Below are 57,671 nucleotides of genomic sequence, written 5' to 3'. Positions count from 1 at the left end.
TACCGCGTCATCCGCGAAGGCATGGAAGGCAATGAGACGATCGTCGTCAACGGCCTGATGCGCGCTCGCCCGGGAGCCAAGATCACGCCGCAGACGACTGAACTGCCGCAGAGCCGCGAGGATATCCCGCCGGAAGCTGCAAGCATGGAGCTTGCCCAATGAGGTTTGCGCACTTCTTCGTGGACCGACCGATATTCGCGTCCGTCCTCTCCATAGTTCTGCTCATTCTCGGCGGCCTCGCCTATTTCCAGTTGCCGGTGGCGCAGTTTCCCGAAATAGCACCGCCCACCATCGTCGTGCGCACCAACTATCCCGGCGCCGACGCACAGACCGTCGCCGACACGGTCGCAACTCCGCTCGAACAGGAAATCAACGGCGTCGAGAACATGCTCTACATGTCCTCCTATTCGACTGACGACGGGTCGATGTCGCTGACAATCACCTTCAAGCTCGGTACCGATCTGGATACGGCGCAGGTTCTCGTCCAAAACCGGGTAGCGATCGCCGAACCGCGCCTGCCCGATGAGGTTCGTCGCAACGGGGTCACCACCGCGAAGAGTTCACCCGACCTGATGATGGTCGTGCATATCCTGTCTCCGAACAGCCGCTACGATCAGCTTTACGTTTCAAACTACGCCCGCAGCCGCATCCGCGATGTGCTGGTGCGTCTCGACGGCGTCGGAGATCTCACCATCTTCGGCGAGCGCGAATATGCCCTTCGCATCTGGCTCGATCCGCAAAGGCTGGCCGCTTATAGCATGACGCCGAACGATGTGGTGGATGCCTTGCGCGAACAGAACGTGCAGGTTTCGGGTGGCTCGATCGGCGGCCCGCCGGCGGCGGGCACAAACGCATTCCAATACACCGTGACGACGCAGGGCAGGTTCTCCGATGCGCGGCAGTTCCGCTACGTCATTGTGAAAGCGACAGAGGACGGCCGCCTCGTACAGTTGCAGGACATTGCCCGCATCGAGCTCGGCGCCAAGCAATACGTGACCAACAGCTACCTCGACGGCAAGCCGGCGGTGGCGCTCGGCATCTTCTCGCGTCCGGGCACAAACGCGCTCGCTGCCGCCGCCGAAATCAAGGCGAACATGGAACAGCTCGCCAAGGACTTTCCCCCAGGGCTGGCTTACAACATCGTCTATAATCCGACCGAGTTCATCTCCGAGTCGATATCAGAGGTCTACAAGACCATTTTCGAAGCGGCCGTGCTGGTCGCAATTGTGGTGCTGGTCTTTCTGCAATCCTGGCGCACGGCCATCATCCCCATCGTCGCGATCCCGGTGTCGCTGATCGGCACTTTCGCTTTCCTGTTCGCCTTCGGCTTCTCGCTCAACATGCTGACGCTCTTCGGGCTCGTGCTCGCTATCGGCATCGTGGTAGACGATGCGATCGTCGTCGTCGAGAACGTCGAGCGAAATCTGGCCAAGGGCATGACGCCGAGGGAAGCGGCGCATGTTACCATGGACGAGGTCGGAACGGCGGTCATCGCGATCTCCCTGGTTCTCATCGCCGTGTTCGTCCCAACAACCTTCATCCCAGGCATTACCGGCCAGTTCTACCGGCAGTTTGCGGTGACGATCTCGGTTGCAACGGCAATCTCGGCGGTCAACTCGCTGACATTGTCGCCAGCCATCGCTGCGCTCGTGCTGCGGCCGCACGAAGAGCATGCGAAGGAGACGCGAAATCCGTTCACGCGACTGGGCCGCGGCCTCGCCAACGGCTTCAATCGCGGCTTCGACCGAATGAGCCACGGCTACTCATGGATTGTTCGCCGCACCGTTGCGACAAGGACCGCCCTGTTCTGTGCGCTGCTGGTATTTGCGGGACTGCTGGCATCGACCTACTACATGGGCCGAATCGTCCCGAGTGGCTTCATCCCCAATATGGACCAAGGCTATGCAATCGTCGTCCTCCAGTTGCCCGAGGGCGCCTCTCTCAACCGAACCGATGCCGTCGTGCAGCAGGCGGCGGAAGTCATCCGAAACACGCCTGGCGTCTCTCACGCGGTGGCCTTTGCAGGCTTCAGCGGCGCGACCTTCACCAACGCGTCCAATCAAGGCGTTGTCTTCGCACCCTTCGATACCTTCGAACATAGGCTTGAGCAGGGTCTGAGCGCCGGCCGGATCATCGGTCAGCTCTTCCAAAACCTGCAGAGCATCCAGGAAGCGTTCATCATTGCCATCCCGCCGCCGTCGGTCAGGGGTATCGGCAATTCCGGCGGCTTCAAGATGCAGTTAATGGACCTCGAAAGCGGCGACATGCGGCGGGTTCTGGCCCTTGCCAACCAGATGATGGGTACCGCCAATCAGACGCCCGGGCTGACCGGCGTCTTCACGACCTTCTCCGCATCGAGCCCGCAATTCTTCCTGAATATCGATCGCGACAAGGCACGCATGCTGAACGTCCCGATCTCGAACATATTCGATACGCTCTCGATCAATCTGGGCACATCCTATGTCAACGACTTCAATGCTTTCGGAAGGGTCTATCAGGTGCGGGCGCAGGCCGACCAGGAATTCCGCCTCGAGCGGGACGACATCCTTGCCCTGAAGGTCCGGTCGGCGACGGGCGCGCTCGTGCCGTTGGGAACCCTCATCGAAGTCCAGGACAGGAGCGGTCCGGCGCTCGTCCAGCATTACAATATGTATGTCTCGGTACCGCTACAGGGCAATCCGGCGCCGGGTGTGTCGACCGGCACCGCCCTCGACAGCATGGAGAAGATTGCGGGTTCGCTACTGCCCTCGGGAACGACCTTCAACTGGACCGAACTCGCCTTTCAGGAGCGCGGCACCGGCAACACAGCGATCTATATCTTCGCGCTTTCGGTGATTTTCGTCTTTCTGGCCCTGTCGGCGCAATATGAAAGCTGGGTGCTGCCGCTTGCGATCATCCTGATCGTGCCGCTCGCGATCCTTGCGGCGCTGCTGGGCGTGCATCTTCGCGCGATGGACAACAACATCCTGACGCAGATCGGCCTCATCGTGCTGATCGGCCTTGCGGCAAAGAACGCGATCCTGATCGTTGAATTCGCCAGGCAAGCGGAAGAGGACGGCAAGACGCCGGTGGAAGCGGCGATCGAGGCCAGCCATCTGCGGCTGCGCCCAATCCTGATGACGGCATTCGCCTTCATCTTCGGCGTCGTGCCGCTGATGATCGCGACGGGGCCAGGCGCGGAAATGCGCCAATCGCTCGGTACTGCCGTCTTCGCGGGAATGCTCGGCGTCACGATCTTCGGCTTGTTCCTGACCCCGGCCTTCTACGTCGTGCTGCGCAGCCTCCGGCGCAGGGCCGCGCCGGAGCGGGAACCAGCCGAAGAAGCAACCTGATTTACGAAGGGCGCTGCTCAAGCGGGCGGCGCTTGGGTGCTTCGTTGGACAGGAGCTTGCGCAACGGCTTCTCGACCATCTCATAGGCCGCAATCCCGAGCAACGTTCCACCACAAACGGCAGCAACGACGGCAAGGCCGCCCGGAATTCCGAGAATTCCTGCAGCCTTGATGGCAACCGATACCGCAAGCGTATGCCACAGGTAGATGGAATAGGACGCATCACCGAGATAGGTGAGCAGCGGCACGCGACCGATGCTGCCGTCTGCCTCCAGCGAGACCATGCCGAACACCAGCGCCATCGCCAGCGGTCCGCATACGAATTCGTCGAACCCGGCACCCATCAGGTGAATCGCCGCAAAACCGCAGAGCGCGGCGCCGACGCAGCCAAGCCCGAGACTATTGCCGGCGGTCCAGCGCCGCAACCACAGCTCGGCAATGAAGACGCCGCCGAGGAACTCCAGGATGCTCGGCCGCGTATAGGTGGCGAGCGTCGGCGAAGACGGCTTCCACATCAGACCGACCACGACGAAGAAGCCGAACGCAACGGAGAGGAAAGGCAGCCGCCACTGGCGCGGCAAGAACAAGGCCCCGGCAAAAAGGACATAGAAGAACATCTCGAAATTGAGCGTCCAGCCCTGAACCAGGATCGGCCAAATCTCGCCAGTGCTCGGCGAGCGCACAGGAACAAAGAAGAGCGAGCCCAGGACGTGGCCTGCGTCGAGCTGCAGGTTCGGAAACAATCCTGCCATCGCTCCGCCAATCATGATGACCGTCACCAGCCAGTATGAGGGTGCGATGCGGCGGATGCGGTCAACAAGGAAGCGATGCGGCGTCAGCGACTTGCGGTCGCTAATCACCCACATGATGAAGCCGCTGATGACGAAGAAGACGTCGACGCCGGCAGCGCCGATCGTGAAGTGCCCGCCACTTCTTTCTGCCGCATGGAAAACGACGACGGCCAGTGCGGCAAAGGCACGCAAATATTGGATCCCGTACAGGGTCTTCATGCATATCCCTCGTTACGCCGCTTTCGGCGGCGTAGATAAAAAATCAGGAACGAACAGGCCGAGCGGATTGGTAACGCTGCAGGCCGGCCATCGCCGAGCGCTGGCGCGCGCCGACAAGCTTTCCTGCGGAAAAATAAAGAAGAAAGGTACCGACATTGTAGGGCGTCAAAACGTCGATCTCCACGAAGGAACGGATCAGAAGCAGCACGGTGACGCCGAAAAGGAAATAGGATTCATCATTGCGCACATCCTCGATCAGCCGGCGCAGATGCCCCCAAAGGGTCGCGATGATCGTGACAGCAAGGATGAGCACGCCGATCAGGCCGAGTTCCACGGCGGTCTCGATGTAGGTATTATGAAAATGGAAACCGGCTCGCGAGGCGATGAAGAATTCCTTCCATAGCCGCTCAGGCTCTGCGAAGCCCTGAACCCAATAGGCCTGATAGCCGATGCCGATGGCCGGGTTCTGCGCCGCAGCCGCAATACCCTGTTGCCAGAGATAAGTGCGGCCCGTCAGAGTCGAATCCTTGCCGAAGATGCCCAAGACCGCGTCGACAGCGCCTAGATAGACGCCCGCGACCACCAGGATGACAGCCGCGACGCCGCCGCCGACCACCAAAAGCTTGCGCTGTTGCGGCGACAGCATGAGCACGACGCGAAACCCTATCAGCAGGGCAATGATCGCCGCCGTCGTGATGACCGAGGTGGCAGATTGCGAGGCAAGCAGGCAATAGGCCGCCATAAGGCCGACCATGCCCGATGTCATCATCCAGAAACGGCGCTCGCCGTAAATGACGACGGCGGCAAAGGCGAAGATGATGCCCAGCGACGCATAAAAGCCGAGTTGGTTCTTCGATGCGAAGGCGCCAACGAAACTGTAGGTCCCGTCCAGCACGTCATATTCGTAGTAGCCGAAGAGGATTGAATAAAGCAGGACGACCGCCGCACCTGCCACGACCCCGAGCGTCAGCGTCCGGACATCAAGCACGCGCACGGCAATCAGCGCGCAGACCACCTGCGTCAGATACTGGATGCTCGCCCTCAGCGACACGCTCGGCACGGCGGACCAGAAGACGGAGAGGAAGGCGAAACCGGCGAAGGCGAACAGCCAGATGAACCGGCTGTAGCTGCCGAGCACCTTGCGATAATTGACGGCGACGAGCGGCAGCCACAAGGCATAGTAAAACAGGATCGCCACCTGCCCGAAGCGGATCGAGTAAGCGAAGCAGAAGAGAGAAAGCGCAACCGCCGGAATGGCGTATAGCTCGTTCTCACCTGGCTTTATCAGCACCGATTTGGCGATCCGCATGCGGGTCTCCGCTATCTCATCGCAACCCCGGCCGTGACCCTGATCAGGTCGCCCGGCTGCAATGTGCTATTTTCCGTGACAGGAACTTCCTTCGACTGGCCGTCAACCTCCCGCACGATGGAATAGCTGATGCTGGCGGCATTTTGCGGGTCGAAACGAGCAGCGTCGTTCGATTGCGCCAATGCTTCCGACATCAGCGCATCGCTGGTCGCAATCTTCAGGTTGAGCGTATCGAGTTCGGATTCGGTGTCCTGCAGTTCCTGCGACAGCTTGGCGTCCCAGTCGTTGCGCAGGGTGATCTCGTCCTGATTGGCCTGGCTGATGTCCTGCTTGGCCTTCAAGATGTTGGTATCGATGTCGAGAAGGGTAGCCTCGGTATCGGCGGCGCGCTGTTCGGCGGCCATCTTTCGGGCGCTGAGCGCAAGGCCCTTCTCGGCCAGGTTTTCGACCTTGTCGCGGTCCTCCTTGGCAAGCTCGAGCTGGCGCGTCTGTGTCTCGGTCTTCTTGCCGAGAGATTCGATTTCGGCCTGCAGCAGCGATTTCAGGTCGTCCAGCGCCTGAAGCTGCAGCGTGAGCCGCTTCTTGCGCGTGTTCATCAATGCCATTTCGCTGGCAAGCAGGGCCTTTGCCTCGGGCAGATCCTTGAGCTCCTTTGGCATTTCGATCGTGTCGCTCTTGGAGGTTTCCGCCTGCAGCCGCGCCTTGCGGGCAATGAGCCGGTTGCGCTCCGTCGTATAGACGACGGCGTCGCCCTTGGCGTTTATGAAATCGCGGGCAAAGCGCTGGCCGGCATCGGCACGCCGCAGGCCGCCGGCAATGCTGACGGCCTTCACGACTGTCAGATTGGGTGCGAAGGGATACTCGCCGGGGTTTTCCACATCGCCGGTCAGGAAGACCGGCCGGAACTGGGCAAGTTCGACGGACGCCGACGGCCGGTCCTTGAGGCCGAACTGCTTCTGCAGCGCGACGCCGATTTCCTGCGCGATTGCATCCGTCGTCTTTCCGGAGGCCGGGAGGTCGCCGACGAACGGCAATGAAAGACTGCCTGAGGGGCCGATCGTGTAATCGCCGCTCACCACTGACCAGTCGCGGATCGCGCCTTCCGCCGTTTGCCATTCGGCAACGCGGATGCGCAGCTTGTCCATGGTGCCGAGCTGGTAGTCGGCAGCCCGGGCAAAGCCGGAGGACCCGATCAATATGCTAAGCCCCGCAACGAAAGCGAGGCCGTGCATAAAGGAATTTCCAAGCAGGTTGCGGCGCAACAGGATTTCTCTCATTCAGTCTTCCTCGTAAATCGGCACGGCAAGCCAAAAACAGTACCGTACGTTACTTGGCGTACATGGAAGCGACTTCTCAGTAGCTGCCACGCTGCATGCAGACGGCGGGAATCGTCTGTGCAATGATCTTCACGTCGCGGATGAGCGACCAGTTCTCGACGTAGTGGGTGTCGAAAGCCACGCGGGCAGCATAGGACACGTCGTTGCGCCCGCTGATCTGCCAAAGTCCGGTAAGACCCGGACGCGCCTGCAGATAGTAGACGGCCGAAGACTCATAGAGTTCCAGTTCATCAAGAACGACGGGCCGCGGCCCGACAACGCTCATTTCACCGCGAAGGATGTTGATGAGCTGTGGCAGTTCATCAAGACTGAGCTTGCGAAGCACGCTTCCGACCGTGGTGACCCGCGGATCGTCCTGCAGTTTTCGCGTTTCACGCCACTCTTCCATCGCCTTCGGATTGTTGCGCAGATGCTCCTGCAGGACCTTGTCGCCGTTGACGACCATGGTCCGGAACTTCAGGCAACGGAACTCCTGGCCGTTGTGGCCAATACGGCGATGCCCATAGAAAGCCGGCCCCTTGTCGGAGAGCTTTACGAGCAGCATCACCATCAGAAAAATCGGGCTCAGGAAAAGGAGCCCGAGCGAGGCAGCCGTGATATCGAATGCCCGCTTCATGATCCCGCCAGTCGGCGGAAACACATTCGCATGAACCACGCCAAAAAATGGCGTACTGTCCGATCTCGTCGCAGACTTCATAGAGTTAACTCCACTTATGTTTGCCGTTTGGTCGGTAAGCCCAGGCCGCTAAGCTAGCGCTGACGAATGAGGAGTGTATGGGCGGAATTTGTTTTTTTAAGCCACAATTTCATGGCGATTGTGTAACGGCCCGTTTCCGGTGTGTCTTTATCACATTTCTTTTTTTAAGGGTTCTCTAAATTTCATATGCAAAGCATGCAATGTTTTTGAATAGACTCTGTGGGACGCACTAAAGGTCTTCGTGTTTGCTTCGCATCGCAAAAAGATTGAAGAATAAATCTTTCTACGCCTTTCGGGTGACATTTGACTAAGCAATGCGGCCACTGCCGAGAGTAGGTCAACTATATTGTCTTATCACGGAGTTTATTGCATCGCACCATCGATTTTGCGCCGCACACTCAAATCGGTTTAGATGAAAACTTTGTAATAAAAGTTGAACGCATTTGGCGTTCATGCGTTGGTTCGGTAGGCAAATGTGACGCAAAGTACCGCGTGCAATGCCATATTTCGAACAACCTGAAGTAAAATAGCCACATTTGCCCCCCGAATCCCCGTCACAGGCATTCCTTAACGAGGGTTCGTCGATTTTACCCAAAGCCGGAAGGAAACCTTAAACCGAATACTGTAGATAAAGAGACGACGGATGAAAAAGAATGCTCTCGTTCGGTTGAAACTAGGGGCCTTCTAAAATATAAAAAGTAAAGGGTCCTTAGGGAGGAAGCCCGAATTCAATGACTGTTCATTGAACGAACCTCCCCAAGGGAGGCACGGCTATGTATGCACCTCGCGTTTTCGTTAGCATGATCGGCGCTTTGGCCGTTTTTGCGGTTGCGACTTATTGGCTGAACGGCTCACTGACAACGACACTGATAGACACGGTGATCTGTGCCGTGCTCCTGCAGTTGGGCTATTTCGGCGGCGTCCTATTCCTCGTGTGGAAGGAAGCAAAGGCGCGCAACACCCAAGGCACCATGGCGGTATCCCATACACCGGCCGACAAGGAGAAGATTCCTGTCTCGCCCTTCAATGGTTCCGAGCCTTTCAACCGTTGAAAGCAAAGCTTAGGCGGGCACGCGATAGCCGCCAGCCGACCCCGTAATATCTTTTGAAAGCCTTTTGCATTGCCGCAGACGCGGCGACGTCCTAACTCTTGCGCGAGACAACGGAGGGTACGACGTGGTTGAAATGGCTAAGGCAAGCGTTTGCGTGATCATCGCCGCCAAGAACGCGGCCGATACGATCGGAATGGCTGTCGCTTCGGCTTTACGGGAAAAACAGGTGGCAGAAGTCGTCGTCATCGACGACGGATCGGGCGACGGAACCGCCGGTGCTGCCAAAGCTGCCGATGACGGCAGCAATCGCCTGAATGTCGTTTCCTTCGAAAAGAACAGGGGGCCATCAGCCGCCCGCAATCACGCGATCGAAATCTCCACCGCCCCACTGATCAGCATACTCGATGCCGACGACTTCTTCTTCGAAGGCCGGTTCAGCCGGATGCTTGCGGACGACGACTGGGATTTCGTCGCCGACAACATCGCTTTCGTCGAGGCGGAGACCGTGACGCGTGCGCCCCAGCAACTCGATCATTTCCTGGACCGTCCGCTGTTTCTCGACCTGGTGGCCTTCGTCGACGGCAATATTTCGAAGCGCGGCGTCCGTCGCGGCGAAATCGGCTTCCTGAAGCCGGTGATGCGCCGCGCGTTTCTCGATGCTCACCGACTGCGCTATCGCGAGGAGATGCGTCTTGGGGAGGACTACGACCTCTACGTCCGGGCCTTGGCCAACGGCGCGCGCTACAAGGTGATCCACAGCTGCGGCTACGGTGCTGTCGTGCGTGGCAACTCGTTGAGCGGCAGCCACCGGACGGAAGACCTCCGCAAGCTCTACGAAGCCGACCAGGCGATCCTGGCGAGCTGCAGCCTGACGCCGGAAGCCGCCGCCGCCGTGCGCCGCCACGAGAGCCATGCTCGGGGCAAATACGAACTTCGCCATTTCCTCGATATCAAGAAGCAGTCGGGCGCTGGTGCAGCCTTGCGTTACGCCCTCGCCCATCCTTTCGCCGTTCCGGCGATTGCCGGCGGCATCTTCATGGACAAGACGGAACGCTTCCGCAGCCCCGGCGGCGTCGAGATCGCCACCAGAGGTGCTGGCGGCCTCAGATATCTGCTGCCGTCGTCAGCCGAATAGGAAGCGCTACTTCGAAAGCTTGCCGCCGGCGATCTGAAGGGCACTCGCAAACAGGGCCGGATCACGCCACGCCCAGCGGGCCAGCATTTGGAAGTCCGGCAGGCGTCGCCGGCGCACCAGTCGCACCTGGCTCCATAGCGCCTGCTTCCGTGCCCGGTTCTTGTAGGCCTTGATGGTCTCGATCTCCTGCGGACGCTTCGAAAAACGGCTTTCAAGCCGGTCGAGCGCCATCCAGGTGATGAACTGCTGCTTGAGAAACTGCGGTGAATCGTTGTCCACGCCGTGGAAGATGTTGATGCCCTCTCCGCGCAAGGCGCCCGCCTCCACGCAAAGAAGCACGCGCCGCGCTGCAAGCATGCAATCGCAAAAGAACAGCACGTCCTCCGCCGCCAGCCGCAGCGCAGCGTCGAAGCGGACCTTCTCGATCAGCGGCCGGCCGATGACCATGCACGACATGTGGAGAAAGGCCCAGTTCTTGAGCATCACGCCGGCAATGTCCGGAATCTCGAGCAACAGCGGGTGCTCGGAAAGGCGCACCGCCCTTTCGCTGGCCTCTAGGTCGGCGATGCTGAAATGATAGTCGAATTCCTCACCTCCGTGGATCGACGCCCAATAGCAGTCGGCATCGAACGTCTGCAGCGCATCATGGGCATTCTGCAGGTGTTCGGGCGTCCATAGGTCATCTGAATCGAGGAAAGCTGCGAAGCGCGTTGCCGCCGGAACATTGTCGAGGCCTGTATTACGCGCCCCACCCGGTCCCGCATTCGCCTGTTTGACAACCGCAATCCGCGATCGCTGGCCTTCGGCAAGCGGCTTCAGCTCGTCTTCGGCGGGATAAGGCGACTGGTCATCGACGACGATCACATCGAAGTCCTGAAAGCTTTGGGCAAAGACCGAGGCCAGCGCGCGGCGCAGAATGCCGTCCTCGCGCTGATAAAAAGGGATGATGATCGTGAAGGTCGCCATTCTTTCTCCTGAAGAGTCCGGTGATGGGCACATAGGGTCGAGACCGCACCCGAGCAAGTTGCTGCACTGCGAAATGATGTAGGTCATTCCGGCCGAAATTTGTCAAAGCCCACCAGCACGTTGTCAAACATCCATGTGCCGAATAAAACCATTTGGGGAGCGAAAGCCACATTTCAGCCACATTCAGGCACCCGGCTTCGCGTGAAAACGCATGGACTCCTTCACCAAACGACAAAACTTTTCCGTCGCGGCGGTTTTCATCGTCCCGCAATTTGAATTTATGATGATTTTCCGATATACATTGCCCCATCGGGCGTTTCAGTTCCTTCTCTTAAAGCCAAGCACGACAAGAGCCGTCGCTGAGCCGCTCGAATCGGCCGTCCCGAAACGGGATCGCCGATCATTTTTGCTGCAGTGCCATATTTTCTTCCGTAAAAACGCTCTAGCTTTTGGTCTGCGGGCTCGAGTCTGCTCTCGTTGAAACGGTCGCAAGGGGGGTGCGACCCAATAGGGGTGACTGATAACGTGAACGTTGACGCCAACGTATCCTCGCGGATCAACCTGATGCGCATCGTGCTCATTTCGGGCATTGTGTTCGTCCATATACCGTTTGACCCTGCCAATACGCCGTTCAACGGAAACTACGGTTTCTTCGACTGGCTGCGGGTCTTCCTGAGCGAAGCGCTCTTCCGTGTCGGGGTTCCCTGCCTCAGCGCGATTTCCGGCTACCTGCTGTTTCGCGGCGGGACGGAGGGCTTCAACTATGTGAAAACGGTGCGCACGAAAGCGCAGACCGTTTTCCTGCCATTTCTCATCTGGAATACGGCATTCTTCATCGCCGCGCTTGCGATGCTGAGCGTCGGCATCGGTGACGGCTATGTGGTGAGCCCGTGGACCGCATCGGTGCGTGGCCTTCTTAGTCAGCTCTTTGCGGCCGAGGAATTTCCCACCAACATCCCGCTTTACTTCCTGCGCGACCTCTTCGTCTGCATCCTGCTTTCGCCGCTGCTCGCCTGGCTCATCCGGCGCATCCCCCTGCTGACATTGTCGACATTGTTGCTGCTCGCGCTCATTCCGGAAATGTCGCTCCATATCGTGATCAAGCGCTCGATCCTCTTCAGCTTCGCTTTCGGCATCTATGCGAGCCTCTACAAGATCGACATCAAGGCGCTCGACCGCTTTGCACCACTTGGCGTGGCGCTGCTGCTTGCCGCTTCGGCGCTGCTTGCAACCGCGATCTACATGACCGGCCCATCGATGCCGGACTGGGTGGAACTATGCCGCAATGCGCTGGCAATCGGCGGGGCTGCCGGCTTCTGGATGCTCTCGGCGCCGCTAATCAAGACCCCTCTTGGCCAGCGTCTTGCAAAGACCGGAAGCTTGAGCTTCTGGATCTTCTGCGCCCATTATCCGCTGCTCGTCCTATTCTTCATGATTTGGGGAAAGACGGGCATCGGCTTCTATCCGCTCTTCTTCTGCGGCTCGCTTCTGGTGCTCTTTCCAGTGCTTGCCGTTTCCAACAGCTTTGTCCGCAACAACGCGCCGCGCCTCTACGCCGTTTTGACCGGCGGCCGGACCAAAAAGAGCTCTCAACCCGCTTCCCGCCGGGATGTCCCGGCAGAATTCGTTCCACAGCAAAGGTGAGACATGACGGCCAAAATCGCCCATGCGCGACTGCTTTGCCAGAGTTTGACGATCGGCGCCCTTATCCTCGGTGCCCTCCCCGCCCATGCCCAGCAGGCAACTGGCAAATCCTTCGTGGATGATTTCGATAAGATCGACCGCAGCTTCTGGTACGTTTCCGACGGCTGGAACAACGGCGCCCACCAGAACTGCACGTGGTCCAAGAACCAGGTGAAGGCTGAGGGCGGCATGCTGCAGCTGACCTTCGCCGAGGGTAGATCCAAGGACCGCAACTATCTCTGCGGCGAGATCCAGACGAAAAAACGCTTCAGCTACGGCACCTATGAAGCGCGGATCAAGTCTGCAACCGGCAAGGGCCTGAACTCCGCCTTCTTCACCTATATCGGCCCTGCCGATAAGCAGCAGCATGACGAAATCGACTTCGAGGTGCTCGGCAAAGACACGTCGACTGTCCAGGTGAACCAATACATCAAGGCCAAGGGCGGGAACGAAAAGCTCGTCCCCGTCGGCCAAGGCGCCGATCAGGGCTTCAATGACTATGCATTCGTCTGGGAGGCGGGCAGGCTTCGCTATTACCTGAACGGCAAGCTTGTCCAGGACGTCACCGACCCGTCCAAGATTCCCCAGAACCCGCAGAAGATCTTCTTCAGCCTCTGGGGAACGGACAAACTTTCGGACTGGATGGGCAAATTCGCCTACACCCAACCCACGACGATGGAAATCGATCGGGTGGCCTACACGGCGCCGGGTGACAAATGCCAGTTCCAGGGTTCGATCGCCTGCACGCTCAATTAAGCATTCTGAAACCGCCGAAACATTGCACAGCACACCCGAAACGGACTCCGGTACATCCGGGATAGCGCAAGGAGTATTGATGCTCAAAGTCCTCTATCTGGCGCATGATCTGGCCGATCCTGCCGTGCGGCGCCGCGTGCTGATGTTGACCGAAGGCGGCGCCTCGGTGACGCTTTCCGGATTCCGGCGCGGCGAGAACGCGCTTGCCGCCGTCAACGGTCTCACGCCGATCGAACTTGGCCGGACCGTCGATGCCAAATTCGGCCAGCGCATGGGCGCTGTCGCAAAGGCGGTCGTCGGCCTGCGGGGCCTGCTGAATGGTGTCGAACGGCCGGACGTGATCATCGGGCGCAATCTGGAAGCGCTGGCAGTCGCCGAACGAGCCAGCCACCTCTTCGGCGGCGTGCCGATCGTCTACGAATGCCTCGATATCCATCGCCTTCTGGTGAATGACGGCATAACCGGCAGGGCAGTGCGCCGTGCTGAAGCCTATTTCGGGCGAGATGCGAAACTGATCCTGACGAGTTCGCCCGCCTTCATCGCGAACTACTTCGTTCCGCGCTCGGCTCTCAAGGCGCCGATCATGCTTGTCGAGAACAAGGTGCTCGCGCTGAACGGCATGCCGGAAGCAACCCCGCTCCGCTTGCCGCCGAATGAGGGCGAGCCCTGGAAGATTGGCTGGTTCGGGGCGCTCCGCTGCCGCAAGTCGTTGCAACTGCTTGCCGATTTCTCCAGACGGATGAACGGTCGCGTCCGCATCGTGCTGCGCGGCCGGCCGGCTTATTCCGAATTCGAGGATTTCGACGCCTTCGTCGCCAATGAACCCTACCTGAGCTTCGAGGGGCCATACAAGAACCCGGAAGACCTGCCGACGATCTACAGCGACGTTCACTTCTCCTGGGCGATCGACTTCTTCGAGGAAGGCCTCAATTCGAGCTGGCTGCTTCCCAACCGGATCTATGAAGGTTGCCTCCATGGCAGCGTCCCCATTGCGCTCGCAGGCACCGAGACGGCTCGTTTCCTCTCCCGCAAGGATATCGGCCTGACGCTGCACGACGCGTCTGTCGAAAGCCTCGAAGCCCTCTTCGAGGGCCTCGCCGGTGAACGTTACGCCACACTCGCTGCGGCAGTCGCCGCCGAGGATCGGAAGAGCTGGCTCGCCGACCGCAGCGATTGCCGCGCCTTGGTCGACAATCTGTCCCGCCTTGTACCGTCCGACGCCGAAGCGCACGCGGCCGCTGCCTCTAACCCCGCAACCGCAGTTCCAGAAGGGTCGACTGCAATGAAGCCTGATGCTTGTTCCAGCGTCGCCAGCCTTATCATCATTCCTTGCCTGAACGAGGCAAGGCACATCAAACCCTTGATCGAAAAACTTGGCCCGGCGCTTGATCAGTTGAACGCCCGCATCGTCGTCGCAGACGGCGGAAGCACCGACGGCACGCGTGAGATCGTCGGCCGCATCAGCGAAACCGACCCGCGCGTCATTCTTCTCGACAATCCCCGCCGCATCCAGAGCGCAGCCATCAATCTCGCGGTCAAGACCTTCGGCCGCGATTACGAATACCTGATCCGGATCGACGCCCACGGCGATTATCCGGCGGATTACTGCCAGCGGCTCGTCGAAGAGGCCGAGCTTACTCAGGCGGATTCGGTCGTCGTCGCCATGGAGACGATCGGGTTTGGCATTTTCCAGAAGGCCACAGCTTTCGCGCAGAACTCCAAACTCGGCAATGGCGGCTCGAAGCATCGCGAGGGAGCCAAGGGCCATTGGACCGATCACGGCCACCATGCGCTGATGCGCATCGCAGCCTTCGATACCGTCGGCGGCTACGATGAAACATTCAGCCATAATGAGGACGCGGAATTGGATTACCGTCTGAAAAAGGCGGGCTTTGGCATCTGGATGACCGACAAGACACGGATGATCTATTATCCACGATCAACCGTTGGAACGCTTTTCCGGCAATATCTCGGCTATGGCCGGGGCCGTGCGAAGAACATCCTGAAGCACGGCAGCATGCCGAACCTTCGCCAGATGCTGCCGCTCGCGGTGGTGCCGGTCTTTATCGGCGCGTTTCTGGCCGTTCTGAGCTGGATTGCGGTCATTCCGTTCAGCCTCTGGGCCGTCGCCTGCGTCGGCTACGGTTTCTGGATGGCGGTCGGCCAGCGCAATCCATATGGGCCGCTTGCCGCGATCTCGGCCATGGTGATGCATTTTGCCTGGTCGGCCGGTTTCTGGATGGAGCTCCTGAGCTTCCGCAACCGCAAGGCGTCTTGATGAAGGACCAACGCATGCAGATCGATATCGGCGTTTGCACCTATCGCCGCGCCTCGTTGGATGAGGCGCTGCTTTCGCTTGGCGTGCTTGCGGTTCCTGAAGACGTCATCCTGCGCATCATCGTTGCCGACAACGATGTGACGGCGAGCGCGCAGGAACGCGTCGACGCGCTGCGCTCGACGATCCCGCACGAGATCGTCTATGTGCACTGCCCGGCATCGAACATCTCGATTGCCCGCAACGCCTGCCTCGAAAATGCCAAGGGCGATTTCCTGGCCTTCATCGACGACGACGAGGATGCCTCGGAAAACTGGCTGGTGGAACTGCTGAATGCGGCGAAAAAGACCGGCGCCGATGCGATCCTCGGCCCGGTCCGCAGCGTCTATGCATCGACCGCTCCTGCCTGGATGCGCGAAGGTGATTTTCATTCGACGCTGCCGGTCTGGGTGGGCGAGGAAATCCGCACGGGCTATACCTGCAACGTGCTGCTCCGTCTCGGCTCCGAACATGTGAAGGGCCGCCGCTTCAACCTGGCGCTTGGAAAGACGGGCGGCGAAGACACCGAATTCTTCAGCCATATGCACCGGGACGGAGGACGCATCGCCTATGCTCCCGAAGCGCATGTCTATGAGGCGGTGCCGGAAAAACGGGCGGAGCTTTCATGGCTCGCAAAACGCCGTTTCCGTTTCGGCCAGACCCATGGACGTCTATTGCAGGAGAGGTATCGGGGTCTTAACCGCCTGAAACAGATCGGACTTGCCACCGCGAAGGCCGGTTATTGCCTGGGCGTGGCGCTCGTCTGCATCCTGGTGCCCGTTCCACGCTATCGCTACGCACTTCGCGGCACGATGCATCTCGGCGTCGTCAGCGGCCTGCTCGGCGTGCGCGAGATTCGCCAATATGGCGCAGCAGAGGGAACTGCATGACGAAAGAACTGCCGGACATCAGTTTCATCATGGCTGCTTATAACGCAGCCGAAACGCTTTCGAAGGCGATCGAAAGCGCGCTGGCGCAGACCGGCGTGACCGTCGAGGTCATTGTTGCAGACGATTGCTCGGGCGATGACACGCGCGAGGTGGCCAGCAGCTATTCGGACAGGAATGTCCGTCTGCTCGCGCTCGAAACCAACGGTGGTCCGGCCGCAGCGCGCAACGCAGCCATTGCCGCGGCAACGGGCCGGTGGCTTGCCGTACTCGATTCCGACGATGCGATCGAGCCGGGGCGGCTGGCCAGGCTGATTGCCCGCGCCGAAAAAGGTGGTGCGCAGATCGCGGTCGACAATCTGCGGGTGATCCGCGCCGACGGCACGCCGCCGGAAACCATGTTCTCCGAAAGCGCGCTGGCAGCCATGCCGGAACTGACGCTGGCCGATTTCATTCGCTCCAATGCGCTTTTCCAGACCACGCATAACTTTGGTTATCTCAAGCCTGTTTTCGAACGAGCCTTCATCGAGCGGCACGCACTGCGCTTCGACGAAAATCTGCGGATCGGCGAGGACTATGTATTCCTCGCCTCCGCACTGGCGCTTGGCGCGCGGTGCGTGGTCGAGCCTGTTGCCGGCTATGACTACCATATCCGCGAGGGTTCCATCTCCCGGGTGCTCGAACTCCGGCATATCGAGGCGATGATGGAGGGAGACAGGGTCTTCCTTGGCAAGCACACGCTCGATGTGCAGGCCTCCTCTGCGCAGAAATTCCGGACACGCAGCCTGCGGCAGGCGAGATCGTTCCTTCTCCTTGTCGACAGCATGAAGAACAGATCGATCTCCGGCACGATCAAGGCGGCATGGAGCGATCCGATTGCGCTGCGCCACCTCAAGATGCCGATCGCTGTCCGCATCAACAGATTGGCCGCGGCATTGCGCAATCTCGCCGGCCTCAAGACAGACATTCCAACGTTCGGCGGCGCGCCGCGCTCGCCCAAAGGATGACCTCATGAATCAACGAAACCTGACCCTGCACAGCACGGTACCGAAAGCGTCCGACGATTCCGACAGCTTCATCGATATCGATCGGCTGATTGCGATCCTGTTTCGCCGCGCCGGTTCGATCGCGCTTTGCGTCGTCGCGTTCGTGGCGCTTGCTGCCATCTATCTGATCCTTTCGACACCCGTCTACACATCGCTGACGCAGATCCTGCTCGATGACAGCATGACCAAATATGCAGAGGATGAGGCGCCTGCCGCCAGTTCCCAGCAGGTGGATATGCAGATCGCGAGCGCCGTCGAGATTCTGAAGTCGAACGAGTTGGCACTCGCCGTCGTCGATGCTCAAAACCTCTCCGAGAACGACACCATCCTCGATCCCGGTCAGGGACCTGTCGAACTGGTGAAATCCGGCGTGAAACTCATTGCCAGCGCCCTGACACCGGGCGGCCCGCCGGCCTCGGAGGAGAATGCCCGCAATGGCCGCCGTCAGAAGGCTGCGGCCATGCTGCAGCAGGCGCTGTCGGTGGAACGCGTTTCCCGCAGTTCTGTGATCGCCGTCGCCTTCCGCTCGACGGACCAGATGCTGGCGGCAAGGGTCACGAAGGCCTATGCCGACGCCTATCTGAACGACCAGCTCAACGCGAATTTCGACGCAACGGAACGCGCCTCCGTCTGGTTGCAGGAACGTCTTGCCGACCTGCGCGACCGTTCGCAACAGGCTGCGCTCGAAGTTGCAAAGTTCAAGACCGAAAACGGCCTGACGTCGGCAAACGGCGAACTGATGTCCGAGCAGCAGCTTGCCGACCTCAACAAGCAGCTCATCGTCGCGCAGGCTGATGCCGCCAGCGCCTCGGCCCGTTACAACCAGTTCAAGTCGATTGTCGATCAGGGTCCGGAAGGTGCGGTCAACAACGCCGCAATTTCCTCCGGCCAGACCGACAATTCCGTGATCCAGGACCTGCGCACACGTTACATCGGGGTCACCCGCCGCGAGCAGGAGATCACCACCAATTTCGGTGCCGACCATCCGCAGGCCGTGCAGCTGCGCACGGAAAAGGAAGACCTGACGCGTCAGATCTTCCAGGAACTCCAGCAGCTTACCTCCAGCTACCGCAATGAGTTCGAGGTCGCGAAATCGCGTCAGGAGTCGCTGCAGGAAAACATCCGGCATCTGACCGGAAAGAACTCGGAATCCGACAAGTCGATCGTCAAGCTCAACGATCTCGAACAGCGGGCAACCGCGCTGAAGACGCTTTATGAAGCCTATCTCGGCCGTTACGAGGAGGCAGCACAGCAACAGTCCTTCCCGATCGCCAAGGCGCGTGTGATTTCCGAAGCCGGTATCCCGACGTCGCCGTCGAGCCCCAAGAAGACGATGACGCTCGGTCTGGCGATCGTCCTTGGCCTGATGGCTGGCGGCGCGTTGACGGCATTCCAGGAATTCCGCGAGCGCTTCTTCCGCGTCGAGGGTGACGTTCGCTCTATCCTGGGCCTGAAGTTCCTCGGCTATCTGCCGCTGGTCGGCAAATTGCCGAAGGAGCGCAAGGTTTTCCAACCGCGCAAGACCCCGCTACCTCAGCCCGCAGAAGTGCCAGAAGACGGCGCGAGTTTCGAGCGCATCATGCGGATCGTTCTCGAAGCGCCCCGCTCGGTCTTTGCCGAGACGCTACGCAACGCCAAGCTTGCAAGCGACGTCATGTTCCAGGGCAAGAGCGACCGCGTCATCGGCGTCGTCTCCGCCCTTCCCGGCGAAGGCAAGTCGACGACCGCCGCGAACTTTGCAGCACTGCTTGCCTCCAGCGGCAAGCGCACGTTGCTGATCGACGCCGACCTTCGCAACCCGGGCCTGACGCGCATGCTGAAGACCCCGCCCCAGCATGGTCTGGTCGAAGCGGTGCTTGGCGACGTACCGTGGGCAAGCGCAGTCAGGGTCGACAGCCGCACCAAGCTTGCAATCCTGCCGGTCGTTTCGAATGACAACCTGATGCACACCAGCGAGCTCCTTGCCTCGCAGGGCATGTTCAATTTGATGGAAAACGCCCGCAAGATGTTCGACTACATCGTCGTCGACCTTGCACCGCTCGGCCCGGTTATCGACGCGAAGGCCTTCGCGCCGCAGGTCGATGGCTTCCTGTTCGTGACGGAATGGGGCCAGACGCCGACCAACATGGTCCGCGATATCGTGAATGCCGAACCGCAGATCAAGCAGAAGATCCTCGGCGTCATCCTCAACAAGACGGATATGACCGAACTCGCCAAATTCAGCAATTTCGGCGGAACGGAACGCTACCACCACAAATATGTCAGCTACTACACGGAGGAACTTCCCCCAAAGCGGCAGTCTGCCGAAGCCTGATCAGGTGGAGAAGAGGTGAACCCGGCCCCGCCACAGGCGGGCGACGGTCAGCCTCCCGCTCTTGAAGGCCCGTGTGTCCAGATTGAGCCGTCGCGGCTGGACGTCCGGCTCGCTGCAGGGCGTATGGCCATGAACGACAAGCTTCGGCAGCGCGATGCCGCTGTCGAGGAACCGCTCGCGGATGAAGACGAGGTCCTCGTCGCTCTGCTTCTCGATCGTAAAATTTGGGTCGATGCCGGCATGGACGAACAAAACGTCCGGCGTATCGACGAGGATCGGCAGCGCCCGCATGAAATCGATATGCTGGCGCGGCAGCGATTGGCGGATGAAGCCGTCAAGCTTCGAAGCCGTCGGAAAGATCAGCGGCAGATGCTCGGCGTCGAGACCATAGGAGCGCAGCAGTGAATCGGCGCCCATGCGCATCCATTCGGAAAACGAAATCTTCCCGTCGATATAGTCGAGCATCATGATTTCGTGGTTGCCAGTCAGGCAGATGCGGTCGAAACCTTCCGGCACCGGCCCCATCAGATGCGAGATCACCTGCGCAGATGACGGGCCGCGGTCGATGTAATCGCCAAGCATGATGATGAGCTTGCGCCCGGGCAGGCGTGCTGCATCCCGCACGATCGTATATTCGGCCATCTGCAGCAGATCATGCCGCCCATGGATGTCGCCGACGGCATAGATCGGCCTGTCGCCGGGATCGAGCTGAAGGCGTTGCCGGGCGGGCGATAGCATCATGGGAACCTCTTGGTCATCTTCAATGGATGAGCCATAATCAATCCTGTGCCTGACTGAAAGCTGCGCGGTTGAGAATTGAAGGGTTTGTGGGATGTTCAGGCATGGCCATCTCTATCAAGCTGGTAAGAAAATTCAAACCACACCGACTTTGTAGAAAAACCGGCCTTATCATCCCGGTTGTGATCCGTCACTCCTATCGTCATCAAACAAGAGTACGATTGATGGGAACCGTATCGCAATTTCACGACCGGGCGCGACCGGTCGCACAGCGCATCGAAAGCGAGGAAGAGGCGATAAACACAGCGCGCACCCTTGCCGCCGCCTTTCAGCGGCAGTCGAGCGAGCGCGACATCAATCGCATCCTACCCTATCAGGAAATCGACGCCCTCTCGCAATCCGGCCTCGGCGCGATCACCGTTCCGCCCGAATATGAAGGACTGGACATTGCCAATTCGCTGCTCGCCGAAATCGTTGCGATCATCGCTGAAGGCGATCCCTCGATCGGCGAGTTTCTCGAAGTCCATTTTACAGTCCTCGACGGATTTCGGCAGCAGGCGGGCGAAGAGCTGCAGCGCGCCCTCTTTGCGCGAGTCCTTGCCGGCGATCGTTTTGCCGCGGCCGCTTTTGCGGATGCTGCCGCAGTCAGTTCCCGGGGTCTTGGGTATCGACTGATTGGCCGCAGCACGTCTTTGCCGGCGGTGCTCTTTGCCGATTGGATCGCGGTCGGCCATGATCAGACCACGCTTTACCTTTCCTCAGACAGCGAAGGCCTTCAACTTGTCGACGATTGGGACGGCCTTGGCCAGCGCACCAACGGCACAGCCGCCATCGTGGCCAGCGACTTGCATGTCAACGCGGATGCAGTCGCGCTTGTCGCGCACGCGCCATCGGCGATCGGCGAATTGCTGCATGCGGCCGTGGATCTCGGGATCGCGCGTGCGGTTCTTTGCGCCGATGCCGGGGCAGCACAGGCAAACAACATTGGCAAGCTCGCGGTCGGCATAGAGACGGTAGCCGCGCTTCTGGAAAGGGCGGGCCGTAAGCTCGACATCGCGCAGATCAATATGAGCGGCCCGGCGGCCGAAGATGCCTTTTTCTCCGCTAGTGCCGCGCGCGCCGTCGCAAGTCAGCTGGCAATAGATGCCTCGAACCTGATTTTCGAACTGGCGGGGGAAAACACCGCGAGTATCGGCCTCAATCTCGACCGGCATTGGCGGAACGCCCGCATCCGCGCGCTGAAAACATCCGCCGATGTTCTTCATCAGCGCGCCGCCCATCATGTGCGTAAGGATCGCTAGATCAGCCCGCCGCGAAAACCGGCGACGTCTCGTCGTCTGCATCGCTAAGCTTGCCGCCCTTCGCGACGAATTGCTCGAGCGTCATGTTGTCGAGGATATCGGCGATCGCATCCCGCACTTCGGTCATCGAGCGGCGCACATGACAGGTTTCCGGATCTGAACAGTCGTCGCAGGCTTCATAAGCCGTGCGGCTTGCGCAGCGAATGGGAGCGAGCGGCCCGTCAAGCGTGCGGATGACATGGCCGATGCGGATCTCCGACGCCGGCCTCGACAGCGAATAGCCGCCGCCCGGCCCCTTCTTGGAGCGAAGGATGCCGACGTTGCGCAGTTCCAGAAGGATCGTATCGAGGAACTTTTTCGGGATATTGTTGCGTGCGGCGACATCGTTGATGAAGGCGGTTTCTCCCGGCGCCAGACGCGCCAGATCAACCAGTGCCTTCAATCCGTATTTTCCCTTTTTCGTCAGCATTTTCGATCGCCCCGCAGATTCGCGCGCCGCTTTCCTTTATCCATGCAAATAGCGCCGAAAGCATGAACGCACAATAAATAGCTATTATTTATATAGGTTAAGTTCAACTTTCTGGCTCTCCCCAAAAATCATGATCTTGCCTTAAGATTTTCGGCGGAATCATCGGCCGATCGGGACGAACGGTCACGCCGGGCTCTCCGAACGATTTCAACAACAATGGATGCAACCGATGCCGATTTACTCAAGGCGCGACCGCTCTATGTCCAATTGACAGATATCCTACAAGTGGATATGTCTATCATATTCCTGAACTCATGCATGAACGAGAACGGCATGACGCTTAAGACGATGAAGCCTCTGACGCGGGCGCCTCTGCTGCACGTCTCGGTGCAGGAGAGCCTTCGCGCCTATATCGCCGACAACGGCCTTGCGCCCGGAACGCTGCTGCCAGCCGAGGGAGAGCTTGCAAGCCAACTCGGCGTCAGCCGCAATTCGCTCCGCGAGGGCATCAAGGCGCTGGAGTCCCTTGGCGTTCTGGAATCGCGGCGCGGTGTCGGCATCTTCGTCAAGGCTTTCTCCTTCGAGCCGCTGCTCGACAATCTGGCTTATGGCCTCGGCGGCGCGCTTCGCCAGATCGAGGAGGTCCTTGAGATCCGCCGCACGCTCGAAGTCGGCCTCATCGGCAAGACGCTGGAGATGATCAGCGATGAGGATATCGCCGAGCTGCGTGCCACGGCAAACAGCATGCGCCTCCATGCCGAGCGCGGCGAATCCTTCGCGGAAGACGACCAGCTATTCCACCGCCTGCTTTTCCGCTGCCAGAACAACGAGACGCTCGTGCGGCTGATCGATGTTTTCTGGCTGGCTTTTTACAAGGCGTCCGACTTCGTCAATCTCGACAATGTCGATCCCATGGCCACCTGGAGGGACCACGAGGCGATCGTCGATGCTGTGGAAGCAAAGAACCTGGAGGAAGCGCGCATACGGCTGGATCGCCATTATGCCGGCATCTCCCGGGTGATCGCAAACAACAAGACAAGTTCAAATGTGGGAGGAACACAATGAAACGACTGTCCAGACTATCGGCCATCGCGCTCGCCGCGATGATGGCAACGACCGCCATGCCAGCCTTCACAGCGCCGGCTGAAGCGGCAACGCTTTCCGGCGGCTTTGACGTCGGCCCAGGCGGATTTCAGGGTAATTTCAATCCGCTGGCCGCGACCGCCGGCTTCACCTGGCTCAGCATCTATTATGAGCCGCTCGTCGCTTATGACGAGAAGCTGCAGAAGGTCGTCGGCGTGCTTGCCTCGTCTTATGAGGTGAGCGACGACCAGAAGACCTACACCTTCAAGCTCGCGGATGCGAAGTGGCATGACGGCAAGTCCTTCACGGCAAAGGATGCGAAATTCACCATTGAACTGGCGACGAATGCCAAGACGGGCTCGGTGCTTGCCGCGCGCCTCAAGCCGGTTTCGGCGGTCGAGGCACCCGATGACCATACGCTCGTCGTCAAGCTGAGCGCACCGAGCGCCAGTATCCTGGATACGATGACCAAGGTGATGATGCTGCCCGAGCACGCGCTCGCCTCCATCCCCGCCGACCAGCTTGCAAAGAGCACCTGGTGGTCGACGTCGCCGATCGGTACTGGCCCGTTCAAGTTCACCAAATACGTCACCGATCAATATGTCGAGCTCGCTGCCAACATCGATTATCGCGGCGGCAAGCCGGCGCTGGAAAAGGTGATCAATCGATATTTCGCCGATCCGGCGGCAGCAATCGCCGCCCTCCGGTCCGGTGAAATCCAGTTCACCTACGTCGATTCCAATGATGTGCCGACCTTCAAGGACGACAAGTCCTTCAAGGTCATCGAAGGCAATTCCTTCGTCGTCAACTATCTGGGCTTCAACCACGATTCGCCGATCTGGAAGGATGTTCGCGTCCGTCAGGCGGTGATGTATGCCATCAATCGCGACGCCATCATAAAGAGCCTTTACGGCGGCGCTGCGACGCCGGCCAATTGCGCCTATATTGCCGATCGGCTGGTGCCGAAGGATATCGAAGCCTACGCCTACGATCCGCAAAAGGCCAAGGAACTGCTCACGGAAGCCGGCTGGGATCAGATCAACGGCGCCAAGCCGATCACGCTTTTGACCTACTACACGACGCCGCTTGCGACCAACGTGCTCGCGGCCGTGCAGGCGATGCTCGCCCAGGTCGGCATCAATGTCGTGCCGCGCGCCGTCGATGCGCCGACCTACAACAGCATCGTGCTGAAGGCAGATGCCGACATCTCGCAGTTCCAGATGGTCTATGCCGGCCTGCAAAACGGCCCGGATGCCGGCAGCATCAATCCCGGCCTCAACGAAAAGCAGATTCCGCCGGCAGGCCCGAACGTCGTGCGCGCCCGCATGCCGGATCTGACCTCAGCGCTCGATGCTGCCCTTGCCGAAACCGACAGCAGCAAGCGCGATGCCCGCTATCAGCAGGTCTGCAAGGTGATGAACACCGAGTTGCCCTGGGGAACACTCTGGGTCGCGAACCGCTACGGCGTGGTGTCGACGAAGGTCAAGGATTTCGTCTGGACGCCGGCCCCAGGCGGCGGGCCATACCAGGCCAATCCGCAGCAGTGGTCGATCGCCGAATAAGGCGCTCTTCTCGAACGATCGAGGGTGGCTTCGGCCACCCTCACGGAATGGATTTCCAATGCTCAGATACAGCCTCCGGCGCGTGATCATCGGAATGGGCATGCTCCTTGCCTTGAGCGCGCTGATCTTCCTGCTGTTGCGCCTTGCCCCCGGCGATCCGATCGATGCCTATATCGATCCCAACATCCCAATGTCGTCGTCTGATCTTGCTGAATTGCGCAGCCGGCTCGGGCTCGACCAGCCTTTGCCGGTTCAGTATCTCGCATGGCTTCAGCAGGCGCTGGCGGGCAATCTCGGCTATTCGATCAAGCGGCTGGACCAGCCGGTCCTTAGCCTCGTGCTTTCGCGCATCGGCCCGACGGTGCTCCTAATGGGCACCGCGCTGGCAATTTCGATCGTCGCCGGGATTGCGATCGGCGTCATCAGCGCCGTGCGGCGCAATTCCGTCGCCGACATTTCCTTTTCGGTCTTCGCGCTTGCCGGCATTTCCAGCCCGGCCTTTCTGAGCGCGCTCATCGGGCTTTACATTTTTTCCGTCCGGCTGAACTGGACGCCATCGGGCGGCATGCTGACGCCGGGCGAGGCGTTCTCAGTCCTCGATCTCCTGCGGCATCTGATCCTGCCTGCAGCACTGCTCGCCATCGCCCAGGCTGCCTTGATCATGCGCTACATGCGCGCCTCGATGCTCGAAGTCCTCAACCAGGATTATGTGCGCACCGCCCGCGCCAAAGGCGTCGTCGAATTCTGGGTCATCACCAAGCATGCTCTCAGAAACGCGCTGCTGCCCGTCGTCACGCTGATCGGTTCGACCATCGGCCTTGCGATCGGCGGGGCGATCTTCATCGAAAGCGTCTTCAACTGGCCGGGCATGGGCCTGCTGCTCGTCGATGCCGTGGAGACGCGCGACTATCCCGTCATCATGGGTGCGACGCTCATCATCGGCACCTGCGTCATCATCGTCAATCTGCTGACCGATATCGCCTATGCGGTCGTCGATCCGCGCATCAAGGTGGGCTGAGTGATGCTGGCCCGCACCGAAACCCGCAGCCCCGGCCCTCTCGCCCGCGCCTTTGACCGCTTCCTTCTCAACCGGGCAGCCGTCTTCGGGCTATGCGTCGCAATCCCGATGCTGGCGATCATCCTCTCCTATCCGCTCTGGTGGCCTTTCCTGCCGAACGACATCGATCTTCTGGCGATGAACAGCGGCCCGACCGCGACGCATTGGTTCGGCACGGACGGCGTTGGCCGCGATGTCTTTGCCCGGGTTCTGGAGGGCGGCCGCATCTCGCTTCTGGTCGCCGTCGCCTCGACTGCGATCTCTGCGATGATCGGTTTCCTCTTCGGCGCCGTCTCCGCCCTGGCCGGCCGTTGGGCTGATGCGCTTTCGATGCGCTTCGTCGACCTGGTAATGACGCTGCCGCCCGTCATCTTCCTGCTCGTGCTCGCCTCGATTGCCGGTACCGGCATCTGGCCGACGGTGCTGGTGATCTCGCTGCTCTCCTGGCCGCTGCTTGCCCGCATGATCCGCTCGCGACTGCTGGAACTGCGCGAACGCGATTTCGTCCTGGCGGCACGCGGCATGGGTGCCGGCCTGCCGCACCTGCTCTTTCGTCATGGCCTGCCGAATTCGATCGATATCCTGATGGTCTATGCGACGCTGCAGATCGCCAATGCCATTCTTCTCGAGGCCGGCCTCTCCTTCCTCGGGCTCGGCATTGCGCCGCCGGCTGCAAGCTGGGGCAATATGTTGAATGCCGCCCGCTCCACCGCAGTTCTCGAACAATATCCATGGCAATGGCTCTTCCCCGGTGGGGCGCTGGTCCTTGCCGTGCTTGCGATCAATTTCATTGGCGATGGCCTGAGGGACGCCTTCGACCCTCGCGCCGAATTAAACTGACAATCGAAAGAAAGCGAAAATGAGCAAATTCAAGGGTGTGGTTCCTCCTGTCGTAACGCCGCTGAACCCGGATTTCACCGTCGACTATCCCTCCTATACGCGCGTTCTGGAGCACCTGATCGGCGCCGGCTGCCACGGGGTCTTCGTGCTCGGTTCGACGAGCGAGGTGGTCTTTCACGACGACAAGACGCGGCGCGAGATCATCGAACATTCGGCGAAGGTGGTGAACGGCCGCGTGCCGCTCATCGTCGGCACCATCGATCCGACGACCGATCGGGTCATTTCGCATGCGAAGATCGCAAAGGCAGCGGGTGCTGACGCCGTTGTCGTAACAGCGCCCTTCTACACCGTTACCAGCCAGTCCGAGATCCTCGACCACTTCCGCTATATCCGCGACGCCGTTGATGTGCCGCTCATCGCCTATGACATTCCCGTCTGCGTCAACATCAAGCTGCAACGCCAAACGACGGTGACGCTCGCCAAGGAAGGTACGATCATCGGCTTGAAGGATTCGAGCGGCGACGACGGCAATTTCCGCTATGCGCTTCTGGATCTCGCCGCGCACAAGGACATCTTCCTGATGACAGGCTCGGAAGTCGTTGTTGATACCGCGTTGCTGATGGGGGCCCACGGCGTCGTTCCCGGCATCGCCAATGTCGACCCGCACGGTTATGTCCGCCTTTGGGATGCGGCGCAGCGCGGCGACTGGACGGCGGCGAAGAAGGAGCAGGAACGTCTTTGCCGGCTCTTTGAAATCGTCTGGGTCGCGCAGGGCCGTGTCAGCGGCGGCGCCTCGGGCATCGGCGCCTTCAAGACCGCCATGAAGCGGCTTGGCATCATCGACACCGCCTTCATGCCGCGTCCGCGTGCTCCCCTCGACGAAGCCGAGACCGCCAAGATCGACGAGATCCTGCGTGCGACCGGGCTGCTTGGCTGATGATCGCCATGCAACAGACCGCCGATCCCATTCTCGACATTCGCGGACTGCGGACGATCTTTCGCATCCGCGGCGGCGAGGTGACGGCGGTCAACGGCATCGACCTGACCGTCGCCGCCGGCGAGACGCTGGCACTCGTCGGCGAATCCGGCTCGGGCAAGTCGGTAACGAGCCTTTCGGTCATGCGGCTGCTGACGCGCAATATCGGCGCGATCGCCGCCGGCAGCATTCGCCTGAAGCGGAAGAGCGGTACCGTCGAAGACCTCGTGCTGCTTGACGAGAAGGACATGCGAAAGGTCCGCGGCGACGATATCGGCATGGTGTTTCAGGAGCCGATGTCGAGCCTCAATCCCGTCTTCACCATCGGCGACCAGATATCGGAGCCGATCCGCATTCATCGCGGGGCGGACCGGAAGGCCGCGATGAATGCGGCCATTGCCCTGCTCGAAAGCGTTGGCATTCCCGATGCGAAGCGCCGTGCTGGCCAATATCCGCATGAACTTTCCGGCGGCATGCGCCAGCGCGCGACGATCGCCATGGCGCTCGCTTGCGATCCGGCGCTGCTGATTGCCGACGAGCCGACGACGGCGCTCGACGTGACGATCCAGGCGCAGATCCTCGACCTGCTCTTGAAGCTGCAGCGCGAGCGCGGCATGGCGATGCTCTTCGTCACCCATAATCTCGGCGTCGTCGCGGAAATCGCCCACCGCGTCGCGGTCATGTATGCCGGACGGATCGTCGAGCAGGGGCCGGTCGGCGAGGTTTTCCGCCATCCGAGGCATCCCTATACGATCGGCCTTCTCGCCTCGATGCCGCGGCTCGGCGACGCAACCCGCATGAAGCTCGCCGGCGAAAAGCTCGCCGCCATTCCCGGCATGGTGCCGAGCCTGATGAAAATGCCGCACGGCTGCGCCTTCTCGCCTCGATGCAAGTTCGCCATAGACGCGTGCCGCGCGGCTGTCCCGCCGCTCGAAGACGTCAATCCGCAGCATCGAAGCCGCTGCATCCGCTGGCGGGAGATTTAGATGAACGAGCCTTTGCTTTCCGTTCGCGGTCTCGCGAAACATTATACGTCGCGCGGCACGGAACTTACGATCCTGCAGGATATCTCCTTCGATATCGGCAAGGGCGAGGTCGTCGGCCTCGTCGGCGAGTCCGGCAGCGGCAAGACGACGATCGGTCGCTCGGTGCTGCGGCTGGTCGAGCCCTCCTCCGGAAGCGTGCGTTTTGACGGAACCGAACTCACCGAGCTGTCCGCCTCCGCCATGCGGCGCACGCGGCCGCGCATGCAGTATATTTTCCAGGACCCCTATGCCAGCCTCTCGCCGCGCATGACGATCGGCGAAATCCTGACGGAGGGGCTGAAGATCCAGGGCATCGGAAAGCGCGAGGAAAGGCTCGACCGGGCCCGGTCCGCCCTCGAACAGGTCGATCTTCCGGCCGACGCGCTCAATCGCTATGCGCATGAATTTTCCGGCGGGCAGCGCCAACGCATCGGTATTGCCCGCGCCTTGACGCTGTCGCCGGAATTCATCGTTGCCGACGAGCCCGTTTCGGCGCTCGACGTCTCCATCCAGGCGCAGGTCATCAACCTGCTGCGCGATCTGCAGCAGCGCCTTGGCCTCACGATGCTGTTCATTTCGCATGACCTGGCGGTGGTCGAATATATCTGCGACCGCGTGATCGTGCTTTATCTCGGGCGGATCATGGAGATCGCAACGAGCGCCGATCTCTATGCCAGGCCGCAGCATCCTTATACCCGCGCCCTTCTCTCGGCGATCCCCTCGCCTGACCCGGATGCCCGGCGTAACCGGCAGATATTGAAGGGCGACATTCCAAGCCCCGCCAATCCGCCAAGCGGCTGCGTCTTCCGGACGCGCTGTCCAAAGGCGCTGGATGCCTGCGCCCGGACCGTGCCGGAACTGCGCGAAGTGGCCCCTGGGCATTTCAAGGCCTGCATTCGAGACGACCTGGATTGATCGGCAGAAGGAGCATTCGGTGACAGCGAAAAGGCGGCATCCGATCGGCGGGAACTGGGCAAGCCTACTTTTGCCGATCGAGACAGACGACAGCATTAATTTCGATAAGCTCGGCGAGGAAATCGATATTCTGATCGCAGCCGGCGTCGACGGCATTTATTCGAACGGCACGGCGGGCGAATTCCACAACCAGACCGAAGCGGAATTCGACCGCATCCAGTCCATGCTGGCCGAGCGTTGCACGAAAGCCGGAATGCCCTTCGTCATCGGCGCATGCCAACCGGATGCGATGATCCAGCTGGACCGCGTCCGGCGTGCAGCCTCCTTCAGGCCGCTTGCCATACAGGTGATCCTGCCGGACTGGTGGCCGGTCAATGATCTCGAAGCTGCCGATTTCCTGGCGAGGGCATCCAAGGTCGCCGCCGGGATTGCGCTGATCCTCTACAATCCGCCGCATGCCAAACGCGTTCTGACGCCCGGGGAGCTTGCAAATATCTGCATCCCCTGCCCTCATATCGTCGGCATCAAGCTTTCCGATGGCGGCGCGGACTGGTATGGCGAAGCGCGGACATACCTCCAGGAATTCTCGCTCTTCGTACCCGGCCATCATCTGGCGACCGGCATGAGTAAAGGCGTGGCTGCAGGCGCTTTTTCCAACGTCGCCTGCCTCAGCCCGCGCGGCGCGCAGCGATGGACCGATCTGATTGAGACCGACCTCGAGGCGGCATTGGACACGGAACGCCGGATCTGCCGATTCATGGACGAACATATCGTCCCCTTCCGCCAGAAGGCCGGTTATTCGAATGCCGCGCTCGATAAACTGCTGAGCGCAATCGGCAATTGGGGACCTGTCGGAACTCGGCTGCGGTGGCCCTACCGCGCCATCGACGAGACGGAGGCGGCGCGGCTCAGCAAGATCGCGCGCAAGCAGCTGGGCGAGCTCTTTTTTGCTCCCTAGTGCTGCGCCTGACGGAAGAGTCCGATCTGGGATTCCTTTTGGCCAGCGTGCATGCGAGGCTGTGGCATGCGCACTGGCATTTCCATCACTCTTACCCCCTCCGACCGGCAGCGCCTTGAGGCTGTCGCCAGCAACCGGAACACGGCTCAACACGTCTGGCGGGCAGTTGTCGTGCTGCTGAGCGCCGATGGCGTCTGCACCACCGAGGTCGTGCGCCGGACCGGCACCTCTAAGACCTGCGTCCGGCGCTGGCAGAAGCGCTCATGCAGGAAGGTGTCGACGGCCTGCTGCGCGACAAGACTCGCCCTCCCGGATCAAGCCGCTTGGCCCTGATATGGCCGAGCGGGTAGTCAACCTGACGCTTTCTGACCCACCGGTCGAGGCAACCACTGAAGGCTTCTTCGCCAAGCTGACCTGCCAGCGGCTCAAGCGCGGCGTCTTCCGTTCGGTGGTCGATCTCAGGGGGCCATCAACCGGTACGTCACTGAAACCAATGCGCGTCCCAAGCCTTTCACCTGGACGGCTGATCCGGATGAAATCATCGCTGCCGTAAGGCGTGGGCACCAAGCGTTAGATTCCACCCTAGCGCCAGTCGTCGAGCACGAAGACGCCAGCGCGACTGTAACCCGGCTCATTGGGCCTGTGCATCGTCACCCCTTGGATTTCGGTTCGAAAGCCACGCCCGACCAAGTGCCGGTACGCCTCGTGGCGGGCCATGTTCACCCCGGCCAGCAGCTTGGGCATCCCCTCCGCTACGGCAAGCGCCTCGCAGGCATGCAACAAGCTGTCGAAGGTCTCCCCAGCCGCCGATCCTGGACGCACGGTCCCGAACTTGATGAAGCAAGCACCGTCGCCTGCTTCGCTGCGCGGCCCATGGTGGCACACGGCAAAACCGTCCAAGCCCGCACCCGCCATATCGCCGAGCAGGACCGTCTCCCCAAGCTCCTGCGCCTCCACGGCCTGGATTTCCGCCCCCAGGTCGAGCCCGTCGTAAAGGGCGCCGGTCAGGTCACGGCAGGACTTCAGGCATTCCACTCTCTGCTCCTCTGTCAGATCGGAATACCGCGACCAGCGCACCGGCTCGGTCTGGTTGTGACGGACCGGCGCCGACATGATGGCCGTGAGGAAACGAGCCCAGTAGCCGTACTTCTGGTACAGGCCCACGTGCTTGGCGCTCTGGGCGAAGGTGAACAGGCCTGCATGCCGCGTGCCCCATTCATCGAAGCTCGCCGTGACGGCCTCGACGAGCCGCGCGCCGATGCCCCGGTCCCAAAGGTCGGGGCGGATCGTCAACGGTCCGAAGAAGCCGACGCTGCCCCAGCGGGTTGCGAAGTTGGAGCCCACCAGTTCACCGCCCACCTCCGCGGCGAAGGCGGCGACGTAGGGCGCCTGCCAGCGGCCGCGTACGTAGTCGCGGTCGGACCAGAACGTCTCTGGTTCGGGTGCTCCCAAGAAGGTGCCAAAGGCCAGCCGGAAAATTCTTTCGGCTTCCGGCAGATCGGTCTCGGCCAGCGCCCGGATGGCTACGCTCGGTGCAGCCGTTCCCATATCGCCCTCCCTGGTTCGCTAAGGTATGCAGCGCCCGATGCCCTGCCCAAGGGCGCTGCGGTCGGGCTGGATTTTACTCTTCTCCAGAGGAACAGTCACGTCGCATGGGAGATGTCGGCCACCGGATCGGTCCTCTGGCGTTTGGAACCATCCGTCAGGCTTCTGCCACTAGAACACCAGCTGCACCTTGCACGCAGCCGAGCGGTCGCCGGCCTGTTCGAAAGCCTCCAAAGCGCGTTCGAGCGGAAAGCTGTGGCTGATGATCGGACGGATGTCGATCTGCCGGCTGGCGATCAATGCCACCGCATCTTTAAATTCGCCGTGAAAGCGTTGCGAACCGTGGATATGCAGTTCCTTGCCGACCAGGGCGTTGAGCGGAATGGCGATGTCACCGGTCACGCCCACCTGCACGATCGTGCCGCGCGGCTTGACCGACGCGATCGCAAAGCGGATTGCCGGTGCTGCGGCTGAGCATTCGAATGCAAGGTCGAAATAGCCTTTGCCGGCTTCGTAGGCTGCGAGCGCACCCTGATCTTTTGCATTGATCGTTTTGTCCGCTCCCATTGCGCTTGCGCGCTTGAGTGCTGCGTCAGCGAGGTCGGTGACGACGATTTCCGCAGCCTGATGATAACGAGCCGCGGCAACGGCAAGGCATCCTATCGGGCCGGCGCCGGTGATCAGCACCTTTTTTCCCGCGATATCGCCCGCGCGTGACGCCGCATGCAGGCAGACGGCGAGCGGTTCGGCGCATGCCGCTTCGGCCGCACTGACATGTCCGGAAACAGCAACGCATTGCACCGCCGGCACGACCAGCCACTGGCGAAACATGCCTTGCTCATGGGGAAGCCGCATGGCGCTTCCCATAAAGCGCATGTCGAGGCAGTGGATCGGCTGCCCGCGCTTGCAATATTCGCACGATCCGCACGGCTGGCTCGGATTGACGGCGACCAGGGTGCCCTCAGGCAGGGCCACTCCGGCGCCCGCCGTCTCGAGGAATCCCGACGCCTCGTGTCCGGGAATGATCGGCTCGCGCACGCGCACCGGCCCAAAGCCGCCGTCCTGGTAGTAATGCAGGTCTGAGCCGCAGATTCCTGCAGCCGCCACACGCAAGAGCACTTCGCCTTCGCCCGGTTCCCGCACGGAGCCTGCCTCGACCCTCAGGTCCCGCGCTCCGTAAAGCCGGGCAAATCGCGTCTGCATAAGCTTTCTCCCCATTACTTCAGCAACCCGAGTTGCTGCGGCAGCCAAAGCGAGACCGATGGGATAAAGGTGATCAGGATCAGTGCGACGAACAGCGGAACGAGCCAGGGCAGGATCGCCATGGTCGTGCGCTCGACGGAGAGCTTTGCCACCCGCGAAAGGACGAACAATACCATTCCGAGTGGCGGATGCAGCAGCCCGATCATCAAATTGAGCGTCATGATCAGGCCGAACTGCACGGGATCGATCTGGAACTGCGTCACGATCGGCAGCAGGATCGGAACAAGGATGGTGATCGCCGCGATTGTATCCAGGAAGCAGCCGACGAAAAGCATCAGCAAATTGACGAGGATCAGGAAAACCCACTTGTTGTCGGTGATCGAAAGGATCGCCGTCGACAATAGCTGTGCGGCCTGGCTGACCGTCAGCAGCCAGGCAAAGACCGAGGCCGCAGTGACGATGAAGAGAACCGAGGCTGTGGTCTCGATCGTATCGAAGCTCGCCTTGGCGAGCGTCGAGAGCGTCATGGTGCGGTAGCGCACCAGCCCCAGAAAAAGCGACCAGAGCACAGCCGCGACTGCCGCTTCCGTCGGCGTAAACCAGCCCATTGTCATGCCGCCGATGAGAATGACCGGCGTCATCAGGGCCATGACGGCAGAAAAGGAGAAATACCAGTCCAGTGCCAGAAGCGCGGCAAGCGCGATGCCGGCCGACACGTTCATCGACAAGCCGGCAAGCATCATGAGGTAGATCGCGACGGGAACGAGCAGCACCACGACGATTTCCAGCGACGCCGATAGAAGCTGCCTGACATCGAAGGGTGCGTCCGAACCCCAGCTCCGCGCATAGGCGAATGCGGCAACGGTCACCATCATCAGAACAGTCATGACGATGCCGGGCAGAATGCCGGCCATGAACAGGGCGCCGATCGAGACGTTCGCCATCATGCCGTAGATGACAAAGGGCAGAGACGGCGGGAAGATCGGGCCGAGCGTTGCCGAAGCCGCGGTGACACCGACGGCTGCTTCAACCGGGTAGCCGTGGTCCTTCATTGCCTTGATCTCGATGGTGCCGATCCCGGCGGCATCCGCAAGCGCGGTTCCGGACATGCCGGAGAAGATGACAGAGCCGATGATGTTGACCTGCGCGAGGCCACCCTTCATCCAGCCGACGAGGGCGACCGCAAACGAGTAGATACGTCCGGTCACCCCTGCCGAATTCATTAGGTTGCCGGCGAGAATGAAGAAGGGAACGGCAAGCAGCGGAAAGCTCTCGACGCCGGCGATCATTCGCTGGGCGACGATGATGTCGGGCGCGACGCCGTAAAGAACGATATAGAGCACCGAGGCGGTCGCCATCGAGATCGCGACGGGCACGCCGATGACCATCAGCAGGAGAAACGAGCCGACAAGCAGGAGCATGTGATCAATCCTCGATTTTCTGGAATTCCTCGGGCCGCTCCAGAACGGAGTAGCCGCGGCGCATATTGGCAACGAAGACCAGGATGGCGCGCAGCAGCATCAGGACGAATGCGGCAAAGACGCTGTAAAAAACGATGTTGCGCGGCAGCGCGATGGTTACCATCTCCTCCCCGGCGACAATCTGCACATAACGCCACATCAGATGGCAGGCGTAGGCAAAGAAGCCGATACGGACGACATCGACGAAGCTGGCAAGGATCCTCGCCATCCGCTGCGGCATGTAGTGGTAGAACACGTCCACCTGGATGTGGCGCGAGGTGCGCACGCACATGACCGAACCGAGGAAGACGACGCCGATCAAGCAGTTGATGGCGATCTCTTCCGTCCAGGCATAGCTGTCGTTCAATACATAGCGCGTAAAGAACTGCAGAAAGACGCAGCCGGCCATGAGCCAGAAGACGATCAGCGTGATCCAGTCCTCCGGGGCATAATCCGAGGCTTTTGCGGTCGGAGCCGCGCCTTCGAACGTATGGGCAATCTCGTCTGGGGTGATCTGGGTGTGGACTTCTTGCGACATGGGGAACGTCCGTTTTCGCCGGAAAGGAGGATGCGGCGCTCAATGGCGCCGCATTCTTTGCGATTATTGGATAGCGCGGATGGCTTCCCAGTCGGTCTTTTCGTAGCCGAAATCCTCGAAGGCCACCTTCTCGGCAACTGCCTTCTCGAAGTCGGCCTTGTCGACTTCCGTCACGTTGAGCCCCTTCTCCTTGAAGGTGGCGATGAGGCCCTTTTCCCGTCCTTCGATTGTCTTCGTGGTGCGCTCTGCAGCTTCCCGCATCACGGTCTCGAAGATTGTCTTGTCCTCGGCAGAAAGGCTCGACCACAGGGTCTTGGAAACCACGGTGTTCAGATGATCGACGATATGGCCGGTCAGGATGATGTTCTTCTGAACTTCGTAGAACTTCTTCGCCTCAATCGTCGTCAGCGGATTTTCCTGTGCCTCGACCGTGCCGTTCTGAAGCGCAAGATAGACCTCGGCAAAGGCGATCGGCGTCGTGTTTGCGCCGCAGGCGCGCGGCATGGCGAGATAGGCCGGAACGTCGGGAACGCGGATTTTGAGACCCTGCATGTCGGCGCATTTGGCGATCGGCTTGTTCGAGGTCGTCTGGCGCGTGCCGTAATAGCTGACGGCAGCAATATGGTTGCCGGTCTTGTCTTCGTAGCCCTGGGCAAGGCGCTTGAAGACATCGCTTTTGGTGTAGGCGATCAGATGTTCGGGGCCGCGGAAGATATAGGGATAGTAGGTGACGCCGATCGGCTTGTAATCGCGGGCGGCAAAGCTCGAGCCGGAAATGATGATATCGACGGTGCCGAGCTTCAGTCCCTGGTTGATGTCTGCTTCCTTGCCAAGCTGTGACGCGGGATAGACCTCGATCTTGTAGCGCCCGCCGGTGCGCTTGTTGATCTCCTCGGATGCCCAGACCGAATCCGTGTGGAAGGGTTCGGACGTTTCATAAACATGGGCCCATTTCAGGACCGTCTGTGCATGTGCGACCACCGTCGTCGCCATGATGGCGGCTGCGGTGCAAACTATCGTAGCCAGTCTGATCTTCATCGCTCTTTCCTCCCGAGCTTGCGTTAGATCTTTGCATTTCTCCGGGCCGCAGCGCGGCCGCCTTCGTCTTCCCCGAACAGCTCCTCCCCGAAGCCTTCGGAAAATCTCTTCTGCGATCTGTCGAGATGCGTCCGCATGGCCTGTTTGGCGGCTGCGGGGTCATTGGCGGCGATCGCATCTCTGATGGCGCGATGCTCCTCCATCGCGCGCGTCCAGGAATCCGGTCCCTCGAAATGGCTTGCCAGCTTCTCGAAATACGGCGTCATGCGCTGATCGTAGATCTCGCCGGTGAAGCGGATGAGCGCGGCATTTCCGACGATGCCGGCAATTGCCGTGTGGAAGGCGCGGTCGATTCCGAGCGCCGCATCGGTATCGTTCACAACGCTTGCCATCTGCTGCAGGTTCTCGTCGAGCACGGCAATGTGGCTTGAGGTTGCTCGCTGCGCAGCCTCCTCGGCGATCGCGCATTCGATGATGGAGCGGGCTTGTAGCAGCTCGAAGGGCCCTTCGAACGGTTCGCGCTCCGGCTGAGCGGGCTGAACGGTGTGCCTGCGGGCGACATAAATTCCCGAGCCCATGCGGATATGCACGAGCCCTTCCACTTCCAGCACGATCAATGCTTCGCGAATGGTCGGACGCGAGACCGCCAGCTTTTCGGCCAGTTCGCGCTCCGGCGGGAGGCGCTGTCCAACGGCCAGTTCGCCAGTCGCAATCATCGAACGAATTTGGTCCGCCACCTGCCGGTAAAGGCGGCGCGATTCAACAGCCGAAAACATCTAGCCTCCCTTGCGCGCTTCTCCTCAAACGCGCAATTGGCCAAGTGGCCTGACCAATTCATCCATTCGTAACATTGATCGTCCTGTGCGTCAATCCGCCGCAAGGACGGGCTCTATGGACCGAACGGCGGCTTCAGAGCGTAACGTGCGGCAAGCGCCGCAAAGGATTCCGCTGTGGCAGGGTCGAGTTCGACACCATTTTTCTCGCGGTCCTCGGCGACTTTCCATTCGCGGTCGCCTGGCGCCATGACGTTCAAGTCATCGCGGGCCGGCGAATTGCGCAGCGTCTCCAGATAACGCGTCATGGCAGCGTCGAACCGTTTTCTGTCCAGGAAAGCCTCGGGCTTCATCGCCAGCACGAAGGCACCCAGTCCGCGCGGTGCCGAGAAGTCCGGACCGGGCATTGGCGCGATGTCGAAGCTCAATTTCATGCCGGTCAGGACGGCGCTGAGGATTTCGGAGATTCCGGCCAACCCTGCCCCCTTGAAGCCGAATTCACCGCCAAGCGGCGCCAGCATATCGGCCTCTTCCGGGTCGGTGGTATCGTAGCCGCGGCTATCCGAAGCCGTACCGGCCGGCAAACTCTTTCCAAGGCTCCTGTAAAGCTGAACGCGGTTATAAGGTACCGCGCTGGTGGCCATGTCGAAGAGCCAGGGATTGTCGTTGGGAACCGGCACCGCACAGGCGATCGGATTGGTGCCGTGAAAGCGCATCGCGCCGTCATGCAAGCGGACAAAACTGTCGGAATTGCAGAACGCAAGACCGATAAAGCTCCGCCGGGCCGCCTGAAGCGCATAGGCGCCGGCCGGCCCGAAATGCGAGGAATTGCGGATGGCCACAGCGCTGATGCCATGACGGTCGGCAAAATCGACCGCATGATCCATCGCCACGAAGGTCGCAAGCCCTCCATGGCCATTATCGGCGTCGAGCACACCGACCGCTCCGAATGCCGAAGCAAGCGCCACTTTCGGCTGCCGGTTGATGCGGCCTTCGATCAAGCCTTTGACATAATGCGGCAAGAGCCTAACACCGTGGCTGTCGATGCCGAGCCGCGTCCCATGCATCATCGCCCGCGTCGCTCCATCGCTGGTAGCCTCGTCAGCACCCGCTGCAATGAAGACGGCGCGACAGAAGCGATCGATGGAAGTAAGCGTCGCCCTTACAGGCGAAGTCGGATGTTCAGTCGGCATCGGCAAATCACCTTTCACCAGCGCTGGCTGCCTTGGCGTCATAACGGGCTCGGGCCGCCAGAATTTCAGCCTGGTTCGATTCCGTCCACCCCACCAGCGCACGGATGGTTTCGTGCAGCGTGCAGCCGAGGGGCGACAGCGCATATTCCACACGCGGCGGCACGACGGGATAGACCGTTCGCTCGATAATTCCGTCGCGTTCGAGGTTGCGCAAGGTGGTCGTCAGCATGCGCTGGCTGATGCCTTCGATGCTGTTGCGCAATTGCGTGAAGCGGAGCGTGCGCTTTTCCAGAAGAGCGATCACCAGCAGCGACCATTTATCGGCGATCCGATCGAGGATCTGCCGCACCTCGCAGCCTTCGCGCACATCCCATTGCAGGACGTCGTAATCCGCCTCGCTGCTGCAAAGGTTACTCGGTGAGTTTAAAGTGCCTTCTTTCATGGGTCCGAAGCATGACCTAATTGTTTGACGGTTACAAGAGAGAACTGACTGACGAAAAGTCACTCACTCTCTTCATCGTCAACGAAGGACCATGCTTATGTCCACGACCCTTTCTTCTTCCGAAGCCGGCGCCGCACCTATGACGCCGCGTGCCGCAGCGACGCTGATCGTCCTCTGCGGAGCCATCTTTCTTGAGGGCATCGATGTTGCCATGCTCAATATCGCGCTTCCGGCAATCCGGGCCGATCTTAATCTGACGACAACCACGCTCAGTGGCGTGGTGAGCGCCTATGTGCTGGGCTATGCCGGTTTCATGCTGCTCGGCGGCCGTGCTGCGGACATTTTCGGCAAACGCCGGGTCTTCCTTTCCGCACTTGCCGTCTTCATTGCATTCTCCGGACTCGGCGGCCTTGCGACGGAGGGCTGGATGCTCCTGTTGGCCCGCTTCGTCACAGGCGCTGCCTCGGCATTCATGACACCGGCGGGCCTGGCGCTCGTCGCGACGAATTTTCCGGAGGGCCCCCAGCGCAACCGCGCAGTGACCATCTACGCCTCCACGGCTTCCGCCGGTTTCTCGCTCGGGCTCGTCCTGGGCGGATTGCTTGCTGCAATCGACTGGCGCTGGGTGTTCTTTGCGCCGGTGATCCTGGCGCTCCTCATCTTTGTCGCCGCGATCAGGCTCATCGCCGACAGGCAGTCTAGAGCCACCAGGGAGCGCTTCGACATCCCAGGCGCCGTTACGCTCACAGCAGCGATGCTGCTTGCGGTTCATGGCGTGACCCGCCTCGAACATCCCGACCAGAACTTGGCATGGACGCTGGGCATATTCGGCGTGAGCGCGGCCCTGTGGCTTGCCTTCTTCCTGATCGAGCGCCTGTCCGCCGCGCCGCTCGTGCGTTTCGGAATATTCCGCTCCGGCTCCCTCGTCCGGTCGAACCTCGGAGCGCTGCTGTTTGCCGGGTCGTTCTTCGGCTTCCAGTTTATCGCGACTCTCTATCTCCAGGAGCTGCTTGGCTGGACGCCGATGCAGACCAGCATTGCGATGCTTGTGATCGGTATCGACGCGGTCGTCGCTCCGATCCTCACGCCCAGGCTTGTCGATCGCTTCGGAAACGACCGCGTTATCTTCGCAGGCTTCGTTCTTGCCGCCATCTCCTACGCATTGCTGTTGCGGATGGAGCTTGACTGGACATATGCCGCAATCTTCCCAAGCATGCTTTTGCTCGGACTGGCCTTCTCGATCGCCTACAGCCCGCTGACAATCGCTGCCACCGACGGCATTCATGAACACGAACAGGGGCTGGCCGGCGGTCTGGTCAATACCGCCTTTCAGTTCGGCGCAGCCCTCGGCCTGTCGGGTGCAAGTGCCATCGGCGCCTATGTTCTTGGCGAAGCCACATCTGCCGAAGCCCGGCTGGTATCGCTTCAAACGGCGCTGATCGTCCCGGTCGCAGCCGCCGTGGCTGGCGCGCTGATCACTGCCATGGGCATCAGGCGCTGCCGCGATCTTGCCTGCGATCGGGTCATGCCATCCTGAACCCAAGAGATGGCCGCAGCTCCAGTCGCGGCCATCAATCGCATCGCACATCCGCTAAAAACAGATAGTCCTCGAAGCCAAAGGCAACATTGCTTTGGTCGAAGCAAAATCTCTTCGGAAGGATGCGGATCGCATATCGGCGATTGCAGGTGCCGGGAAAGTCCAGCCGGTATTCCCGGGGTTCCATAGAACTCGACGGCTCGGAATATCGTGCGTGTCCGAGATAGGAGGCGTCCTGCATCAGTCGTGCCGAACCGGACAACCCGACCTTCGGGCGAAGCGCCCGGAAATCTTTGCCCATCGCTTCATTCAAACTTGGATAGTCCTTCGCATGCGGCTTTTCGCCTGCTGCAGGAATGAGGCTCTCCCTGACGGCCATGTTGAACCGCACGTCGTCTCGGCCGGGGACTTCGCCGTAGCTGTTGAGGTACTTCCAGCTCACACGAATACGCCGCGCGGGGAGGCCGGGGTCCGGCGGCAAAACGGTGACAGCGAGGTCGCCCGGAGCCGATCCGTCACCGCCCGCCCCTTTTCCCGGAGCGGGACAGGGCGTGTAGAGCGGCCGGTAGCCGCATTCCGGCCCGCCGCTGCCCCATAGGCAATCGCTGAGCTCGCGCCAGGCGTCAAGGCTGATCTGCGATGAGTGGCCGGATACATCGTTACCGTTTGCCGGAACCATCCATGGATGAATTCTGCCGCCGCCCGAGCGCCGTGCCCATTCCGTCCGGTGCAGATCCACTTGCCGGTAATTTTCCTTCTCGGCGCGAAGCTTTAGAAGCTGCGCCCAGCTGGGATTGGAAATGAACGGCTCACGCCCAACCGCGTCAGGTGCGAGACGCTGCCCGGTCGTCTGCGTCGTCAGCGTGTGGCACTCCGTGCAGTCGCCGTTCGGATCTCGTACCGTGCTTGCGTTCTTCAGTTCGGCCGCATAGGTGCTGGTATAGCCGGACCCGATGACGCGAAAGGGCGTCCTCTCATCGCGGGGTAGTCTTGGAAGATAGGCGCCGAGGCTGAAGGCCCGGGCTCTCGGATCATTTTTGCCGTCCGGATAACCAACTCTTGCCTGTCCGATATGCGGGTTGATGACGTAGGGATTCTTGTTGTCGTGGCATGCCGAACATTCAATTTGAAACGTCTGATCGTAAAGCGCTTCTGCCGCCGCCCGCCCGGCTGTGTCGGAATATGACCGACCGCCCGGCGGAACGAACGGCTTTGACCAGTCGAACACCTCCTGGTCCTTGCGGCCGTCGAAGAACACGATCTCGCCGGTGCCCCTGTTGAACCCGATCGAGCCGAAGCGCGAGAATTTCGGATTTGACCGCTGCCAATAAGGATCAGGCTCAAGCTCCAGGCTGGCATTGGATTTGCGGCACAAGAAAAGCCATTCCACATTGCCTTTCACGACGCGGTTCAGACGCGAATTCAAGCCGCAGTAAGTGACGTTGCCGGCAAGTGACGGCTTATCGCATTTTGGAATGCTTGCCGTCCACTTGACTAGGGTGCCGTCCGCATCCCGGTGTTCGAATTCCAGCGGATTGCCCGCCTTGTTGGGGTTTGGTTGCAGGTCGACGATATTGCCGTCGACTTCGAGCGGGATCGTTTTCGCACCCCCGCCGGCGCAATCTGCGTCCGGGATCGGCCCGAAAACCGCACGGACCTCGTCACCGAACCGGGTCGTGATGTTGGTGCTGGCCGATGCCGGCTCCCAGAGGAAGGCACCGTTCCAACGATGCACGGTTTCGGCGAACCTTTCGTCGGGCAGTTCGCCAGCGACGTCTTGATCCGATGCATTGGCGAGGGCAAATGCAACGGCGCCGATCATGAATGCGAAGCCGATCGTCCTCACACCCATTTCCTACTCCTCCGGCACAGACCCCCGTCTCGAACAGCTCTCCCTCATCGTGCTCGCACCATGACCTTCGGCTCGTCGGTGATGAGCGTTAGCATGTCGAACTTCCAGGCACCGTTCTCCTTGACGAAAACCGCCCTTAAAACCGCGGCATAGTCGAGCGTAGGCACTTCGTTGTCAGCCCGCTGGATGACTGCCAGCATGGCAGACTTTGCTTCAACCGTCCCCGGGGCATTCGGATCGACAATGTTCAGGAGCGTATTGCTTTCAAAGTGCCGGACGCGCGATTCTGCATGATCGAGGTTGCTAAAAAGGTTCTTGAAATAGGTCGCCACTTCGTCCGGCCCCTTGCGCCTGTCGCGCTTGAGCCCTCCGCCTCCGCTGCAGACCTGATAGTTCGCATCGCGCGTAAACATCTCGGCAATGGCGGCTGCATTCTTTTCGTCCAGCGCCCAGTAATACCGGTGGATCAGATCCATAATCGCTTGCCGTTCGGCCGGTTCGGGGTTCGTAATCGGGTATGTCCAGTTCTTGGCGGTGGGGTCGTCGCAGACTGGGTCCACGGCCAACGCCGGTCGATCGGATATCAGCCAGATCGCGGAAGCCGCCGCCAGCATGAATGCAGCAGGTATATTGGTCGCCCATTTCTCTTTTCGAAGAATAGCCACGTTTCCCTCCTGTTGATCGCCCCTCGATTGAAGATCGGCAGATGCCTTGCGCAGCGAAGAGGTTGCGAGGTTACTGCCGAACATCTCTTCTCTCCCCATCAGCATAGGTCGTTCGACTGGGCCCGAAGCCGCCGCACTCGCGATGCACTGTTTGATGAAGTCCCCAACTGACGCTAGAGTACATTATATTGAAATAATAAGAAAGAAATTGCTAAATTTAGACGAGTTGAATATTCCGCTTTACTCAGTGCTCCATGTAATATGAATGGGACGCCGCAGGACGACGACACCGGCGGCGTGATTGCGATTGACCTCAGCAGATCAGCGTGAATGCCGAAGGACGGATTTGGGGCAGAAAATTCGATGGACGAGGTTTCAAAATGGTTGAACACGCTCGGCCTCAGTCGGCTTGGGGAAGCTTTTGCGCAGGCGCAGATTGATTTCGACACGCTTCGTCTTTTGTCCGACGATGACCTCAAAGAGCTTGGAATCCCTCTCGGTCCGCGCCGAAAAATCCTCTCCGCCATCGCACAGCTGGACGATGCCCACGAGCCGCGTCAGCGGCCGATGGTGCCCGTGGAACGAAGGCCGCTGACCATCCTGTTCTGCGACCTGGTCGGTTCGACGGAATATGCCGCGCGCCTCGATCCCGAAGACTTCAGCAACCTGACACAAACCTATCTCAACCGATGCGCCGCACTCGTGCATGCGCATAGTGGGTTCACCGCCAACTATATCGGCGACGCGCTGCAGGCCTTGTTCGGCTATCCGACAGCGGAAGAGGATGACGCGGAACGCGCGATCAGGCTCGGCTTCAGCCTCATACAGGCGATGCCGCAGATTGAAACGCCTGACGGATCCCGGTTGCAGATCCGCATCGGAATTGCAAGCGGGCTTGTGGTTGTCGGCGATTTCGCTGGAGCGCCCGCCGGCGTGTCGACTGTCGCCTTCGGGCCGGTGCCAAATCTTGCCCAGCGGCTGCAGACATTGGCCGCCCCTCAGACAATTCTTGCCGACCAGAAGACCCGCGACGCCGCCAACGGAGCTTTCGATTTTGTCGATCTCGGTGCGAAGTCGTTGAAGGGGTTCGGCGATCCGGTGCGAATCTGGCGTGTCGACAAGGCGCGAAGGCTGGAAAACCGGTTCGAAAAAAGAACCCACTTGACGAAGCTTGTCGGCAGGCGCGCCGAACTCGACCGCCTGCGTGAGCTTGCAGACGGGATCGTGGCTGAAAAGAGCGGACGGGCGATCCTGATCTCGGGGGAAGCGGGCATCGGCAAATCGCGGCTGATTTTCGAGGCGCGCTCACGCGCTTCGCACTTTAAGGCTTTGACGCTTCAATGTGCGCCGGCCTATTCCAACAGCGCCTTGTATCCGTTTCTGGATCTGCTGAAGCGTCATGCGGGGATCAACGATGCCGCGCCGGCAAAGGCGAATGTGGAACTGTTGGAGACGATCCTGGCCTCCAGCGATATTCCGCTTTCCCAAACGCTGCCCGTGTTTTCGCGACTGCTGGCGATCGAGCAAACGGATTATTCCTTGCCGGACCTGACATCGAAAGAGCAGCAGACGATCGTGCGCCGCTTTTTCGTCGAATGGCTGCAGGGCATGTCGCAGGCCGACCCGCTGTGGCTGACGATCGAGGACGAACAATGGATCGACCCCTCCTCCGGCGACGTGCTGAAAGCGCTGATCGATGAAGTGCGGTTCGCGCCCATGCTGATCGTCGTCACCTCGCGCGAGGCAGCGCTGCAGGCGCCTTTGAAAAATCCATCGCTTCATGGGCTCCGGCTAAAGCGGCTGACCCGGTTCGAAGCCCAGGCGCTTTGCCGCGTGCTGGCAGAGGGCAGCACTATGACCGATGCCGCCAACGATTTCGTTCTCGCCAGGGCCGAAGGGGTGCCGCTCTATGTCGAGGAACTGTGCCGCGCAGTCGCCGACGGCCATGCTGCCAGCATATTGAAGGAAGGACCGGATGCGGCGGCGGACATACCGGTGACGTTGCAGTCTTTCCTGCTCTCTCGCCTCGACAAGCTGGGGAACGGCAAGATGATCGCGCAAATGGCGGCGGTCATCGGCAGAGTGTTCAACATCGGGCTGCTTGCGCATCTTTCCGGCCTGTCCGAAGAGGCTCTGGTTTCGATCCTGGATCGCCTGATCCAAGCCGGGCTGATCGCGCCGCAACCGGCGATCAACTGGCCGAGCTACAGTTTTACCCATGCCCTCCTGCAAGAGGCAGCCCAGGCTACCCTCCTGCGCGATCGCCGCCGACAATTGCACCAGCTTGTCGCCGAAGGGATCGAAAAGCTCTATCCAAGACAGGCGGCCGAGCATCCGGAAGTCCTTGCACAACATCTCGCTGCGGCCGGGCTCTACCAGCGGGCAGCCGATTGCTGGCTCACCGCCGGCCGCAAGACGGGCGCCACCTGGGCAAAAGTCGAGGCCGCCAATATGTTCGCAAACGGGCTGGAGTGCCTTCAAAAATTGCCGCCATCGCGGGAACGTGACCAAAAATGCCTCAGGCTCGAACTCGAACGCGGCGATGTGCTTTATGCCACGTTCGGCCACGTCACGCTCGAAGGAAGCGCGGCCTATCGCAATGTCATGTCTTTGAGCGAAAGTCTCGGCGATCCGGAAGCGGGTATCCGCGCACTGGACGGGCTGTTTGGTACCGCCTTGAACTCAGCGCGGTTCGCCGATGCGGAATGGGCAAGCGACCAGCTGCTCGATATGGGGCGTCAGCAACAGAATTTGAAAGCGCTCGTCCTCGGCATGCAATTCAAGGGCATGTGCCTCTTTTCGCAGGGCAAGCTCGAAGAGGCCCGGCAATATCTGGAGGAGGCTCTCGATTATCGCGCGAAGGCCGATGAGGTCGGCAGCGATTTTCCGAACATGACGATGATCTATCTGTCATGGACACTGCATCTGCTTGGACATCACGAGCGCGCCATCATGCTTTATCACGAGGCCGAGCAGGGCGCGCGCCAGCAATCCGATTACCAGTTGGCGGGCTGGCTTGGAAACGGCTGCGTTCTTATGGCTCTGCGCAAGGACGTGGCCGCCTTGCAGGCAATGGTGGACGAGTTGGGGCCGCTCGCCAAGGCGAACGGCTTTCAGCTATGGGCGAACCTCGCATCATTCTTTCAGGGCTGGGCGATGGTTCATGCGCATCACGATGGCCGGGGCTTAAAGCAGATGCGCGGCACCTGCGACAACCTCGGCGAACAGCAGATAGACAAGCCCTGCTATCTCGGCCTGCTGGCAGAAGCAAACCTCGCGCTTGGCGAATTCGAAGGTGCCGCCCGCGTCATCGATGAGGCGCTGGCGCTGACCAAGAAGACAGGTGAGCATTATTTTACAGCGGAACTGCTCCGCCTCGGAGGGGTGGCCGGCCTCTACCTTAAAGGCGATGCTCACTCCGCTGAGCGCGCGTTCCGCAAATCGGCCGCCTTCGCTCAAAAACAGGGCGCAAAGACCTGGGAATTGAAGGCCACGCAAAGCCTTGCCGAACTCCACCGCTCGACAGGCCGCAAAACGAGAGTGGAACGGCGCCTCGACGCCATTACCGGATGGTTCGAAGGGCAGAACAAAACGGCACGCGGGTAATCCCTTGCTTGCGTTTGCCGCCATAGCGCATCACGAGCAAGGCGGTTCGACTTCACCTGGCCGTCAAGCAGGCGACAGCCGACGAGGATACCGACACGGCGAACTGGCGGAAAAGCTCGCCGGAGATGCCGGGAATGAAGGCCACCGACACTATGACTGCTCGACGGGAAAACCCGCAGACTCAGCGCAGAAAACGGGGCTAGGGACGAATAGGGGCCGATCGGATATTTTTAAGCGCAAGGCATCGGTGAGCCGGCGCGCAGATTTTCCTGCATTATCAGCCTCTTTCAAGCTGTTTTAGCGTGGAAACCGGCGCAACGATTGTCTCCTTGTAGGGGGTATTTTGGAAAGGCTACGGTTTACCGACCTGAGACAACGGCAGTCGCGGCACCGGTTTATAGCGCCGCGAGTTCGAGCCATTTACCGATTGCGTTATGACCGAGGTCGTCTTTGACGCAGTTATCTACCCCTTCCGGGACGCGTGTTCTGGCTTTCCTTTGGTCTTGGTCGCGGCAAACTCCTCGAGCTGTTTCTCGCTCATGGATTTGACCATCTGCTTGGAAGCCCCCTTGAGTTCGCTTTTCGGTGTTTCGCCTCGCTTTGCGGAGAGGGCTGCTCCAGCCGCCTTCTGCTGTGCTTTGGATTTTGCTGGCATGTCGGTTTCTCCTTTCCACGCACAACTCCGGCGAAGAAGGATAGTTCCTGAACCAGTGCCAAGCAGCACCAAACGGAGCTTGCCCTGCCGGCTTGACACTCGCGGAAGCTTACAGATGTTCCGACTGGCCGCTTTGAGCGGCGGCGAGAATGGCGTCAATGAGGCGGTGAACCTTCAGTGCCTCGCGCCCGTTGACGCACGGCTCGCGTCCATCCTCAACGGCATCGAGAAAATCGGCTAGCACGGAGCGATGATGGTCGTGGGGGAAGGCCATAGGATCGGCGCCGGCACCGCCTGCTGCTTCGTCTTCGATTGAGATTTCGGTTCCATCGTGGAAGGAAGCGGCAAGACGCCGCCCGTCAAGGCGGGCCATGCCGCGCGTGCCGATGACGTCGATCTCGTCCGGATAACCGGGGTAGGCACAGGTGGTAGCGCTGACCGTGCCTATTGCTCCGCTTGCGAAGCGAACGGCCGCCACCGCCAGATCTTCCGTCTCCATGCGGTGCACCTTGCTGGTTGCCGTATAGGCTCTGACCTCCTCCGGAAGGCCGGCGAGCGAAACCAGAAGGTCAAGTGTGTGTATGGCCTGGGTGAGAAGCACGCCGCCACCATCGCGAGCCCGCGTGCCGCGTCCCGGCTGGTCATAATAGCTTTGCGGCCGCCAGTTGTGGAGACGCGCCGAAGCGCTGACGATCTCGCCGAGGCGCCCTTCATGGATCAGTGCGGCAAGTGCAATACTGACCGGACGAAAGCGATGCTGAAGCACGATGCCAAGCTTTATGCCGGCATGCTCCGTCACCTCGACCAGCGCCCTCGCCCGCTCCTGTGTGATCTCCAGCGGCTTTTCGAGAAGCACATGCTTGTTTGCTTCGGCTGCCCGCCGCACCAGCTTAAGATGCGTATTGGGCGGTGTCAGGATCATGACCGCGGCTATCGACGGGTCGGCGAATATTGTCTCGGCGTCCTCGCAAGTCGCAAAACCGTAAGTTTCTGAAAATGCTTGCCGCCTCGCAGGCGTCGGACTGAAGGCGGCAGCGACCTCCACCCTATCCTTAAGATCGAGCAGCCCCTTGGCATGCGGCGCTGCTGCCATGCCGAGACCGATCAGCCCGATGCGCAATTTTGCCATCTCAGTCTCTCCGTCAGCCCTTCAGTGGGCGATACAGGAATGCCCGCATTCACCTGCTTGTCAATGTCTTCGATAGGGCCGCGTCTCCAACTTCCTCTGCCTGTTTTCTCCCGCGCCTGAAGATGAGAAACCGGCGCGGCGGCCCAAAAAATTCATCATACAAGTGCGTAGGTTTTGTATGTTGACATTACACCTTGCTGGTTCTAGCCATAATGGGCCGGTTGGAGGAGCGGCAAAATGAGGGGGCTGATCGATCCAAATCTTCTGTATCCAGGAGACGAGCGCACGCGCCTCTATGCAGAGGTAAACAGCGCGTTATGCCCTCGATGAGCCCTTTTCTAATTCCGTGAAACTTCTCAATCGCGGCGGACCACCAGCGTCCGGTCGCGGAAGATCACGGGAAGGAGGACGAAAGCTTTGCGACGGCCTTCCTTAGGCGCGCAAAGAAGACGTACCGGCTGAAAAATTAAATCGTCATGCAAAACGGGAGGAAAGCATGAAAAACTTAGTTAAACTGGCGGCGGGTCTTATGGTTGCCGCCTCGTTCATGAGCAGCGCGGCCAGCGCTCAAACGGTGCTGAAGTCGTCCGATACGCATCCGGACGGCTATCCCACCGTCGAGGGCGTCAAATATTTCGGCGAGCTGGTGAAGGAGCGCACAAAGGGCCGCTATTCGGTCGAAGTCTATCATTCCGCCCAGCTCGGCGAGGAGAAGGACACGATCGAGCAGGTGCGTTCGGGCGTGATCGAGCTGAACCGCATCTCGATGGCGCCGTTCAACGGGACGGTGAAGGAAACCATCGTTCCGGCGCTTCCCTATGTCTTCCGTTCGGAAGAGCACATGCACAAGGTCATGGACGGCGCGATCGGCGACCAGATCAAGAAGGCATTCGAACCGGCCGGCCTCGTGGTACTGGCATATTATGACGCCGGCGCGCGGTCGTTCTACAACAAGACGAAGCCGATCAGCACGGTCGCCGACATGAAAGGCCTGAAGTTCCGCGTTATCCAGTCCGACATCTTCGTTGACATGGTGGCGGCCCTCGGCGCCAACGCCACGCCGATGCCCTATGGCGAAGTGTACTCGGCGATCGAAACGGGCGTCATCGACGGCGCGGAAAACAACTTCCCGAGCTACGACACCGCCAAGCACGCCGAAGTGGCGAAGAACTACTCGCTTGACGAACACACGATCCTGCCGGAGGTCTTCGTCATGAACAAGGTCGCGTTCGACAAACTGACGCCGGAGGATCAGGAGATCTTCAAACAGGCAGCCAAGGACAGCGTCGCAAAGCAGCGCGAGCTTTGGGCAGCCAAGGTCGCTGAATCGCGCGCCAACGTCGAAAAGCTCGGCGCGCAGATCACCACGCCGGACAAGCAGGGCTTCATCGACGCCATGGCCCCGGTTTACGAGAAGCACGTCACCGACGACGTACTGAAGAAGATGGTCGAGGATGTAAAGGCGGTGCAGTAGTCGCACCTTGCCTCCCTTTTTTGCGGGAAGGCGACGTAACGACCGGGGTGGGCGGTCACATCCACCCCGGTTCCCTCGCCGTTTCGCGCATATCTTCCATCGATCGTCCCGATAAGGGAGAGTGATCGCCCAATTCGACGAGGTCCTTTATGTCGAATAGCCTAACACCCGCCGTCAACTTCCTGGCCCGCCTGAGCAACGCCGCCCTGTGGCTCGCCGGCGCCGGCCTGGTGCTGATGACGGCCTTCGTCGCCTGGCAGGTATTTTGCCGCTACGTGCTGAACGACTCGCCGAGTTGGACGGAGCCGGGATCCGTCATGCTGATGAGTTGGTTCATCTTCCTCGGCGCTGCCGTCGGCATCCGGGAGAACAACCATCTCGGTTTCGACGTGCTGCTCTACGTGCTGCCTAAATCCGGCAAGCGCGTCCTGCGCATGATCTCGGACGTGGTCATTCTCGCCTTCGGCGCCGGCATGATCTGGTACGGCGGTGCGCTCATGAGCCTGACCTGGAACACCACCTTGCCGTCCTTGGGTATTTCCGGCGCGTTCGACTATCTGCCGCTCGCCGGTGGCGGTGTGCTGGCCGTGATCTTCTCGCTGGAGCGCATCGTGCTCCGCCTTGCCGGCGAACCGATCGACGATGCGCTGGACGAGGTTTTGCCGGCCGAGATCGCCGTCGAGATCGAAAACATCAATGCCGACCCGAACGTCAATTTGAAAGTGTAGTGCGATGGAACTCTGGATCTTGTTCGGTGTCTTCACCACTCTGATGCTGATAGGTACGCCGATCGCTTTTTGCCTCGGGGTCGCCAGCTTCGCCACGGTAGTCTACATGGGGCTGCCGCCGCTGGTCGTCTTCCAGCGGCTCAATTCCGGCATGAGCGTGTTTTCGCTGCTCGCCATCCCCTTCTTCATCTACGCCGGCGACCTGATGGTGCGCGGTGGCATCGCGAGCCGCATCGTCTCCTTCGCTGCTTCCCTCGTCGGCCACATGCGCGGCGGCCTCGGCCAGGTGAACATCGTCACTGCGACCTTGTTCGGCGGCATTTCCGGTTCGGCGGTGGCGGAAGCCGCAGCTGTCGGTGGCCTGATGATCCCGCAGATGAAGCAGCGCGGCTATGGCGCCGACTACGCCGTCAACGTCACTTCGATGGCGGCGCTGATCGCGCTGCTTCTGCCGCCCTCCCACAACATGATCATCTATTCGATCTCTGCCGGCGGTAAGATATCCATCGCCGACCTGTTCACCGCAGGCATACTGCCAGGCCTTTTGCTTGCAGCTGCACTCATGGTGACTGCCTACATCGTCGCGCGCTCGCGCGGCTATCCGACGGAGCCGTTCCCCGGCTTTACCATGGTGGCGCATCTGCTCGCTGTCGCATTGCCTGGGCTCCTGCTGATCGCCATCATCTTCGGCGGGGTGAGGTCCGGCATCTTCACGGCGACGGAAAGCTCGTGCATCGCTGTGCTCTACGCGCTGCTGGTAACCGTCTTCGTCTACCGCCAGATGAGCTGGAGAGACTTCGTCCACGCCACGCAAGGCGCCGTGCGCACGACGGCAATGGTGCTTTTGATCATCGGCACCGCCGCCGCTTTTTCCTGGCTGATGGCCTTCCTCAAGGTGCCCGCGTCGCTGGTGGTCTGGATGAAGGCCGTAGCCGACGATCCACTGACTGTGCTGCTCCTGCTCAATGTTTTGATGCTTGTGCTCGGCACCTTCATGGACATGGGACCGACGATCATCATCTGCACACCGATCTTCCTGCCGGTGGCGCAGGCCTACGGCGTCGATCCGGTGCATTTCGGCGTGATCATGATCCTCAATTTCGGCATCGGGCTGAACACGCCTCCAGTCGGCGCGGTGCAATTCGTGGCTTGTGCGGTCGGCAAGATTTCCGTCTGGGAGGCCATGCGCTCGATCTGGCCGTTCTACGGCGCAGGCCTCGTGGTGCTCGGGCTGGTCACCTACATCCCGGCCATTTCGCTGTGGCTGCCGGCTGCGTTCAAATAGGAGTGCGACATGGCGGCCGATGCAGTCGTTGATTTGAGGATCGAGCGAAGGCCGAAACTCTCCGAAAGCGTGGTTTCGGCCATCCGCGCGCAGGTCGTGTCTGGGGAATACGCGCCCGGCCAGAAGCTGCCGACGGAGAGCCGGATGGGCGAGCTCTTCGGGGTCAGCCGCACCGTTGTCCGCGAGGCGATTGCGACCCTTGCCGCCGATGGGCTCGTCGAGGCGCGGCAAGGCGCCGGCGTCTTCGTCAAGGACCACCCGACGCTTGCCTTCGGTTCGATCACCCTCGACGTCGGCAACAAGATCTCCCATGCGCTTAACGTGATCGAGGTGCGCATGGGGCTCGAGATCGAAAGCGCGGGGCTTGCCGCGCTCAGGCGCAATGCCGCCCAGGAGGCACAGATCCACGAAGCTTTCTTCGAATTCGACCGCCTGCTTGAGCGTGGCGAGGCAACGGGCAAGAGCGACTTCGCTTTCCACCGCGCAATTGCGGCTGCCACGAACAACTCCTATTATGTCGAGGTTCTCGATGCACTCGGAATGCGGGCAATTCCCTGCGACGTCGCTTCGCCCTGGGGTACCGACAGCATGCTGTCGCGCAACTATCAGGAAGGTCTGCAGCGCGAGCATCTTGCAATCCTGAAGGCGATTTCCGCAAGCGACCCGGAAGCCGCCCGCGCCGCCATGCGCGCCCACCTGACCGCCAGCCAGGAGCGCTATCGCGCCCTTTTGAGCGGGCAGCAGGCAAAATGGATTTCAGGAACGGCCGAGCGCAAGGGCTGATATCCTTTTCTTCCCACCCGAAGGCAGCCGGTGTTGGCAGAGCCACGCTCACACGCAACTTCAAAAAACTGACGTCTGTTTCAAAAGGGCCGTGCAGATCGCATCCACGGCTGAAACCTTGGGCGCACTCAACTGTGAATGGCTGAAATCGCGACCATGCTGTAATCTTCAGCCGGAGTAACGAGGACTCAACGTGGAACGAAAGCTCGCTGCGATCATGGCCGGCGACATCGCCGGATATAGCCGCCTCATGGCCGAGGACGAGGCGGCGACCTATGCAGAGCTGCGTTCAGTTTTCGACGATATAATCGAACCGTCGGTCGAGCGCCACGGTGGCCGGATTTTCAAGAGCGCCGGCGACGGGTTCCTCGCCGCATTTCCAAGCGTGAATGAGGCCCTTGATGCGGCTATCGGCATTCAGGTCGGCTTTGCCGAAAGCCCTTTCAATCTGCGTCTCGGTATAAATCTTGGAGATGTCATCGAGGATAGTGGCGACATGTTTGGTGATGGCGTCAACGTCGCGTCGCGGCTTGAATCCATGGCCGAGCCTGGCAGCATATTTGTGAGTGCTGCGGTCGTGCGGAGCGCCGACCGCGGTCGTAGTGACCTTTTCCACAGAATCGGATTCCGGCAAGTCAAAAACATCCCCGAGCAACTTGAGGTATATGCGGTCAGGTTAGACGGCGCCAGCGGTAGCGGATTCAGGCGGCTCACGCGCGCCCTGCACCGGTCGCGCGGCGCGGCGCCCTATGCGATTGGTCTAAGCGTCCTCTTCCTTGTCATCGCAGCAAGCCAGGTTCCTGGATTGAAAGCGATGACAGAAACGATCGCCGACAGGGTCACCTGGCTTTCCGGCGTCGCAGATGTGGATCGACGTCCCTCAGTTGCCGTACTTCCCTTCGACAATATGAGTGGCGATACGGGACAGAACTATTTTGCCGATGGACTCACAGAAGACATCATCACGGAACTGGCACGCAATCCCGAGCTTCAGGTGATCGCTCGCAATTCCACATTCGCATTGCGTGGAGAGGCGGCCGATATTCGCGAAGTCGGCGAAAAGTTGGATGCCGGCTATATCGTGGAAGGCAGCGCGCGGCGAGTGGGTGATCAGCTTCGCGTCGTAGCACAGCTGATTGATACGCGCAGCGGCGCCCATCTGTGGTCGAGAAGCTATGACCGCCGCGTCGCAGACGTCTTTGCCGTCCAGACGGAACTCACGACCGAGATTGTCTCGCACCTCGTATCGTATGTTCGCGAATCTGAAGTTGCCGGCGCCTCAAAGCGGCCAACCGAAAACCTGCAGGCCTATGATCTCGTCCTCCAGGCGCGCGACCGTTACAAACATGGTTCGAAAGACAAAGAAGCGCTTCTTGCCGCGCGAGCACTCTATCATCGCGCGTTGGAGCTCGATCCGGGATATGCGTTGGCACGAGCCCATCTCGGCATGACCTACATCATCGACATGACGCAAGCCGTAAGCGGGCGAGCCACGATGGCCGACGTGGAGACGGGCTTGAGCGAGGCGCGGCAGGCGATCCGTCTCGATCCCAACCTTGCCATCGGTTACCAGGTGTTGAGCTTCGGTCTTGCAGCCAGCGGTGATTATCCCGGCGCCATGCAGGCCGCGCGTCGCGCGGCGGAATTCAACCCCAACGACCCCGACAGCCTGATGGCCCTGGCAAAGGCGCAGGTCCGTTTCGGAGATTACCGCGAGGCAGTAAGCAATGCCGAGCGCGCACGGCGCCTGCACCCTATGGCGCCGGAATATTACACCTATGTCCACGGCCAGGCACTTTATGCCGCTGGTCGTCTGGAAGAGGCAGACAGCGTCATTGGAGAGTGCCTGATCCGTGCGCCGCAGGACGCGGATTGCCTGCTGATCCGAACCGCATTGTTGGCAGGTCGCGGGGATGTGGCGGAAGCCCAGGTTGCGATGGCGCGATTGGTGCAAACCAAACCGGAGTTTTCGCTGGCCTCCGAACGCAACTATCGGCGCTTTGGAGATTCTCCTTTGATGGATCAATTCCTGCGGGAACTTTCCCGTGCAAAGGCTCCGGAAACCGCTTTGCGTTCAGGCTTTATCGAACGAAACACTGCATGAGGTCGGTAAGTGCTCCCCGCGTTCTTCTGTGCCTTTTGGATCGACGAGAAATTAATCCAGCCTCTGAATCCGCTTGCGCCTGCGCAGGATTCCAGCGAGTGTTAACTTGCCGATAGGTTGTGGGGGCGGCCGTGGACAGTGCGCAGTGGGTTCAGCCGGTAATGATCGTCTGCAAGAAAAGCGGACAACTCTACACTATTACAAATACCCGGGAAGCCCTTGATATGCTTCTCAGGTATTGGCCAGTCTCTGATGGCAAAGCATTTTTCGATGCCATGGAAGTATGCATCGGCGTAGCTGAGGGAAGAACGTCGAAAGAGCAAGCAAGGCAAGCCTTCATCGATGCCGCCCACGAGGCGCACATCCCTCTCGAAATTCCTGATATCATCAGAGTGAGAGTCTGAGTTCCGTGCCATTCTAAGCAGCTGCCTAGAATGCCTTTTATCATGCCGCATTCTTCCGGAAGCGCTTTTTGGGGTCACCGAAGGCATTGGACCGCGTTCGCCCTCGGCGATTATCATTGGCGGCAGCTCCCGTTCGAGCACAAGGCACTACGGGTTTGCGGCGAAGACACCAAATTCCGCGCGACTTCTGAACCGCAACGATTTTACGCACTGAATCCCAACTGGCTAAGCCGAGCGTAAAGACCGTCATCGAGCTTCGCAAGCGTCTCGTGATTGCCTTCTTCGACGACACGGCCCTGCTGCATGACGACGATCTTGTCGGCGCGCACAACGGTGGAAAGCCGGTGGGCGATGACGACGACGGTGCGTCCGGTCATCGCTTCGTCGAGAGCCCTTTGGACGGCAGCTTCGGATTCGTTGTCGAGGGCGGAGGTTGCCTCGTCGAGCAAGAGGATCGGAGCGTTGCGCACCAGCGCGCGGGCAATCGACAGGCGCTGGCGCTGGCCGCCCGACAGCGTCACGCCGCTTTCGCCGACGGGCGTATCGTAGCCCTGCGGCTGCGCCAGGATGAAATCATGCGCGTAGGCAAGCCGTGCGGCTTCCTCGACCTCGGCATCCGTCGCATCCGGCCGGCCATATCGGATATTGTTGCGGATCGAGCCTTCGAAGAGGTAGGGTTGCTGCGAGACATAGGCGAGCTGCTCACGCAGCGACTGTTTGGTGACATGGGCGATGTCCTGCCCGTCGATCAGAATCTCGCCGCCCGTCGGATCATAGAAACGCGGGATCAGATTCATGATCGTCGATTTTCCGGCGCCGGACGGGCCGACGAGCGCCGTCGTCTTACCGCCTTCGGCGACGAAGCTGACGCCGTTCAGGACGCTATCGGCGCCATAAGCGAAGGAGACGTCGCGAAATTCGATCCGTGCCTCCGTCGGCCTCAGCGGCTTAGCATCCGGCAGGTCGCGCTGGCGCGGCTCCATGTCCAGCACTTCGTAGATCATCCGTGCGTGGACGGCCGCGCGCTCCATCTGCACCTGCAGCTTCGCAAGACGGCGCAGTGGATCGTAGAGCAGCAGCAGCGCCGTGAAGAAAGAGAAGAAGGCACCCGGCGGTACGTTGAAATAGATCGAGCGATAGGCGGCATAAGCAAGTACGCCGGCCAGCATGAGGCCGGCAAAACTCTCGGTCACAGGTGCATTGCGTTCGGATAAGCGGGCAAGGTGATTGGATCGATTTTCGACCGCAACGATGACGTCTTCGACCCGAGCCTGCAGCGCGCGCTCCATCGTAAAGGCCTTAACCACGGAAATGCCCTGGATCGTCTCCTGCATGGTTCCGAAGAAAATGCCGTTGAGCCGGATGCCTCTTGCCGCAACCTCTTTGAGGCGACGTGAAAAATATCTGAGCCCGAAGAGCAGCGCCGGTGCCATCACCAAAACGACGGTACTCAGCAACGGGTCCTGATAGACCATCACTGCGAGCAGCGAGACGAAGGAGAGCATGTCCCGCGCCGTCGACGTAACCGTCAGATTGAGAACGTCGCGTATGCCGGAAATATTCTGGCTCAATAACGCAGCGACCTGCCCCGACCGTCGCTGGTCGAAAAATTCGACCGGAAGCGTCATCAGATGAGCCGCAAGCCGCTTTTGGTAGCGGGCGACGATACCGTTGCTGACCCTTGAAAGAGCAACAGCCTGACCGTAGCTTGCAAATCCTCGGATGACGAATGCGGCGAAGAGCGAGAGACAGATTAGCCCGACGAGCTCTGCGTCTTTACTGACGAAGGCCTCGTCGACAATGCTCTTCATCACGTAGGCCGTATAGGCAGTAGAAAGCGCGACCGCAGCCAGGCAGGCAATCGCGAAGCTATAGCCAGGAATATGGTCCCTAAAATTTTCGGAGACCACCCGCTTCAATATCTCAAGAGTGCGGACGTTCTGTTTTGCTGGAGACATGAGCGCTCGTATGAATTCCCCGCCGGCTCAGCCAAGCGATAAGGTTCGAGCTGGCGTCTTACCGGCCAATGACCGGAAAGTCGAGTATTCATCGCGCCTGACAAAACGCCGCGTCTGCCGGGAAGCATTCGGCTGATCGTCTTGCATAGCCGTCCGATTCCTGTAGACCCTGCGGAGGAACGCGACTGCCATTAAGTTTAGAATGGAGTCGGGCAGCCGATTGACGTCACGCTGCTGCCACGAGATCACGTGGCCGTCCTCTTTCTGGCCTGCGAGCGTTCGCCGCCTTGGGACATTGCCAGACACGAAGAATGTCGCAGAATCCCGATCTGGTCTCCTGCTACTCACTTGGTGAACCTCACTTGGAATCCGTGAGACGGCTTGATAACAACATGACCTCGGAAAACAACGGAAGGGACTACGTCAGCCACGTGGTCTCAAACAGGGTAATTAGAATGGATCCGGTCAAGAGCGACCTGCTCAACGCATGGGTTGTCAGCGAGTCTAAAATTGGTACGATGTCTCAATGCACCGGCGT

At 60.3% G+C, this 57,671-nt stretch carries 49 protein-coding genes and 1 pseudogene (2 of these 50 cut by a window edge); 30 read left to right on the top strand and 20 right to left on the bottom strand.

Annotation, left to right across the window (positions count from 1 at the left end):
- Together A3C3_RS0122880 and A3C3_RS0122875 are read left to right on the top strand one after the other, a co-directional pair.
- Positions 1-162, top strand: the 3' portion of a protein-coding gene (locus A3C3_RS0122880) for an efflux RND transporter periplasmic adaptor subunit (RefSeq protein WP_022716917.1). 1,011 nt of this gene lie to the left of the window's left edge; the window shows 162 of its 1,173 coding nt (coding positions 1,012-1,173); its start codon lies beyond the left edge, outside the window; its stop codon occupies positions 160-162.
- Positions 159-3,332: an efflux RND transporter permease subunit gene (locus A3C3_RS0122875; RefSeq protein ID WP_022716916.1), complete on the top strand. Its 3,174-nt coding sequence runs from the start codon at positions 159-161 to the stop codon at positions 3,330-3,332. Before A3C3_RS0122880 ends, A3C3_RS0122875 begins: the two co-directional genes overlap by 4 nt.
- 1 nt (position 3,333) lies before the next feature.
- Here A3C3_RS0122875 and A3C3_RS0122870 read toward each other — a convergent pair whose 3' ends face one another.
- The 4 genes from A3C3_RS0122870 to A3C3_RS0122855 all read right to left on the bottom strand — a co-directional run bounded on the left by A3C3_RS0122870 (position 3,334) and on the right by A3C3_RS0122855 (position 7,684).
- Positions 3,334-4,341, bottom strand: coding sequence for an acyltransferase family protein (locus tag A3C3_RS0122870; RefSeq protein WP_022716915.1), 1,008 nt, complete (start codon positions 4,339-4,341; stop codon positions 3,334-3,336).
- A 43-nt stretch (positions 4,342-4,384) separates the two neighbouring features.
- Positions 4,385-5,650, bottom strand: coding sequence for an O-antigen ligase family protein (locus A3C3_RS0122865; protein WP_022716914.1), 1,266 nt, complete (start codon positions 5,648-5,650; stop codon positions 4,385-4,387).
- 11 nt (positions 5,651-5,661) lie between these two features.
- Positions 5,662-6,927 (bottom strand): polysaccharide biosynthesis/export family protein, encoded by a 1,266-nt coding sequence (locus A3C3_RS0122860; RefSeq protein WP_022716913.1) that lies wholly within the window; start codon positions 6,925-6,927, stop codon positions 5,662-5,664.
- Between the two features lie 76 nt (positions 6,928-7,003).
- Positions 7,004-7,684 (bottom strand): sugar transferase, encoded by a 681-nt coding sequence (locus A3C3_RS0122855; protein ID WP_022716912.1) that lies wholly within the window; start codon positions 7,682-7,684, stop codon positions 7,004-7,006.
- A 773-nt stretch (positions 7,685-8,457) separates the two neighbouring features.
- Between A3C3_RS0122855 and A3C3_RS0122850 the strand changes: the two genes are divergently transcribed.
- Together A3C3_RS0122850 and A3C3_RS0122845 are read left to right on the top strand one after the other, a co-directional pair.
- A complete protein-coding gene (locus tag A3C3_RS0122850) occupies positions 8,458-8,736 on the top strand; it encodes an exopolysaccharide production repressor protein (protein WP_022716911.1) in 279 nt (92 codons plus the stop codon).
- A gap of 133 nt (positions 8,737-8,869) precedes the next feature.
- Entirely contained in the window at positions 8,870-9,871 is a 1,002-nt protein-coding gene (locus A3C3_RS0122845) for a glycosyltransferase family 2 protein (protein ID WP_022716910.1), read from the top strand.
- A 6-nt stretch (positions 9,872-9,877) separates the two neighbouring features.
- On the opposite strand, the gene A3C3_RS0122840 is transcribed toward A3C3_RS0122845, so the two are convergent.
- The gene (locus tag A3C3_RS0122840; RefSeq protein WP_022716909.1) at positions 9,878-10,837 is read right to left on the bottom strand and encodes a glycosyltransferase family 2 protein; all 960 of its coding nucleotides are present in this window, start codon (positions 10,835-10,837) and stop codon (positions 9,878-9,880) included.
- A 525-nt stretch (positions 10,838-11,362) separates the two neighbouring features.
- On the opposite strand from A3C3_RS0122840, the gene A3C3_RS0122830 reads away from it, so the two are divergent.
- From A3C3_RS0122830 to A3C3_RS0122805, 6 genes are all read left to right on the top strand, one after another.
- Entirely contained in the window at positions 11,363-12,481 is a 1,119-nt protein-coding gene (locus tag A3C3_RS0122830; protein ID WP_028739918.1) for an acyltransferase family protein, read from the top strand.
- 3 nt (positions 12,482-12,484) lie between these two features.
- Entirely contained in the window at positions 12,485-13,276 is a 792-nt protein-coding gene (gene exoK / locus A3C3_RS0122825; protein WP_022716906.1) for an endo-1,3-1,4-beta-glycanase ExoK, read from the top strand.
- 1,282 nt (positions 13,277-14,558) lie between these two features.
- Positions 14,559-15,554 carry a glycosyltransferase family 2 protein gene (locus tag A3C3_RS46185; RefSeq protein WP_028739917.1) on the top strand — a complete coding sequence of 332 codons (996 nt, stop codon included), beginning with the start codon at positions 14,559-14,561 and terminating at the stop codon, positions 15,552-15,554.
- A 14-nt stretch (positions 15,555-15,568) separates the two neighbouring features.
- Complete coding sequence (locus tag A3C3_RS0122815) at positions 15,569-16,480, top strand: glycosyltransferase family 2 protein (protein ID WP_411741257.1); 912 nt, start codon at positions 15,569-15,571, stop codon at positions 16,478-16,480.
- On the top strand, positions 16,477-17,484 hold the full coding sequence (locus A3C3_RS0122810; protein WP_022716903.1) for a glycosyltransferase family 2 protein: 1,008 nt from the start codon (positions 16,477-16,479) through the stop codon (positions 17,482-17,484). Before A3C3_RS0122815 ends, A3C3_RS0122810 begins: the two co-directional genes overlap by 4 nt.
- A gap of 4 nt (positions 17,485-17,488) precedes the next feature.
- Entirely contained in the window at positions 17,489-19,837 is a 2,349-nt protein-coding gene (locus A3C3_RS0122805) for a polysaccharide biosynthesis tyrosine autokinase (protein ID WP_022716902.1), read from the top strand.
- On the opposite strand, the gene A3C3_RS0122800 is transcribed toward A3C3_RS0122805, so the two are convergent.
- Positions 19,838-20,575 (bottom strand): metallophosphoesterase family protein, encoded by a 738-nt coding sequence (locus A3C3_RS0122800; protein WP_028739916.1) that lies wholly within the window; start codon positions 20,573-20,575, stop codon positions 19,838-19,840.
- A 224-nt stretch (positions 20,576-20,799) separates the two neighbouring features.
- On the opposite strand from A3C3_RS0122800, the gene A3C3_RS0122795 reads away from it, so the two are divergent.
- Positions 20,800-21,876 (top strand): acyl-CoA dehydrogenase family protein, encoded by a 1,077-nt coding sequence (locus A3C3_RS0122795; protein WP_022716900.1) that lies wholly within the window; start codon positions 20,800-20,802, stop codon positions 21,874-21,876.
- 1 nt (position 21,877) lies between these two features.
- Here the strand turns inward: A3C3_RS0122795 and A3C3_RS0122790 are convergent, their stop codons facing one another.
- Positions 21,878-22,345, bottom strand: coding sequence for an RrF2 family transcriptional regulator (locus A3C3_RS0122790; protein ID WP_022716899.1), 468 nt, complete (start codon positions 22,343-22,345; stop codon positions 21,878-21,880).
- 333 nt (positions 22,346-22,678) lie between these two features.
- On the opposite strand from A3C3_RS0122790, the gene A3C3_RS0122785 reads away from it, so the two are divergent.
- From A3C3_RS0122785 to A3C3_RS47210, 10 genes and pseudogenes are all read left to right on the top strand, one after another.
- Positions 22,679-23,410, top strand: a complete 732-nt coding sequence (locus A3C3_RS0122785; protein ID WP_028739915.1) for a FadR/GntR family transcriptional regulator — start codon at positions 22,679-22,681, stop codon at positions 23,408-23,410.
- Positions 23,407-24,990, top strand: a complete 1,584-nt coding sequence (locus tag A3C3_RS0122780) for an ABC transporter substrate-binding protein (protein ID WP_022716897.1) — start codon at positions 23,407-23,409, stop codon at positions 24,988-24,990. Before A3C3_RS0122785 ends, A3C3_RS0122780 begins: the two co-directional genes overlap by 4 nt.
- 58 nt (positions 24,991-25,048) lie before the next feature.
- A complete protein-coding gene (locus A3C3_RS0122775) occupies positions 25,049-26,008 on the top strand; it encodes an ABC transporter permease (protein WP_022716896.1) in 960 nt (319 codons plus the stop codon).
- 3 nt (positions 26,009-26,011) lie between these two features.
- Positions 26,012-26,887 carry an ABC transporter permease gene (locus tag A3C3_RS0122770; RefSeq protein WP_033419765.1) on the top strand — a complete coding sequence of 292 codons (876 nt, stop codon included), beginning with the start codon at positions 26,012-26,014 and terminating at the stop codon, positions 26,885-26,887.
- A 19-nt stretch (positions 26,888-26,906) separates the two neighbouring features.
- Positions 26,907-27,824, top strand: coding sequence for a dihydrodipicolinate synthase family protein (locus tag A3C3_RS0122765; RefSeq protein ID WP_022716894.1), 918 nt, complete (start codon positions 26,907-26,909; stop codon positions 27,822-27,824).
- A gap of 8 nt (positions 27,825-27,832) precedes the next feature.
- A complete protein-coding gene (locus A3C3_RS0122760; RefSeq protein ID WP_028739913.1) occupies positions 27,833-28,849 on the top strand; it encodes an ABC transporter ATP-binding protein in 1,017 nt (338 codons plus the stop codon).
- The gene (locus A3C3_RS0122755; protein WP_022716892.1) at positions 28,850-29,803 is read left to right on the top strand and encodes an ABC transporter ATP-binding protein; all 954 of its coding nucleotides are present in this window, start codon (positions 28,850-28,852) and stop codon (positions 29,801-29,803) included.
- Positions 29,804-29,822: 19 nt separating this feature from the next.
- Entirely contained in the window at positions 29,823-30,761 is a 939-nt protein-coding gene (locus tag A3C3_RS0122750; protein ID WP_022716891.1) for a dihydrodipicolinate synthase family protein, read from the top strand.
- Positions 30,762-30,812: 51 nt separating this feature from the next.
- Positions 30,813-31,094: a helix-turn-helix domain-containing protein gene (locus A3C3_RS48215; protein WP_051154508.1), complete on the top strand. Its 282-nt coding sequence runs from the start codon at positions 30,813-30,815 to the stop codon at positions 31,092-31,094.
- 58 nt (positions 31,095-31,152) lie between these two features.
- A pseudogene (locus A3C3_RS47210) lies at positions 31,153-31,340 on the top strand (IS630 family transposase); the annotation flags it as partial.
- Between the two features lie 3 nt (positions 31,341-31,343).
- On the opposite strand, the gene A3C3_RS0122740 reads toward A3C3_RS47210, so the two are convergent.
- The 8 genes from A3C3_RS0122740 to A3C3_RS0122705 form a co-directional block, all read right to left on the bottom strand.
- A complete protein-coding gene (locus tag A3C3_RS0122740) occupies positions 31,344-32,309 on the bottom strand; it encodes a GNAT family N-acetyltransferase (RefSeq protein WP_022716889.1) in 966 nt (321 codons plus the stop codon).
- Between the two features lie 168 nt (positions 32,310-32,477).
- Positions 32,478-33,509: an L-idonate 5-dehydrogenase gene (locus A3C3_RS0122735; RefSeq protein ID WP_022716888.1), complete on the bottom strand. Its 1,032-nt coding sequence runs from the start codon at positions 33,507-33,509 to the stop codon at positions 32,478-32,480.
- A 14-nt stretch (positions 33,510-33,523) separates the two neighbouring features.
- Positions 33,524-34,930 (bottom strand): TRAP transporter large permease, encoded by a 1,407-nt coding sequence (locus A3C3_RS0122730; RefSeq protein ID WP_022716887.1) that lies wholly within the window; start codon positions 34,928-34,930, stop codon positions 33,524-33,526.
- A 4-nt stretch (positions 34,931-34,934) separates the two neighbouring features.
- Positions 34,935-35,507, bottom strand: a complete 573-nt coding sequence (locus A3C3_RS0122725) for a TRAP transporter small permease (RefSeq protein WP_022716886.1) — start codon at positions 35,505-35,507, stop codon at positions 34,935-34,937.
- A gap of 63 nt (positions 35,508-35,570) precedes the next feature.
- Positions 35,571-36,545 carry a sialic acid TRAP transporter substrate-binding protein SiaP gene (locus A3C3_RS0122720; RefSeq protein WP_022716885.1) on the bottom strand — a complete coding sequence of 325 codons (975 nt, stop codon included), beginning with the start codon at positions 36,543-36,545 and terminating at the stop codon, positions 35,571-35,573.
- Positions 36,546-36,568: 23 nt separating this feature from the next.
- The gene (locus A3C3_RS0122715) at positions 36,569-37,321 is read right to left on the bottom strand and encodes a FadR/GntR family transcriptional regulator (RefSeq protein WP_022716884.1); all 753 of its coding nucleotides are present in this window, start codon (positions 37,319-37,321) and stop codon (positions 36,569-36,571) included.
- 113 nt (positions 37,322-37,434) lie between these two features.
- The gene (locus A3C3_RS0122710) at positions 37,435-38,511 is read right to left on the bottom strand and encodes an Ldh family oxidoreductase (RefSeq protein ID WP_022716883.1); all 1,077 of its coding nucleotides are present in this window, start codon (positions 38,509-38,511) and stop codon (positions 37,435-37,437) included.
- A 7-nt stretch (positions 38,512-38,518) separates the two neighbouring features.
- Positions 38,519-38,953 (bottom strand): winged helix-turn-helix transcriptional regulator, encoded by a 435-nt coding sequence (locus A3C3_RS0122705; RefSeq protein ID WP_022716882.1) that lies wholly within the window; start codon positions 38,951-38,953, stop codon positions 38,519-38,521.
- A 97-nt stretch (positions 38,954-39,050) separates the two neighbouring features.
- Between A3C3_RS0122705 and A3C3_RS0122700 the strand changes: the two genes are divergently transcribed.
- Positions 39,051-40,490 (top strand): MFS transporter, encoded by a 1,440-nt coding sequence (locus tag A3C3_RS0122700; RefSeq protein ID WP_033419778.1) that lies wholly within the window; start codon positions 39,051-39,053, stop codon positions 40,488-40,490.
- A gap of 34 nt (positions 40,491-40,524) precedes the next feature.
- On the opposite strand, the gene A3C3_RS0122695 is transcribed toward A3C3_RS0122700, so the two are convergent.
- Both A3C3_RS0122695 and A3C3_RS0122690 read right to left on the bottom strand, forming a co-directional pair.
- Complete coding sequence (locus A3C3_RS0122695; protein ID WP_022716880.1) at positions 40,525-42,342, bottom strand: hypothetical protein; 1,818 nt, start codon at positions 42,340-42,342, stop codon at positions 40,525-40,527.
- 44 nt (positions 42,343-42,386) lie between these two features.
- Positions 42,387-43,091 (bottom strand): nuclear transport factor 2 family protein, encoded by a 705-nt coding sequence (locus tag A3C3_RS0122690; protein ID WP_022716879.1) that lies wholly within the window; start codon positions 43,089-43,091, stop codon positions 42,387-42,389.
- Positions 43,092-43,370: 279 nt separating this feature from the next.
- On the opposite strand from A3C3_RS0122690, the gene A3C3_RS38990 reads away from it, so the two are divergent.
- Entirely contained in the window at positions 43,371-46,613 is a 3,243-nt protein-coding gene (locus A3C3_RS38990; protein ID WP_051154511.1) for an AAA family ATPase, read from the top strand.
- A 463-nt stretch (positions 46,614-47,076) separates the two neighbouring features.
- Here A3C3_RS38990 and A3C3_RS0122680 read toward each other — a convergent pair whose 3' ends face one another.
- Positions 47,077-47,268 (bottom strand): DUF3008 family protein, encoded by a 192-nt coding sequence (locus A3C3_RS0122680; RefSeq protein WP_022716877.1) that lies wholly within the window; start codon positions 47,266-47,268, stop codon positions 47,077-47,079.
- Positions 47,269-47,377: 109 nt separating this feature from the next.
- Positions 47,378-48,397, bottom strand: coding sequence for a Gfo/Idh/MocA family protein (locus tag A3C3_RS0122675; RefSeq protein ID WP_022716876.1), 1,020 nt, complete (start codon positions 48,395-48,397; stop codon positions 47,378-47,380).
- 496 nt (positions 48,398-48,893) lie between these two features.
- On the opposite strand from A3C3_RS0122675, the gene A3C3_RS0122670 reads away from it, so the two are divergent.
- The 6 genes from A3C3_RS0122670 to A3C3_RS0122645 all read left to right on the top strand — a co-directional run bounded on the left by A3C3_RS0122670 (position 48,894) and on the right by A3C3_RS0122645 (position 55,175).
- On the top strand, positions 48,894-49,871 hold the full coding sequence (locus A3C3_RS0122670) for a TRAP transporter substrate-binding protein (protein ID WP_022716875.1): 978 nt from the start codon (positions 48,894-48,896) through the stop codon (positions 49,869-49,871).
- Between the two features lie 149 nt (positions 49,872-50,020).
- Positions 50,021-50,599: a TRAP transporter small permease gene (locus A3C3_RS0122665; protein ID WP_022716874.1), complete on the top strand. Its 579-nt coding sequence runs from the start codon at positions 50,021-50,023 to the stop codon at positions 50,597-50,599.
- A gap of 4 nt (positions 50,600-50,603) precedes the next feature.
- A complete protein-coding gene (locus tag A3C3_RS0122660; RefSeq protein ID WP_022716873.1) occupies positions 50,604-51,884 on the top strand; it encodes a TRAP transporter large permease in 1,281 nt (426 codons plus the stop codon).
- Between the two features lie 9 nt (positions 51,885-51,893).
- A complete protein-coding gene (locus tag A3C3_RS0122655; RefSeq protein WP_022716872.1) occupies positions 51,894-52,667 on the top strand; it encodes a FadR/GntR family transcriptional regulator in 774 nt (257 codons plus the stop codon).
- A 193-nt stretch (positions 52,668-52,860) separates the two neighbouring features.
- Complete coding sequence (locus tag A3C3_RS0122650; protein ID WP_022716871.1) at positions 52,861-54,771, top strand: adenylate/guanylate cyclase domain-containing protein; 1,911 nt, start codon at positions 52,861-52,863, stop codon at positions 54,769-54,771.
- A gap of 131 nt (positions 54,772-54,902) precedes the next feature.
- Positions 54,903-55,175 (top strand): DUF982 domain-containing protein, encoded by a 273-nt coding sequence (locus A3C3_RS0122645; RefSeq protein ID WP_028739911.1) that lies wholly within the window; start codon positions 54,903-54,905, stop codon positions 55,173-55,175.
- A 203-nt stretch (positions 55,176-55,378) separates the two neighbouring features.
- Here A3C3_RS0122645 and A3C3_RS0122640 read toward each other — a convergent pair whose 3' ends face one another.
- Positions 55,379-57,133: an ABC transporter ATP-binding protein gene (locus A3C3_RS0122640; protein WP_022716869.1), complete on the bottom strand. Its 1,755-nt coding sequence runs from the start codon at positions 57,131-57,133 to the stop codon at positions 55,379-55,381.
- Between the two features lie 455 nt (positions 57,134-57,588).
- On the opposite strand from A3C3_RS0122640, the gene A3C3_RS0122635 reads away from it, so the two are divergent.
- Positions 57,589-57,671, top strand: the start of a protein-coding gene (locus A3C3_RS0122635) for a mitochondrial fission ELM1 family protein (protein ID WP_028739910.1). Its footprint extends 892 nt past the window's final position; the window shows 83 of its 975 coding nt (coding positions 1-83); it begins with the start codon at positions 57,589-57,591; its stop codon lies beyond the right edge, outside the window.

Origin of the sequence: Rhizobium mongolense USDA 1844 (genome assembly GCF_000419765.1) — a bacterium.
Taxonomy (GTDB): domain Bacteria; phylum Pseudomonadota; class Alphaproteobacteria; order Rhizobiales; family Rhizobiaceae; genus Rhizobium; species Rhizobium mongolense.
This window is presented reverse-complemented; position numbering and strand designations above follow the sequence as displayed.

Coding starts and splice junctions, on each gene's coding strand:
- A3C3_RS0122875 (WP_022716916.1), top strand. CDS start 159: ATGAGGTTTGCGCACTTCTTCGTGGACCGACCGATATTCGCGTCCGTC.
- A3C3_RS0122870 (WP_022716915.1), bottom strand. CDS start 4,341: ATGAAGACCCTGTACGGGATCCAATATTTGCGTGCCTTTGCCGCACTG.
- A3C3_RS0122865 (WP_022716914.1), bottom strand. CDS start 5,650: ATGCGGATCGCCAAATCGGTGCTGATAAAGCCAGGTGAGAACGAGCTA.
- A3C3_RS0122860 (WP_022716913.1), bottom strand. CDS start 6,927: ATGAGAGAAATCCTGTTGCGCCGCAACCTGCTTGGAAATTCCTTTATG.
- A3C3_RS0122855 (WP_022716912.1), bottom strand. CDS start 7,684: ATGAAGTCTGCGACGAGATCGGACAGTACGCCATTTTTTGGCGTGGTT.
- A3C3_RS0122850 (WP_022716911.1), top strand. CDS start 8,458: ATGTATGCACCTCGCGTTTTCGTTAGCATGATCGGCGCTTTGGCCGTT.
- A3C3_RS0122845 (WP_022716910.1), top strand. CDS start 8,870: ATGGCTAAGGCAAGCGTTTGCGTGATCATCGCCGCCAAGAACGCGGCC.
- A3C3_RS0122840 (WP_022716909.1), bottom strand. CDS start 10,837: ATGGCGACCTTCACGATCATCATCCCTTTTTATCAGCGCGAGGACGGC.
- exoK (WP_022716906.1), top strand. CDS start 12,485: ATGACGGCCAAAATCGCCCATGCGCGACTGCTTTGCCAGAGTTTGACG.
- A3C3_RS46185 (WP_028739917.1), top strand. CDS start 14,559: ATGAAGCCTGATGCTTGTTCCAGCGTCGCCAGCCTTATCATCATTCCT.
- A3C3_RS0122815 (WP_411741257.1), top strand. CDS start 15,569: ATGCAGATCGATATCGGCGTTTGCACCTATCGCCGCGCCTCGTTGGAT.
- A3C3_RS0122810 (WP_022716903.1), top strand. CDS start 16,477: ATGACGAAAGAACTGCCGGACATCAGTTTCATCATGGCTGCTTATAAC.
- A3C3_RS0122805 (WP_022716902.1), top strand. CDS start 17,489: ATGAATCAACGAAACCTGACCCTGCACAGCACGGTACCGAAAGCGTCC.
- A3C3_RS0122800 (WP_028739916.1), bottom strand. CDS start 20,575: ATGCTATCGCCCGCCCGGCAACGCCTTCAGCTCGATCCCGGCGACAGG.
- A3C3_RS0122795 (WP_022716900.1), top strand. CDS start 20,800: ATGGGAACCGTATCGCAATTTCACGACCGGGCGCGACCGGTCGCACAG.
- A3C3_RS0122790 (WP_022716899.1), bottom strand. CDS start 22,345: ATGCTGACGAAAAAGGGAAAATACGGATTGAAGGCACTGGTTGATCTG.
- A3C3_RS0122785 (WP_028739915.1), top strand. CDS start 22,679: ATGACGCTTAAGACGATGAAGCCTCTGACGCGGGCGCCTCTGCTGCAC.
- A3C3_RS0122780 (WP_022716897.1), top strand. CDS start 23,407: ATGAAACGACTGTCCAGACTATCGGCCATCGCGCTCGCCGCGATGATG.
- A3C3_RS0122775 (WP_022716896.1), top strand. CDS start 25,049: ATGCTCAGATACAGCCTCCGGCGCGTGATCATCGGAATGGGCATGCTC.
- A3C3_RS0122770 (WP_033419765.1), top strand. CDS start 26,012: ATGCTGGCCCGCACCGAAACCCGCAGCCCCGGCCCTCTCGCCCGCGCC.
- A3C3_RS0122765 (WP_022716894.1), top strand. CDS start 26,907: ATGAGCAAATTCAAGGGTGTGGTTCCTCCTGTCGTAACGCCGCTGAAC.
- A3C3_RS0122760 (WP_028739913.1), top strand. CDS start 27,833: ATGCAACAGACCGCCGATCCCATTCTCGACATTCGCGGACTGCGGACG.
- A3C3_RS0122755 (WP_022716892.1), top strand. CDS start 28,850: ATGAACGAGCCTTTGCTTTCCGTTCGCGGTCTCGCGAAACATTATACG.
- A3C3_RS48215 (WP_051154508.1), top strand. CDS start 30,813: ATGCGAGGCTGTGGCATGCGCACTGGCATTTCCATCACTCTTACCCCC.
- A3C3_RS0122740 (WP_022716889.1), bottom strand. CDS start 32,309: ATGGGAACGGCTGCACCGAGCGTAGCCATCCGGGCGCTGGCCGAGACC.
- A3C3_RS0122735 (WP_022716888.1), bottom strand. CDS start 33,509: ATGCAGACGCGATTTGCCCGGCTTTACGGAGCGCGGGACCTGAGGGTC.
- A3C3_RS0122730 (WP_022716887.1), bottom strand. CDS start 34,930: ATGCTCCTGCTTGTCGGCTCGTTTCTCCTGCTGATGGTCATCGGCGTG.
- A3C3_RS0122725 (WP_022716886.1), bottom strand. CDS start 35,507: ATGTCGCAAGAAGTCCACACCCAGATCACCCCAGACGAGATTGCCCAT.
- A3C3_RS0122720 (WP_022716885.1), bottom strand. CDS start 36,545: ATGAAGATCAGACTGGCTACGATAGTTTGCACCGCAGCCGCCATCATG.
- A3C3_RS0122715 (WP_022716884.1), bottom strand. CDS start 37,321: ATGTTTTCGGCTGTTGAATCGCGCCGCCTTTACCGGCAGGTGGCGGAC.
- A3C3_RS0122710 (WP_022716883.1), bottom strand. CDS start 38,511: ATGCCGACTGAACATCCGACTTCGCCTGTAAGGGCGACGCTTACTTCC.
- A3C3_RS0122705 (WP_022716882.1), bottom strand. CDS start 38,953: ATGAAAGAAGGCACTTTAAACTCACCGAGTAACCTTTGCAGCAGCGAG.
- A3C3_RS0122700 (WP_033419778.1), top strand. CDS start 39,051: ATGTCCACGACCCTTTCTTCTTCCGAAGCCGGCGCCGCACCTATGACG.
- A3C3_RS0122695 (WP_022716880.1), bottom strand. CDS start 42,342: ATGGGTGTGAGGACGATCGGCTTCGCATTCATGATCGGCGCCGTTGCA.
- A3C3_RS0122690 (WP_022716879.1), bottom strand. CDS start 43,091: ATGTTCGGCAGTAACCTCGCAACCTCTTCGCTGCGCAAGGCATCTGCC.
- A3C3_RS38990 (WP_051154511.1), top strand. CDS start 43,371: ATGGACGAGGTTTCAAAATGGTTGAACACGCTCGGCCTCAGTCGGCTT.
- A3C3_RS0122680 (WP_022716877.1), bottom strand. CDS start 47,268: ATGCCAGCAAAATCCAAAGCACAGCAGAAGGCGGCTGGAGCAGCCCTC.
- A3C3_RS0122675 (WP_022716876.1), bottom strand. CDS start 48,397: ATGGCAAAATTGCGCATCGGGCTGATCGGTCTCGGCATGGCAGCAGCG.
- A3C3_RS0122670 (WP_022716875.1), top strand. CDS start 48,894: ATGAAAAACTTAGTTAAACTGGCGGCGGGTCTTATGGTTGCCGCCTCG.
- A3C3_RS0122665 (WP_022716874.1), top strand. CDS start 50,021: ATGTCGAATAGCCTAACACCCGCCGTCAACTTCCTGGCCCGCCTGAGC.
- A3C3_RS0122660 (WP_022716873.1), top strand. CDS start 50,604: ATGGAACTCTGGATCTTGTTCGGTGTCTTCACCACTCTGATGCTGATA.
- A3C3_RS0122655 (WP_022716872.1), top strand. CDS start 51,894: ATGGCGGCCGATGCAGTCGTTGATTTGAGGATCGAGCGAAGGCCGAAA.
- A3C3_RS0122640 (WP_022716869.1), bottom strand. CDS start 57,133: ATGTCTCCAGCAAAACAGAACGTCCGCACTCTTGAGATATTGAAGCGG.